55 protein-coding genes and 7 tRNA genes (1 of these 62 only partly in view) are annotated in these 56,958 nt (G+C 49.8%); 56 read left to right on the forward strand and 6 right to left on the reverse strand.

Features of this window, described 5'->3' with window-relative positions; translation table 11 throughout:
* The first annotated feature begins 255 nt into the window (after positions 1-255).
* The 3 genes from AC1BI1_RS08440 to AC1BI1_RS08450 all read left to right on the forward strand — a co-directional run bounded on the left by AC1BI1_RS08440 (position 256) and on the right by AC1BI1_RS08450 (position 494).
* Positions 256-330: transfer RNA gene (locus AC1BI1_RS08440), tRNA-Val, on the forward strand.
* 6 nt (positions 331-336) lie between these two features.
* Positions 337-413: transfer RNA gene (locus tag AC1BI1_RS08445), tRNA-Asp, on the forward strand.
* Between the two features lie 5 nt (positions 414-418).
* Positions 419-494 (forward strand) — tRNA-Phe (locus AC1BI1_RS08450).
* A gap of 133 nt (positions 495-627) precedes the next feature.
* Here AC1BI1_RS08450 and AC1BI1_RS08455 read toward each other — a convergent pair.
* The gene (locus AC1BI1_RS08455; RefSeq protein ID WP_476716848.1) at positions 628-2,016 is read right to left on the reverse strand and encodes an MFS transporter; all 1,389 of its coding nucleotides are present in this window, start codon (positions 2,014-2,016) and stop codon (positions 628-630) included.
* A gap of 152 nt (positions 2,017-2,168) precedes the next feature.
* Between AC1BI1_RS08455 and AC1BI1_RS08460 the strand changes: the two genes are divergently transcribed.
* From AC1BI1_RS08460 to AC1BI1_RS08535, 16 genes are all read left to right on the forward strand, one after another.
* Positions 2,169-3,005: a response regulator transcription factor gene (locus AC1BI1_RS08460; protein WP_476716849.1), complete on the forward strand. Its 837-nt coding sequence runs from the start codon at positions 2,169-2,171 to the stop codon at positions 3,003-3,005.
* Between the two features lie 86 nt (positions 3,006-3,091).
* Positions 3,092-3,895, forward strand: a complete 804-nt coding sequence (thiM, locus tag AC1BI1_RS08465; RefSeq protein WP_476716850.1) for a hydroxyethylthiazole kinase — start codon at positions 3,092-3,094, stop codon at positions 3,893-3,895.
* Positions 3,896-4,064: 169 nt separating this feature from the next.
* Entirely contained in the window at positions 4,065-4,577 is a 513-nt protein-coding gene (locus AC1BI1_RS08470) for a DUF1614 domain-containing protein (protein WP_476716851.1), read from the forward strand.
* Positions 4,578-4,629: 52 nt separating this feature from the next.
* Entirely contained in the window at positions 4,630-6,303 is a 1,674-nt protein-coding gene (locus tag AC1BI1_RS08475) for an ABC1 kinase family protein (RefSeq protein ID WP_476716852.1), read from the forward strand.
* Between the two features lie 53 nt (positions 6,304-6,356).
* Positions 6,357-7,757: a PocR ligand-binding domain-containing protein gene (locus AC1BI1_RS08480; protein WP_476716853.1), complete on the forward strand. Its 1,401-nt coding sequence runs from the start codon at positions 6,357-6,359 to the stop codon at positions 7,755-7,757.
* Positions 7,758-7,955: 198 nt separating this feature from the next.
* Positions 7,956-9,053: a uroporphyrinogen decarboxylase family protein gene (locus AC1BI1_RS08485; RefSeq protein ID WP_476716854.1), complete on the forward strand. Its 1,098-nt coding sequence runs from the start codon at positions 7,956-7,958 to the stop codon at positions 9,051-9,053.
* Positions 9,054-9,112: 59 nt separating this feature from the next.
* On the forward strand, positions 9,113-10,312 hold the full coding sequence (locus AC1BI1_RS08490; protein ID WP_476716855.1) for a uroporphyrinogen decarboxylase family protein: 1,200 nt from the start codon (positions 9,113-9,115) through the stop codon (positions 10,310-10,312).
* Between the two features lie 28 nt (positions 10,313-10,340).
* Positions 10,341-10,991, forward strand: a complete 651-nt coding sequence (locus tag AC1BI1_RS08495) for a DUF1638 domain-containing protein (protein ID WP_476716856.1) — start codon at positions 10,341-10,343, stop codon at positions 10,989-10,991.
* Positions 10,992-11,077: 86 nt separating this feature from the next.
* Positions 11,078-12,172 (forward strand): TRAP transporter substrate-binding protein DctP, encoded by a 1,095-nt coding sequence (gene dctP / locus AC1BI1_RS08500; RefSeq protein WP_476716857.1) that lies wholly within the window; start codon positions 11,078-11,080, stop codon positions 12,170-12,172.
* Positions 12,173-12,354: 182 nt separating this feature from the next.
* Positions 12,355-12,864 carry a TRAP transporter small permease subunit gene (locus AC1BI1_RS08505; protein WP_476716858.1) on the forward strand — a complete coding sequence of 170 codons (510 nt, stop codon included), beginning with the start codon at positions 12,355-12,357 and terminating at the stop codon, positions 12,862-12,864.
* Positions 12,861-14,186: a TRAP transporter large permease gene (locus AC1BI1_RS08510; protein WP_476716859.1), complete on the forward strand. Its 1,326-nt coding sequence runs from the start codon at positions 12,861-12,863 to the stop codon at positions 14,184-14,186. The genes AC1BI1_RS08505 and AC1BI1_RS08510 overlap by 4 nt, the downstream gene beginning before the upstream one ends.
* Positions 14,187-14,401: 215 nt before the next feature.
* Positions 14,402-15,097, forward strand: a complete 696-nt coding sequence (locus AC1BI1_RS08515; RefSeq protein ID WP_476716860.1) for a potassium channel family protein — start codon at positions 14,402-14,404, stop codon at positions 15,095-15,097.
* A 19-nt stretch (positions 15,098-15,116) separates the two neighbouring features.
* Positions 15,117-15,191, forward strand: a tRNA-Gly gene (locus AC1BI1_RS08520).
* A 31-nt stretch (positions 15,192-15,222) separates the two neighbouring features.
* Positions 15,223-15,298: transfer RNA gene (locus AC1BI1_RS08525), tRNA-Cys, on the forward strand.
* A gap of 77 nt (positions 15,299-15,375) precedes the next feature.
* Entirely contained in the window at positions 15,376-15,744 is a 369-nt protein-coding gene (locus AC1BI1_RS08530; RefSeq protein ID WP_476716861.1) for a PaaI family thioesterase, read from the forward strand.
* Between the two features lie 57 nt (positions 15,745-15,801).
* Positions 15,802-15,890 (forward strand) — tRNA-Leu (locus tag AC1BI1_RS08535).
* Positions 15,891-16,019: 129 nt separating this feature from the next.
* Here the strand turns inward: AC1BI1_RS08535 and AC1BI1_RS08540 are convergent.
* A complete protein-coding gene (locus tag AC1BI1_RS08540) occupies positions 16,020-16,373 on the reverse strand; it encodes a hypothetical protein (RefSeq protein ID WP_476716862.1) in 354 nt (117 codons plus the stop codon).
* 360 nt (positions 16,374-16,733) lie between these two features.
* On the opposite strand from AC1BI1_RS08540, the gene AC1BI1_RS08545 reads away from it, so the two are divergent.
* Positions 16,734-17,573 (forward strand): Gmad2 immunoglobulin-like domain-containing protein, encoded by an 840-nt coding sequence (locus AC1BI1_RS08545; protein ID WP_476716863.1) that lies wholly within the window; start codon positions 16,734-16,736, stop codon positions 17,571-17,573.
* A gap of 146 nt (positions 17,574-17,719) precedes the next feature.
* Here the strand turns inward: AC1BI1_RS08545 and AC1BI1_RS08550 are convergent, their stop codons facing one another.
* The gene (locus AC1BI1_RS08550) at positions 17,720-17,950 is read right to left on the reverse strand and encodes a DUF1657 domain-containing protein (protein WP_476716864.1); all 231 of its coding nucleotides are present in this window, start codon (positions 17,948-17,950) and stop codon (positions 17,720-17,722) included.
* A gap of 207 nt (positions 17,951-18,157) precedes the next feature.
* Between AC1BI1_RS08550 and AC1BI1_RS08555 the strand changes: the two genes are divergently transcribed.
* From AC1BI1_RS08555 to AC1BI1_RS08575, 5 genes are all read left to right on the forward strand, one after another.
* A complete protein-coding gene (locus AC1BI1_RS08555) occupies positions 18,158-19,504 on the forward strand; it encodes a radical SAM/SPASM domain-containing protein (RefSeq protein WP_476716865.1) in 1,347 nt (448 codons plus the stop codon).
* Between the two features lie 85 nt (positions 19,505-19,589).
* Positions 19,590-21,014, forward strand: coding sequence for an aspartate aminotransferase family protein (locus tag AC1BI1_RS08560; RefSeq protein WP_476716866.1), 1,425 nt, complete (start codon positions 19,590-19,592; stop codon positions 21,012-21,014).
* Between the two features lie 58 nt (positions 21,015-21,072).
* Positions 21,073-21,306 (forward strand): glutaredoxin family protein, encoded by a 234-nt coding sequence (locus tag AC1BI1_RS08565; protein ID WP_476716867.1) that lies wholly within the window; start codon positions 21,073-21,075, stop codon positions 21,304-21,306.
* An 88-nt stretch (positions 21,307-21,394) separates the two neighbouring features.
* Complete coding sequence (locus AC1BI1_RS08570; protein WP_476716868.1) at positions 21,395-21,595, forward strand: spore coat protein; 201 nt, start codon at positions 21,395-21,397, stop codon at positions 21,593-21,595.
* Between the two features lie 15 nt (positions 21,596-21,610).
* Complete coding sequence (locus tag AC1BI1_RS08575; protein ID WP_476716869.1) at positions 21,611-21,949, forward strand: spore coat protein; 339 nt, start codon at positions 21,611-21,613, stop codon at positions 21,947-21,949.
* A 58-nt stretch (positions 21,950-22,007) separates the two neighbouring features.
* Here the strand turns inward: AC1BI1_RS08575 and AC1BI1_RS08580 are convergent, their stop codons facing one another.
* Positions 22,008-22,856 carry an SDH family Clp fold serine proteinase gene (locus AC1BI1_RS08580; protein WP_476716870.1) on the reverse strand — a complete coding sequence of 283 codons (849 nt, stop codon included), beginning with the start codon at positions 22,854-22,856 and terminating at the stop codon, positions 22,008-22,010.
* Positions 22,857-23,049: 193 nt separating this feature from the next.
* Here AC1BI1_RS08580 and AC1BI1_RS08585 point away from each other — a divergent pair, with 193 nt between their 5' ends.
* The 27 genes from AC1BI1_RS08585 to thrS all read left to right on the forward strand — a co-directional run bounded on the left by AC1BI1_RS08585 (position 23,050) and on the right by thrS (position 50,968).
* A complete protein-coding gene (locus tag AC1BI1_RS08585; RefSeq protein WP_476716871.1) occupies positions 23,050-23,847 on the forward strand; it encodes a nicotinate-nucleotide diphosphorylase in 798 nt (265 codons plus the stop codon).
* 52 nt (positions 23,848-23,899) lie between these two features.
* Positions 23,900-24,823: a molybdopterin-binding protein gene (locus AC1BI1_RS08590; RefSeq protein ID WP_476716872.1), complete on the forward strand. Its 924-nt coding sequence runs from the start codon at positions 23,900-23,902 to the stop codon at positions 24,821-24,823.
* The gene (locus AC1BI1_RS08595; protein ID WP_476716873.1) at positions 24,798-25,571 is read left to right on the forward strand and encodes a 2-keto-4-pentenoate hydratase; all 774 of its coding nucleotides are present in this window, start codon (positions 24,798-24,800) and stop codon (positions 25,569-25,571) included. Before AC1BI1_RS08590 ends, AC1BI1_RS08595 begins: the two co-directional genes overlap by 26 nt.
* Positions 25,572-25,626: 55 nt before the next feature.
* A complete protein-coding gene (locus tag AC1BI1_RS08600; protein WP_476716874.1) occupies positions 25,627-26,502 on the forward strand; it encodes an acetaldehyde dehydrogenase (acetylating) in 876 nt (291 codons plus the stop codon).
* Positions 26,499-27,518 carry a 4-hydroxy-2-oxovalerate aldolase gene (gene dmpG, locus AC1BI1_RS08605; protein ID WP_476716875.1) on the forward strand — a complete coding sequence of 340 codons (1,020 nt, stop codon included), beginning with the start codon at positions 26,499-26,501 and terminating at the stop codon, positions 27,516-27,518. The genes AC1BI1_RS08600 and dmpG overlap by 4 nt, the downstream gene beginning before the upstream one ends.
* A 3-nt stretch (positions 27,519-27,521) precedes the next feature.
* The gene (locus tag AC1BI1_RS08610) at positions 27,522-28,142 is read left to right on the forward strand and encodes an indolepyruvate ferredoxin oxidoreductase subunit alpha (protein ID WP_476716876.1); all 621 of its coding nucleotides are present in this window, start codon (positions 27,522-27,524) and stop codon (positions 28,140-28,142) included.
* Complete coding sequence (locus AC1BI1_RS08615; protein WP_476716877.1) at positions 28,142-29,587, forward strand: hypothetical protein; 1,446 nt, start codon at positions 28,142-28,144, stop codon at positions 29,585-29,587. The genes AC1BI1_RS08610 and AC1BI1_RS08615 overlap by 1 nt, the downstream gene beginning before the upstream one ends.
* A 71-nt stretch (positions 29,588-29,658) precedes the next feature.
* Positions 29,659-30,909 carry a benzoate/H(+) symporter BenE family transporter gene (locus AC1BI1_RS08620; protein WP_476716878.1) on the forward strand — a complete coding sequence of 417 codons (1,251 nt, stop codon included), beginning with the start codon at positions 29,659-29,661 and terminating at the stop codon, positions 30,907-30,909.
* Between the two features lie 18 nt (positions 30,910-30,927).
* Complete coding sequence (locus AC1BI1_RS08625; RefSeq protein WP_476716879.1) at positions 30,928-32,031, forward strand: M24 family metallopeptidase; 1,104 nt, start codon at positions 30,928-30,930, stop codon at positions 32,029-32,031.
* 454 nt (positions 32,032-32,485) lie between these two features.
* Entirely contained in the window at positions 32,486-33,271 is a 786-nt protein-coding gene (locus AC1BI1_RS08630; RefSeq protein WP_476716880.1) for an IclR family transcriptional regulator, read from the forward strand.
* Between the two features lie 80 nt (positions 33,272-33,351).
* The gene (locus AC1BI1_RS08635) at positions 33,352-33,837 is read left to right on the forward strand and encodes a YraN family protein (RefSeq protein ID WP_476716881.1); all 486 of its coding nucleotides are present in this window, start codon (positions 33,352-33,354) and stop codon (positions 33,835-33,837) included.
* A gap of 122 nt (positions 33,838-33,959) precedes the next feature.
* Positions 33,960-35,300 (forward strand): type I glutamate--ammonia ligase, encoded by a 1,341-nt coding sequence (glnA, locus tag AC1BI1_RS08640; RefSeq protein ID WP_476716882.1) that lies wholly within the window; start codon positions 33,960-33,962, stop codon positions 35,298-35,300.
* A 12-nt stretch (positions 35,301-35,312) separates the two neighbouring features.
* A complete protein-coding gene (gene lpdA, locus AC1BI1_RS08645; RefSeq protein ID WP_476716883.1) occupies positions 35,313-36,692 on the forward strand; it encodes a dihydrolipoyl dehydrogenase in 1,380 nt (459 codons plus the stop codon).
* Between the two features lie 47 nt (positions 36,693-36,739).
* Complete coding sequence (gene lipA / locus AC1BI1_RS08650) at positions 36,740-37,651, forward strand: lipoyl synthase (RefSeq protein WP_476716884.1); 912 nt, start codon at positions 36,740-36,742, stop codon at positions 37,649-37,651.
* A 187-nt stretch (positions 37,652-37,838) separates the two neighbouring features.
* On the forward strand, positions 37,839-39,509 hold the full coding sequence (locus tag AC1BI1_RS08655; RefSeq protein WP_476716885.1) for a PucR family transcriptional regulator: 1,671 nt from the start codon (positions 37,839-37,841) through the stop codon (positions 39,507-39,509).
* Positions 39,510-39,625: 116 nt separating this feature from the next.
* Positions 39,626-40,261 carry an aspartate/glutamate racemase family protein gene (locus AC1BI1_RS08660; protein ID WP_476716886.1) on the forward strand — a complete coding sequence of 212 codons (636 nt, stop codon included), beginning with the start codon at positions 39,626-39,628 and terminating at the stop codon, positions 40,259-40,261.
* A 22-nt stretch (positions 40,262-40,283) separates the two neighbouring features.
* Positions 40,284-41,885 (forward strand): OPT/YSL family transporter, encoded by a 1,602-nt coding sequence (locus tag AC1BI1_RS08665; protein WP_476716887.1) that lies wholly within the window; start codon positions 40,284-40,286, stop codon positions 41,883-41,885.
* Positions 41,886-41,903: 18 nt separating this feature from the next.
* On the forward strand, positions 41,904-43,037 hold the full coding sequence (locus AC1BI1_RS08670; RefSeq protein ID WP_476716888.1) for a DUF917 domain-containing protein: 1,134 nt from the start codon (positions 41,904-41,906) through the stop codon (positions 43,035-43,037).
* The gene (locus AC1BI1_RS08675; RefSeq protein ID WP_476716889.1) at positions 43,027-43,998 is read left to right on the forward strand and encodes a DUF1177 domain-containing protein; all 972 of its coding nucleotides are present in this window, start codon (positions 43,027-43,029) and stop codon (positions 43,996-43,998) included. Before AC1BI1_RS08670 ends, AC1BI1_RS08675 begins: the two co-directional genes overlap by 11 nt.
* Positions 43,967-44,812, forward strand: a complete 846-nt coding sequence (locus AC1BI1_RS08680) for a hypothetical protein (RefSeq protein WP_476716890.1) — start codon at positions 43,967-43,969, stop codon at positions 44,810-44,812. Before AC1BI1_RS08675 ends, AC1BI1_RS08680 begins: the two co-directional genes overlap by 32 nt.
* Entirely contained in the window at positions 44,797-45,468 is a 672-nt protein-coding gene (locus tag AC1BI1_RS08685; RefSeq protein ID WP_476716891.1) for an AroM family protein, read from the forward strand. The genes AC1BI1_RS08680 and AC1BI1_RS08685 overlap by 16 nt, the downstream gene beginning before the upstream one ends.
* 16 nt (positions 45,469-45,484) lie before the next feature.
* On the forward strand, positions 45,485-46,432 hold the full coding sequence (locus tag AC1BI1_RS08690; RefSeq protein ID WP_476716892.1) for an aminopeptidase: 948 nt from the start codon (positions 45,485-45,487) through the stop codon (positions 46,430-46,432).
* 114 nt (positions 46,433-46,546) lie between these two features.
* Positions 46,547-46,621, forward strand: a tRNA-Val gene (locus AC1BI1_RS08695).
* A 154-nt stretch (positions 46,622-46,775) separates the two neighbouring features.
* Entirely contained in the window at positions 46,776-47,075 is a 300-nt protein-coding gene (locus tag AC1BI1_RS08700; RefSeq protein ID WP_476716893.1) for a zinc-ribbon domain containing protein, read from the forward strand.
* Positions 47,076-47,239: 164 nt separating this feature from the next.
* Positions 47,240-48,109 carry a putative sporulation protein YtxC gene (gene ytxC, locus AC1BI1_RS08705; protein WP_476716894.1) on the forward strand — a complete coding sequence of 290 codons (870 nt, stop codon included), beginning with the start codon at positions 47,240-47,242 and terminating at the stop codon, positions 48,107-48,109.
* Positions 48,110-48,158: 49 nt separating this feature from the next.
* A complete protein-coding gene (locus tag AC1BI1_RS08710; RefSeq protein WP_476716895.1) occupies positions 48,159-48,746 on the forward strand; it encodes a DUF445 domain-containing protein in 588 nt (195 codons plus the stop codon).
* 317 nt (positions 48,747-49,063) lie between these two features.
* Positions 49,064-50,968 (forward strand): threonine--tRNA ligase, encoded by a 1,905-nt coding sequence (thrS, locus tag AC1BI1_RS08715; RefSeq protein ID WP_476716896.1) that lies wholly within the window; start codon positions 49,064-49,066, stop codon positions 50,966-50,968.
* A gap of 67 nt (positions 50,969-51,035) precedes the next feature.
* Here the strand turns inward: thrS and dapA are convergent, their stop codons facing one another.
* On the reverse strand, positions 51,036-51,920 hold the full coding sequence (gene dapA, locus AC1BI1_RS08720) for a 4-hydroxy-tetrahydrodipicolinate synthase (RefSeq protein ID WP_476716897.1): 885 nt from the start codon (positions 51,918-51,920) through the stop codon (positions 51,036-51,038).
* A 14-nt stretch (positions 51,921-51,934) separates the two neighbouring features.
* Positions 51,935-52,810, reverse strand: a complete 876-nt coding sequence (locus AC1BI1_RS08725; RefSeq protein WP_476716898.1) for a MurR/RpiR family transcriptional regulator — start codon at positions 52,808-52,810, stop codon at positions 51,935-51,937.
* Between the two features lie 323 nt (positions 52,811-53,133).
* Here AC1BI1_RS08725 and AC1BI1_RS08730 point away from each other — a divergent pair, with 323 nt between their 5' ends.
* From AC1BI1_RS08730 to AC1BI1_RS08745, 4 genes are all read left to right on the forward strand, one after another.
* The gene (locus AC1BI1_RS08730) at positions 53,134-54,147 is read left to right on the forward strand and encodes a zinc-dependent alcohol dehydrogenase (RefSeq protein ID WP_476716899.1); all 1,014 of its coding nucleotides are present in this window, start codon (positions 53,134-53,136) and stop codon (positions 54,145-54,147) included.
* A 28-nt stretch (positions 54,148-54,175) separates the two neighbouring features.
* The gene (gene kduD / locus AC1BI1_RS08735; protein WP_476716900.1) at positions 54,176-54,934 is read left to right on the forward strand and encodes a 2-dehydro-3-deoxy-D-gluconate 5-dehydrogenase KduD; all 759 of its coding nucleotides are present in this window, start codon (positions 54,176-54,178) and stop codon (positions 54,932-54,934) included.
* Between the two features lie 260 nt (positions 54,935-55,194).
* Positions 55,195-55,683, forward strand: coding sequence for a TRAP transporter small permease (locus AC1BI1_RS08740; protein WP_476716901.1), 489 nt, complete (start codon positions 55,195-55,197; stop codon positions 55,681-55,683).
* Between the two features lie 3 nt (positions 55,684-55,686).
* Positions 55,687-56,958, forward strand: the 5' portion of a protein-coding gene (locus tag AC1BI1_RS08745; RefSeq protein ID WP_476716902.1) for a TRAP transporter large permease. It continues 3 nt past the right edge of the window; the window shows 1,272 of its 1,275 coding nt (coding positions 1-1,272); its start codon is at positions 55,687-55,689; its stop codon lies beyond the right edge, outside the window.

Here is a 56,958-nt window from a genome sequence, read left to right on the forward strand (position 1 = left end):
GTTTAAACATCACCTATTATTTATCTCGTGTTTTCGACTGCAATTAGCCTTGATTTAAGGGGTTTATCACATCACTTCTAGATCTTAGGGTGCAACGGGATGGCACCCATTCTCATTGGATACTTCTGGGGAATAGTTCGGGATTACGGGTTATAGGAGGTTCTGTTACAACAGCTGCTTAAAACACAAATGTCGGCAAAGCGTTGACTTAAACTATGACCCGTGCTATAATAAACTACGCAGTGCGAGCTACGTGGGCGATTAGCTCAGGGGGAGAGCACTTGCCTTACAAGCAAGGGGTCGGTAGTTCAAATCTACCATCGCCCACCATGGTGGGGAGCCGTAGTGTAGCGGTTTAACACGTCGGCCTGTCAAGCCGAAGATCGCGGGTTCGAGTCCCGTCGGCTCCGCCAAATCTGCCCCGGTAGCTCAGTTGGTAGAGCAGAGGACTGAAAATCCTCGTGTCGGCGGTTCGATTCCGCCCTGGGGCACCATAAAGAATTCCAAGGGTTTCAGAGAGGGACTGAAACCCTTTTTGTATTTAATCCTTTGCTCTTAAAATAAAAACCCCTTTACCAGCTAGGGTAAGGGGGTTTTATGTTTATATGTTTCTCCTCAGTATGCCTGCTAATGTATTTGCCCCCTGGCTAGGGAGGCAAAAATGCCACCCAGAGAAAAAACGGTAAATATAAGGAAAGCCATATGCATACTTTTTACCAGCAGGGGAGCTACTGCCGGACTAATTTGGATACCTTTAAAATAGAGGGAAAAAATTATAGCCACTATGGCCATACTAAAGGCCTGGCCCAGGAGTCGCATGGTACCTAAGGTAGAGGAGGCAACGCCGTAATAAGCTTTGGTCACCGAGCTCATGACTGCATTGGTATTGGGTGAAGAAAAGAGGCCAAAACCCAATCCCAGCAGCACTAGATTGGCCACTACAAGAGCTAAAGAGGATTGAGAAGTGAGCAAGGAAAAGATAAATAATCCTAGAGAAGTAAGGGCCATACCTGAGGAGGCCACTATTCGGGGTTCGATGCTATCAGATAAGCGACCGGCCAGGGGGGAAAGAAGCACTTGAACCACTGGCTGTATGAGGAGGATTAGACCAGCGGCCTGGGGGTCCAGGCCTTTGGCTACCTGGAGATAAAGGGAAAGGAGGAAACCCACGGCAAAGGTGGCACTATAATTGATTAAAGCGGCCAGGTTAGAAAAAGTAAAGGCTGCATTGGAAATGAACAAGTGGACATTTAGCAGAGGAAACTGAGTAGATTTCTCCTGCCAAACAAACATAACTATTCCTATTAGACCTAAGAAGAAGAGCCACTTACTAATAGTTCCCAAAGAGAAGGTAGAAGCGCCGTAGATTACGGCTGCCAAGCTGGAAGTAGATAAAAGGGAACCTACCAAATCAAATTTTTCTCCTTCAGCTCCCGCCCATTCCCCTTTTAACTTGGTTAGGCCTATCCCTAAAGTTAAGAGTCCTAGTACCGTATTCATAGCGAAAAGGAAACGCCATCCCAGGTAATGGGTAAGAAGGCCGCCCAAAAAGGGCCCGGTAGACAACCCCGCATACACGGCCGCGGCATTGATGCCCAACACTTTACCCCTATCTTTAGGTGGAAAAACAGAAATAAGTATGGCTACCGCTGTACTGAAGATCATGGCACTACTTATTCCGTGTAAAGCCCGCATAGCGATCAAAAAGGGTAGGGAAGGCGACAAAGCGGATAACAAGGAGAAAATAGTGTAACCTGCTAACCCGACCAGAAACACTTTCTTGCGGCCGTGCAGGTCGGCCAGCCGCCCAAAAGGAAGGAGAAAAGCTGCTGAAGTTAAAAGAAAAGCAGAGACCACCCAGTTGAGGCTTAAAGCCTCTGCTTGGAACTCAGCGCTTATGGCGGGTATAGCCAAGTTTATGGAACTGCCCATGAAAGGGGTTAAGAAGGACGCCAGTGTGGAGGCCAATAGGGTGTAGCGGGGGTCTGTCTGGGTTTGCGCAATTCTCTCCTCCATACCATTAACACCTCTTTGTCCTAGGTTTCCAGAAACTATTAACTCAATTATAGCACAGAATTTGCTTCCCCAAGGTTTCTCTTCGACAAGGAGGATTTCCCTGTAAAGTATAGAAATGTATCCGGCAAATAATATAAAAAGAGGCCCATGAGATGGTTAGAAATAACAAAGATGTGCGCTTGATTCTCTCAGAACTGGAACTGCGGGTGGCGCTGTTGGCCAAGACAGGCCTCAAACGCTGGGAAATAGCTCAAGTTCTGGGTATTAGAGAGGGCACTGTAAAATCCCAGCTAGAACGCATCAAAGCCAAACTTGGAGACGGGTGGAAAGAAGCCCCCTACATATTTTGGCCTGAACTTTCCGGGGAGCTTAAGGAAGCCATAAGTAATTTGCGTTCACCTGCACCCGTTCTATTTACCCGAGCAGCCAACTATACTGGGGTGCGTCAGGCGGAGGAAGGGGCTCCTTCCCCCGCGGAAGCGGTGATCCTCCAACTCCAGGGCCAATGCTCCCCAGCAGGTAAACGATATCTACAAAAAGCGCGCTCTACTCAATGGAGGCTTATCCAGTTAGGACATAAAGGGCAGGCCCTTTTTGTTAGCGCTGGGGCCCGTTTTTGGCTCAGGCCGGCCCTGGCAGTGTTGGTAGAAAACAAATACCTCAAGTTCTTCCAGAGCGATAGCAGCAGCGAGCTCTATCGACCCGCCTGGTTGCCTTATGTTATCCAAGGGCGGGCCAGGGGCACCCGGGCCGCTTATTACAAAATAACTGGGATAGGGACCAGAGATTATGTCCAGCGCTACCTGTCTTTGTGGGTGGCAGGCGACCTGGAAGTTTACGTTGCCCAGCTCCATACTAGGATGGAGCAGCGCTGGCAAGCCTTAAGCTGCATGGCCCGCCTGGCAGGTAAAAGTATCCCGCCCCCACCTCCTAGTCTAGAAATGCTTCTGGAGGAAGCCCGGTCTTTTCTTATTCCCCGGCAGCGTTAAACTTTTTAGGGATTATCATACTCTCCTTTTCCAGCTGAAGTATGGTAAAATACTTTTTAAAGATTTCGCCAGAAAGGGAGGACATCATGGACTGGGGAGAAAAAGTAGCTTTTTGGCGGCAAAAGGTGCAGGAGGAGCGCCCTTTAGTTCACCACATTACCAATCTAGTAGTCACTAACCTCACAGCTAACGTTACCCTGGCCATAGGCGCGTCTCCGGTCATGGCCTATGCCCTGGAAGAAGTAGCCGATATGGCACGGTTAGCCCAGGCGCTGGTATTAAACATGGGTACTTTAACCGAGGAAGTAGTGGAGGCCATGCTCCTGGCGGGCAGAGCAGCCAACGAGGCCCGTATTCCTGTTGTTTTCGACCCTGTAGGGGCGGGAGCTACGCCTTTACGCACAGCTACAGCGCAAAAAATTATAAAAGAGCTGCATATAGATATTTTACGTGGCAACGCCTCGGAAATAGCCTGCGTGGGCGGATTTGGCGGGCATACCAGAGGTGTTGATGCTTCCGGCACTCCAGCTCAGGTAGGAGAAATGACCAGTCAAGTAGCCCGTAATTTAGGTACAGTGGTAGTAGTTACAGGAGCTACTGACTACATCAGCGATGGCCAGCGCTTAATAGCGGTCGACAACGGACATCCCATGCTGACTTTGGTCACCGGTACAGGCTGTTCTGCTACTTCGGTCATTGCTGCTTTCCGGGCGGTAGAAGCCGACGGTGTGGGAGCCAGTGCCGCTGCCCTAGCATATTTTGGCCTGGCAGCTGAAAAAGCAGCCGAAGCCTGCAGGGGGCCAGCTAGCTTTGAAGTAGCCCTCCTGGATACCCTGTATAATTTACAGGGAGAAGCTCTGGTTGAAGGAGTAAGAATTCGAGAGTTGTAAAGTATTTTAGCCAGTGAGGAGCGATTAATATCCTATGTTTCCCATACTATGGCCCTTGATATTTCTTTTTTTGTTTATTCCTCTGTTATTAGTTTCTTTCTTCTTGAATTTGGCTGTTTTTTCCTTTGCCAAGCTAGGGCTATCCCCCTTAGGAGCCTTGTCTTTACTTTTGGCTTCTCTAGTTGGCAGCCTGATTAATATACCCGTTTATCGCCAGCGAGTGTATAATCAGTTCCCGCAGTGGAATCCCTTTTTCTTTTTCTTTTATTACCCACCGCAGGTGAGTTATCAGGTTATCTGCATTAATGTGGGGGGAGCGGTTATACCCCTCCTTTTTTCCCTATACTTGCTAACTACCCGGGCTCCCCTGGTACCTACTTTCCTGGCCACATTAATTGTAACGGCTGTGTGCAAAGCCCTGGCCCAGGTAGTTCCGGGGATGGGAATTTCCCTGCCCACCTTTATTCCACCTGTGGTGGCGGCCTTATCGGCCATCTTGGTGGCCCCTCATAATCCTGCTCCCGTAGCCTATGTGGCCGGAGCCATGGGAACCCTTCTAGGGGCTGACATTTTAAACTTGGGTGCTATTCGCCGCCTCCGCGCCCAGGTAGTAAGCATCGGCGGCGCTGGCGTCTTCGATGGTATCTTTCTAGTGGCTTTGGCCGCTGCCTTGCTAAGTTAATAAGTTAATTTTGGGGGATGGGGTAGAATATCTGTATGGAGGAGAAAGATTCTTGCTACGGCCGCGCTATACGCATCTGCAGCGCTTGCGAACAATAGCCAATACCCTGGCCAGGCATGGATTTGGTTACTTTATCGACCAACTGGGGTTCAGCGCCTTCCTAGGCCGGGGGGCCAAAGGGGAGAGACTCCACCTTTCCCGGGGGGAAAGATTGCGCCAGGCCCTGGAAGAGCTAGGGCCGACTTTTGTCAAGTTAGGGCAATTTTTAAGCACCCGGCCCGATTTGCTGCCGCGGGACGTTATAAACGAGCTCGCTAAATTACAAGATGAGGTAGCTCCTTTTAGTACAGAGGAAGTATGCGAAATCCTCAGGGCTGAACTAGGGGAAGGTTGGGAGGAGGTCTTTGTTTCTTTTGAGTCTGAACCCCTGGCGGCTGCCTCCATCGGGCAGGTTCACCGGGCTTCATTACCCGGAGGCCAAAAAGTGATCGTCAAAGTCCAGCGCCCCGAGGTTGCCCGCATTATACATACCGACCTGGAAATCCTGCACTATATAGCCCGCATAGCCCAGAGGCACAGCGTTTATGGGAAAATCTATGATTTTGTGGCGATGGTAGAAGAGTTTAGCCGCGCTTTAAAGCAGGAGCTGGATTATACTGCCGAAGGGCGCAATGCTGACAGGTTGCGTCAGCTTCTAGCAGAGGAGGAAGATGTTTACATCCCGCGCGTGTTTTGGGAATATACCACCAGCCGCGTTTTGACCATGGAATTTGTGGATGCGGTCAAGCTCAACGAAATAGAGGAAATTCTCCGGCGAGGTTATAACACCAAACGAATTGCCAATAATCTGCTTCGGGCCTTTAACCGCCAGGTGCTGGTAGAGGGCTTTTTTCACGGCGACCCCCACCCCGGCAACCTGGCCGTGTTGCCAGGGGAAAAGATAGTGTTCATGGACTTTGGGCTTATGGGCACTCTGTCCGAGGAGCACCGCAGAGAGGCCATCCGGTTGGTTCTAGGGTTGGTGCGGCGCCGCAGCCAGGAAGTGATCCAGGCTATGATCAATCTAGGAACGGTTCCTGCAGACCTGGATTTCAAAGCCTTGCGCCGGGAAATAGATAGCTTGCGCGATAAGTATTCCCACGCACGTTTAAAAGATATTAAATTGGGTGTGGCTATAAATGAGCTTTTGGATTTGGCCTTCCGCTTTCGTATACAGATGCCCATTGAATTTACCTTCCTGGCTAAAGCCCTGCTCTCTTTGGAAAGCCTGGTAACGACCCTAGATCCCGATCTGAGTTTCATTCAGTTGGCCGCCCCCTATGTGTCGGATTTGGTGCGGCGCCAATACAGGCCCCAGGCAATCTGGCGGCGGGTGGAGGAGGATTTTTGGGCTTACCTCAGTCTCGCCCAGGAGCTTCCCCAGCAGGTGAAGGGGATACTCAATCGCCTTAACCGCGGCGATTTGACTCTCCGGCTGGAACACCAGGAATTGAAGGCTTTCTTCAGGCACCTGGAAGGAGCGGTAAACAAACTTAGCTTAAGCCTCATCTTTCTGGCTTTTAGCATCATAATGGCGGGGTTGATCATCAGTGCGGGTCTAGGTTCTTTACCCTTAACAGCCGGTCGCTTTTTCTTCCGCTTGCCCGTGCTGGAGATAGGTTCAGCTATAGCCTTAATAGTTTTTATTTGGCTGTTGTTAACGATTTTTCGTGGGGGTAGATTTTAAGGGCTATGGTAAATGTTAATATCTAAGAAAAAAGGTGGGGGGAAGGGACTGCTGTGGATGTTACTATGAAGGACAGTATAAAGCAGCTAGTAAAAGAGCAAGTAGTGCAGCGGCTGGTGCGTTCTTTTTCAGAAGCTACAGGGCTCCGCGTCGCTATTTTCGATGCTACGGGGGAACCCTTACTAGAAGTAGAAGATTACTTTTACCATGTTCCTTTTTGTGAACTGGTAAATTCTTTACCGGAAGGCGCGGCACGCTGCCGGGACACTCATTTGCGCGCTTGCCGGCAAGCCTATGGGCTTTGCGATCCCTATATTTTCTTTTGCCATGCAGGTCTGGTTCACTGGGCAGTGCCCATTTTGGTTCAAAATGAAGTCAGAGGTGTTATGATTTGTGGTCAAGTCTTGATGTGGGAATTAGATAATCTGGCAATAGAGGAAATTTCTAACAAGGTAAAAGATTTAAATTTACCCGAAGCAGAACTAAAAGAGGCTATCTTGCGAATCCAGGTAGTAGCGGCACGCAAGGTACAGGCGGCAGTTGAACTCCTTAAAATAGTTGCCAGCCATATAGCCAGTACTATCCAGGAGCGCTGGCGTTTTACAGTAAGGAGGGGAGAGGAAGGGGCGGTAGAGGGAGAAGTTGCGTTTAGCGCAGCCGGCAGGAATGAAAGGCAAAACAATAACCCGGGGTACCGGGAAGAGAATTGGAGCTTGCCACGGGAAAGCAGTGTTAACGGCGTTGCCTTGTGGTCCTGGCTGGTGGAGTCAGAACCCTGGCGGCAGGGCGATTCTTATCAGTTAAATAAAGAAGAACAGCTGGCAGCTAGAGTTCGTCTGGGAGACCGGCTGGGAGCCGAGGCTATCCTGGATGAACTTTTGGGCAACATACTTTTTGTAGGCATCAGTCGACCGGAAACCATCAAATTTCGCCTGTTGGAGCTTTTGGCCATCCTTTCCCGAGCAGCTGTAGCGGGTGGTGCCGATTCCCAGGTTGTACTGGATCTAAACGCAAAATATATACAGGGGCTGAGCAGGGCCTCCTTAGAAGAAAGCATTCTGTGGATGGCCCGAGCCCTGGATGTTTTTATAAATAATATCTATGCTGGGAAGGAGACCAAAAACCTCCCTGTTATCGAGCAGGCTATTGCCTTTATTAATAAGAATTTTTCGCGTAGCATCAGCGTTGAAGACGTGGCTAAGGCGGTAGGTGTAAGCCCGGCTCACTTGACCCGGCTTTTTAAACAGGAAGTGGGGCGCACATTGATCGAATACCTAACGCTAGTACGCATGGAACACGCTAAGGTATTGCTTCGTCAGGGCAGGTTAACCTTGGATGAGGTGTGTCGCCAAGTGGGATATAACGATGTTTCCTATTTTTCTCGCGTGTTTAAACGGGAGATAGGGGTTACGCCGGGAGTTTTTCGCAGCCGTTATTGCTATAATAAGGAATAAATAATAATTAGCATATTTATGAACATGAGAATTAAATTTCAGATGCAGTTTGTAGCTAATGGAACAAGTCATAATTATACAAAAATATGCGCGAATAGTTCAAAGGAAGCAAAGAAAGGACGGAGAATTAAGATAACTAAAATCTCACCATAGTAGGATAGTTTATTAAATATATTGCACTTTGGGGAGGTGGCCAACATGTCCGAAATGACACCGCGGCAACGGGTGCTCACCGCTCTGGCTAAGGGAATTCCAGACAGGGTCCCCTTTGTAGAAAACGACATCGAGGAACCTCTACAGGTGCAGATCATGGGACGGGATGATTTCACCCCCGATGAGCTCTGCAATGTATTAGGCCTCGATGGTTTTGGTTACCATTATCCTACGGGTGGCCGGGCTGGTACTGGCCAGTCCATGCAGGGAGGCGATGCTTTCCACGAAAATTATTATTATCCACGCAAAGTAACCTTTGATTTCTTCCCTCCGTGGATCGCCAAGATGGGGGTAGATTCCGAAGGGCGTAACTTTGTGGAGAAAGGTTTGCTGGTAAATGAGGAATCCCTGAAGCTATTTGATGAATACTTGCCGGACCCCGATCACCCGGCTCGTTATGAAAGGGTAGCAGAGTGGATAGCTAAATACAAAAAGAATTATGCTGTCTTTGCGCGTATACGCTTGGGGGCCGCTTCTACCATTAATAGTATGGGTCTAGATAATTTCTCGTATGCCATGTTTGATAATCCCAAACTCATCCACGAGATTCATAGTCGCTTTTCTGAATGGTCGGCCCGGGTAGTGGAGCATTTAAATCAGATGGATTTCGATTTCTTCTGGGCCAACGATGATATTGCAGATAATAAAGGCCCCTGGATGTCGCCGGCAGCCTTCCGGGAATTCCTGTTGCCCCACATGAAGGTAGTAGCCCAGGCTATAAAGAAGCCATGGATTTTCCACAGTGATGGCAACTTATTTCCCATTATGGAGGACTTGCTCAGCTTAGGGATGAGCGCCATCCATCCTATTCAGCCGGCGGCCATGGATATTGGCAAGGTGAAGCGGGAATACGGTCACCGGGTATGCCTGGTGGGAAACATTGACCTGGACTATACCTTGACTCAAGGTACCCCGGAAGAAGTAGAAGCGGAAGTCAAGGAACGCATAAGGGTAGCAGGACCCGGCGGCGGATACATTTGCAGCAGTGCCAATAGCCTTCCGGCTTATGCCAAAGTGGAGAATGTCTGGGCTATGACCCGGGCAATAAAGAAATATGGCAAATATCCTTTGGAGTTGGATTAGGCAATATAGCAGGGGCCATGCGGCCCCTTTAAACAAATACTTTGGGGGCGCGGGTGGATATGACCCATAAAGAACGAATGCTCAAAGCAGGTAGAGGGGAATGGCCTGATAGGTTGCCCTGGGCGCCTAGGCTCGACCTTTGGTACAATAGCAACTCCCTTTACGGTACTTTGCCACCGAAATACCAGGGCTATACCTTGGAACAAATTTACGACGATCTGGGAGTTGCCCACCATAAAATAGTACCGGAATTTTTGAAAGTGCGGTCAGAAGATGACATTGTGGATCGGGGGCTAGGTCTTTACCGCCTTTGGGGTATGGCTTACCGGGTGGAGCTGCAAAATGTGGAGAGGGTGGTAAAGAAAGAAGGCGATGTAACCTTAGTGGAGTACCATACTCCGGTAGGAAGTGTTTCCTGCAAGATCTTGTTCACCGAAGAAATGCGGCGGGCAGGGGCTTCCATTACCTGGATTGATGAACATGTAATTAAGAAACCTGAAGATTACAAAGTGGTAGGTTATATTTTCCGAAATCTTAAAGTTACACCCGATTACGATAATTACCGTGAATACCAGAAATTTGTAGGAGACAGGGGATTTGCAGCGGCCTTTGCCAACCTTTCGGCCAGCCCCATGCACCATATAATGAAGGAATTCATGGGGGCTACCCAGTTTTATCTTGAGCTTTATGATCACCCCCGGGAATTGCAGCAGCTTTGCGAAGACATGGAGCCCTATTTTAATAGTGTTTTCCGAATTCTGGCTGATTCGCCGGCGGAAGTAGTCTTTTCCGGAGCCAATTATGATGAGATGTTGACTTACCCGCCCTTTTTCGAGAAATATATTTTGCATTATTTACAGAGATTATCTGCTCTCCTCCACGAGAAGGGCAAATTGCTCCTAAGCCATTGTGATGGAGAAAACCAGGGGCTTTTACCTTTATTGGCTGAGAGCGGGATCGATATTGCAGAAGCTATTTGCCCCCAACCTATGACCAAGTGCACTATTACCGAAATAAAAAAGGCCTTTAAAGATAAGGTTACTATTTTTGGCGGGGTACCCTCCATGGTCTTGCTGGAAGATAGCATGAGCGATGATGATTTTGAAGTATTCATGCGCAATCTTTTCCGGGAAATAGCCCCCGGTTATCGCTTCATACTCGGTGTAGCGGATACGGTGCCGGCCGATGCCAAGTTTTCCCGTATAAGAAGAATTGGTGAAATGGTAGAAGAATGGGGACAATTGCCAATGAGGTTATAAGAGTTGTTGGCTGTTGAGGTTTTCGGTTATGAGATATGTTATTGCCTGTGAAGTTTTGCGCTACGAATTGGAAAGCTTAGGTGTTACAGTTGAGGGGGCGACGTTTCTTAAGCAAGGGTTACACCGGACCCCGGATCTCTTGCGAGTTACCCTCCAGGAAAAAATCGACCAGTTAGAGGACCAGGGCTTTACTGGTACCATTATCCTGGGATACGGCCTTTGCGGTAATGGTGTGGTAGGCTTGAAGACCAGGAGGTGCCACCTGGTAATTCCTAAGAGTGATGATTGTATCGGGCTGCTATTAGGATCCAGGCAGGCCCATGAACAGGATAGACAAAAGGGTAATGCCTATTACCTGAGCCGGGGATGGATTGAATTTGGAACCGATTCTTACAAAGAATACCAGCGTTGCGTTTCCCTCTATGGAGAAGAGACAGCTAGATGGATACTTGGCGAGATGCTTAAAGGATATACCCGGGCCGTCTTTATAGATACCGGGCAAGAGCACGGGGAAGAAGACCGGGAGTATGTGCGGCGTTTTGCTGAAGTTTGCGGGCTAATTTACGATGAGGTGGCTGGAAGTTTAGGTTGGTTAAGGCGTGTTTTAAATTTTGAAGGAGAAGATTTAGTAAGGGTATCCCCAGGCGAGATGGTAGAACTGGAGAAGTTTTGGGGTTAAGGAGGTGAAAAAGTATAGTTTATAGTTTATATTTAAGGATTTACCAAAAATTTACCAAAACTTTTATATTAAGGAGGGCAGGAAAGATGAAGCGGTGGTTTTCCAGGGTTACCATTGTTTTAGTTGTCCTTTCTTTAGTTTTGACTTTGGTAGCCGGCTGCGGACAGGGGGCTTCCGGAAATAAAGGGCAAGAAGCTCAAGCGGGGGCATCTCCGGGAAAAGTTATCACCTGGAAAATGGCTACCAGCTGGTCTAAAGGTATTCCCCTTTACACCGAAGGAGCAGAATATTTTGCCAAAGAAGTAGAAAAGATGAGCAACGGCAGGCTGAAAATCGAGGTTTTCCCTGCGGGAGCCATTGCACCGGCTCTGGAAGTAACTGAGGCTGTTAGGACAGGAGTTGCTCAGGCAGGGCATCTCTGGCCTGGTTATGACATAGGTAAGGATCCGACCTCTGTTTTATTCGCGGGTTACGCCGACAGCCCCGACTCCGAGCAGATGATTCACTGGATCTATAACGGTGGAGGTTATAAACTCTGGCAGGATTGGCGCAAGGAGAAATTTAATTTGGTGGCTTTTCCTTTACTTGTCCGTCCGGCAGAGGTTTTCCTCCATTCGCGTAAGCCGGTGAGAAACCTCAATGATCTTAAGGGCCTTAAGGTGAGGACTGTAGGCGCTTGGGCTGAGATTCTTCCTAAGTTAGGCGCTTCAGTAGTATCCCTGGCGGGGGACGAAGTTCTCCCGGCCCTGGAAAGAGGAGTTATCGATGCTACTGAGTGGGCTACTGCCGGCGAAGACTTGGTCATGGGATTCCAGGATGTGGCTAAATATGTTATTGTTCCTGGAGTACACCAGCCCAGCGCTCCTTTCGAACTGGTAATAAATCCTAAAGCCTGGGATGAGTTGTCTAAGGATCTCAAGGCTATTGTAGAGAATGCTGCCAAAGCTACAACCCTTCATTCCTGGACCAAACTCGGTGTGGATGATATAGGTGCTATAGAAAAATTTAAGCAAGCCGGAAATGAGATAATTGTGATGGACGAATCTGTTAGCCAAGAAGCCAAGAAGTATGCCAAGGAATGGGCTGATCAGAAGGCATCCGGCAATCCCTGGTTTGATAAGGTGTTAAAATCCCAACGTGAATTTTCCCAGAAATGGAAGAGTATTGAAGCCAATCGCTAACAATACAAAATCGAGGCTATGATTTAAGAGGGGCCCTTTCTCAAGTAGGATGCACAAGGGCGCACCCAGGGAAAGGGCTCCATATAATTTTCTTTTCGAGCGAAGCCGGGATGTCATATTGGCTATTAGGAAAAGTGGCTTATGGCAGGGGGCAATAAACGAGAAATTCGGAGGGTGTACTGATGTTATCAACTATACTGCGCACTATTGATTCCATCAGTGAGGTCTCGGGTAAACTGGCGGCTTTTATTGTGATCCCGAACTTTTTAGCTCTAGTTTACGAAGTAATAGCCAGGTACATTTTTAAAAGTCCCACTATATGGTCCTACGATGTGACTTATATGCTCTACGCAGCTCACTTTTTATTGGGAGCTGCTTTTACCTTAAAGCACCGGCGGCATACCCGCGTGGATGTGTTTTACTCCCACTGGTCTCCCCGAGTACAAGCTATTATCGACGTGGTGTGTTACCTAGTGTTATTCTTCCCTGCCATGTTGGTATTAATATACGGCGGGGTGGGATTAGTTCACGAGTCTCTAATTATGCAGGAAAGGTCCCAGGCCACTCCATGGAGGCCGGTGGTGTGGCCCTTTAGAGCGCTACTGCCGTTGGGTTTTTTCTTGCTCTGCCTGCAAGGGATTGCTGAATTCATCCGTAGACTGAATGTAGCAGTTAGGGGGGCAGATAAGTGAGCTCAGAGTACTTCTCCCTGTTGATGTTTGTAGCAGTAATTATATCCATTCTGGCCGGTTTCCCGGTCGCTTTTTCCTTATTAGGAGTATCCTTACTTTTCGGAGTTTATTCCTTCGGCGATGCTGTAGCAGCTATGCTGATCCGCCGGATCTTCAACACGGCGGGCAATTACGTATTGGCCGCGGTCCCCTTTTTCGTGTTTATGGGGGTTATGATGGAAAAGGTAGGGATGGCGGAAAATATCTTTCAAGCCATAAGGTTATGGATAGGCAAACTTAAGGGAGGCCTGGCCGTCAGTACTATACTTTTATGTACCGTCATTGCTGCCTCCAGCGGGATCATAGGGGCGTCGGAGGTTATAGTCGGGCTGCTGGCCCTTCCTATCATGTTAAAACACAATTATCAAAAAGAGTTAAGTGCGGGGACTATCATCGCCGGCGGGGCTCTGGGCACCTTAATCCCACCCAGTGTAGTGACTGTTGTCTACGGGCCTACGGCAGGAGTTTCTGTGGGAAGGCTTTTAATAGCCACTATTTTTCCCGGACTTCTCCTGAGTACTATCTATATCCTTTATATCCTCATAAGATGCCATCTCAATCCGCGTCTGGGTCCCCCGGCGCCGGTAGAAACAAGCATGACCCTGGGGGAGAAACTCTCCTTTACGGCCCGGGCCTTTGTACCTCCCATTTTCCTCATTCTAGCCGTACTGGGGAGCATAATTTTTGGCCTGGCTGCTCCTACGGAGGCTGCCGCCATGGGAGCCTTTGGTACCGTACTGCTTACTATAGGTTACCGTAGGCTGAACTGGAAAGTTTTAAAAGAGGTTGTTTATGAAACCTTAAAGTTGACGAGCATGATTATGATTATCTTGGCAGCAGGGTCGGCCTATTCTGGGGTCTTCCTGGGAGCAGGTGGCGGTGCTGCTCTGGAGAAGATATTGATGTCACTGAATTTGGGGCGCTGGGGCCTGCTGGCCATTTTTATGCTAACCATATTTCTGGCCGGATTTTTGCTGGACTGGACCAGTATAATCTTAATTTTCGTGCCCATATTCGCCCCCATAATTACCAAACTCGGCTTTGATCCTATCTGGTTCGGAGCCCTGGTAATTATGATGATACAGACTTCCTATCTTACGCCCCCTATGGCGCCAGGAATATTTTACTTGAAAGGGATCGCTCCGCCCGAACTAAAGGAACACCACATTTACAGGGGCGTTGTAGCTTTCACTTGCCTCCAGTTACTGGGGATCTTACTTGTCATTTTATTCCCCCAGATTGCCTTGTGGCTACCCAATCGTATTATGGGTATGGGGAAGTAATCGATTGTTTTATGCTTAACAGGGTTGGTACCCCCAGGTGGCGTAATTTCTTTCTTATCCTGACGCCCAATAAACTAACAGCAGGGGCGGGGGTAAGCTCTATCTAGGGGGTACCACTTTTATTATCGAACACACATGATAAATATAGCAGGAACTTAAGTGGTTGACGGCGAACTATAACACTAAGCAACTTCTCTAAGGATCGAGGTCGCAGTATGAAAATAGTAATTGTCGGCGGTGGCAAGGTAGGAACTCAGTTAGCTAGACAATGTAACCAGTTGGGCTATGAAGTTACTTTAATAGAATATAACCGGAACAAGGGTGAAAGACTAAAAAAAGAACTGGATATACCGGTTATTCTTGGGGACGGGACTAACCCTCAGATTATGAAGGCAGCCGGGGCCGAAGAGGCCGACGTGGTAGTGGCAGTGACAGACGATGACCAGGATAATTTAATTATTTGCCAGCAAGCAGAAAGGCGATTTAAAGCTAAACGCACCCTTGCTTTAGTTAATAATCCTGGCAACGAAAAACTCTTCAGCTGGCTGGGCGTTAATCAGGTAATCGGCCCTGTTTCTCTTATTCTGGGACTCATCCAAGGAACTGTTGATATGCAACAGACCACAACCTTGTGGATGCAAGGCATTAGAGATCTCAAGATGATTCAAGTCAAAATCGGCCCCCATGCTCCCTCAATTGATAAGCGGGTAAAGGAACTCAAACTCCCCAATGAGTGTATTCTCGTAACTATTGTCCGGGGAGAGTCAGCTATTGTCCCGTGCGGTAACACCTGTATTAAAGCCGGAGATCTCATCTTCGCCCTTACTCACCCTAGTGTCGAGGCAGAACTGGAGCGCGTTTTAATAGGTTATGAAAAAAGCCTTGACGGGCAAAGGAGCTCTATGCTATAATCCTGCCTGCAAGGGTTGTGCGGAAGTAGCTCAGTGGTAGAGCATCGCCTTGCCAAGGCGAGGGCCGCGGGTTCAAATCCCGTCTTCCGCTCCATTTTTTATCTATAAGAGAAGTTTTGGGGTGAGGCGCGGTGGCGAAGTGGCTAACGCCGCGGTCTGCAAAACCGTTATTCGCCGGTTCAAATCCGGCCCGCGCCTCCAGTATTTAGACCATTTCGTACGGAGGAATGGTCTTTTATTATGTTTCTTTTACCCCAAAAAGAATGGGTGGCAGATAAGTGACCAATCCCTTTATAGAGTTGCTGGGAGTAGAATTTGTACATATAGAGCCGGGGCTAACTGAGGCCAGACTTAAAGTGCATCATAAACACCTTAACCCTTGGAACAATCTTCACGGCGGCGTGTTTGCAGCTCTGGCTGATACAGCTATGGGAGCGGCAGTGCGCGCGACGGGGAAGGTGGCGGTTACAGTAAACTTGGTACTCAATTACCTTCAACCCGTTAAAGAAGGAGAAGAGTTGAGTTGTAAAGGCAAAGTAGTTTATGAAGGAAAAAGTATTATTCACGCCGAAGCCATTATGATGGTAGAAACGCGGGAAGTGGGTAGGGCTACCGGTATTTTTTATGTAGTCGGAGAAAGCTGTTGAAGAACAACTGGAAGCTGTGGTATAATTGTTTTAACACAAGTGATGTGATAAATATATGCGAGAGTGGCGGAACAGGCAGACGCCCGAGACTTAAAATCTCGTGGACCGTTTGGTCCGTGCGGGTTCGAGTCCCGCCTCTCGCACCAGCGCAAAAAGGCTTCCCTTTAACCAAGAAGGGAAGCCTTTTTAATCTACTCACGGCTTTCAGGCCACGGAGACAGTTGCGGGAAATCCCTGATGGTTTGATGGAGCTCGTTTACTAAAGCAGACCAGCATTACGGATCTACTTGTACGGGTTGAATTTCAATAGCACAAATACGGCTTACGGGAATTATGATTGCCCTCATGATCTGTTTATCAACAAGCTTACCACCGCTGAAGACTTTCATGAAGAGACAATCACCTGATGTTGGAAGCAGAACAGCAAAATTAAATATAAAAAACAATTTGGAGCCATTTATGACTTTTTTGCAACAATCTCCACACTCGAACTCAATACCAATTTTGTGGGCTCCATCAGGGCGTAACTCGTTAATGGCTGACTCTAATCCTTCCAATACTGGGTCTTTTTTTTCGGGTGAACCTTCTTTGATTTTATCAAAAATGGTGTTCAAATCAGCTTGGGACATTGGGATCACTCCTTCTGATAGTCTTTGATAATATAATATGGCTTTATATGGAAATAGTTACACCAATAAGACAAGCAATATACTGAAATACACAACGAAGGCGTCACACTTAAAGTCTCGTGAACCGATCGGTCCGTGCGGGTTCGAGTCCGCTTTCGGCGGCTTAGTCTCGGCGAATGGGAAGATGCTCCAGACTCCTCTAGCTAGCCAGGTCCTGTGCCAATGTTCCCTTCCAAAAAATAGCCTTACCAGGCTAACACCCAAATCCTTGCAACGGCAAAAAAATAGGATTATAATCGACTAAACTGTGGCTCCAATGTTTCCTCAGTCTATATTTCTAGTTCATAAGGAGGTTGCCAAATGATAAGAGGCCTTATCGCCCTGATTCTGGTTGTTTCTCTGGTCGGCTGTAACTTCGCTAACAAAACAGAAAAAGCGGGTTTTCAAGGTAATAATAGTGCGGGAAATGGAACTAGTATTGGACAACCGCCGGAGGGAGACAATGACCGGGTTAATACCCCTGATACTCCCGTAAGCAGTCATTTAAGGCCCAACAACGGGCCCGGAATTTATCCTCCGGAGGTTAAAGACCTAATAGAAACAATGAAAACAATAGAAGGGGGTTCGTGGGTAATCATCGGTGATCAAACCTTTATTGTTGTGAGCAGAGGCGAGAAACCCACCACAGGTTATGGCATAAAAATCAGTGAGCTTAAAACCGAGGGTGATAGGGCCGTCGTATATGTATCTCTTACAGACCCGAAAGAAGGTAGTGCTGTAGCTGAAGTTATAACCTATCCTTATGTGGTGGAAACAATTAAAGGGCGGTTCACAGACGTGGAATTTAAAGATGCTAACCACAAGATCGAATATATACCGCGCGTTGTCGGTCTTAAAGACCAGTATTTGGCAAAGGGTAACGGTAATATTCGCCTGATCTCTCAACAGTTTGACGGCAGTAAAATCGCTATTACCGGCATAGCCCGGGTATTTGAAGCAAATGTCAATTATGAGCTACAAGACGCACAAGGAAATGTATTGCAGCAAGGGTACACCATGGCAGCCTCGGGTGCGCCTGACTGGGGTTTCTTCCAACTGGAAATTAATAATTACCCGCCAGCCACAGCCAAAATAAAAATATATCAGGCCAGCCCCGAGGACGGTTCTCATCAGGATGTGGTGATAGTCGATATAAAGTAGTCTCTAAACACGGCCAACTTTATTTAGTACTGCCTTCTTTACTTTTTGGAAAATAAAAGGTTCGGCCTACGGGATGGGATTAATTCCAGAATGAAAGCCTTAAAAGCAAAAGCCCCCATTCTGAGGGGGCTCCTGCTACAGGGACTCTATTGCTTTTGCTGCTGGGCCTGCTGGTAGACCTTGTATTGGGGCTCCTGGCTTTCAATATAATTTATGCGACCTTTAAGGCCCTGGGCGATGTTTTCGATTTGATTAGCATAATCCACGAACTGCTTCTTGGCGTTTTGGTCCTGGGTCTCCAGGGCAAAGTTTTTCAGGTCGGCTACAGCCCCTTCCAGGGAAGTGAGACATCGATGCATACGGGTGCCAATGGTCATGGTAAGAAACCTCCTCTAGAGTTTAGTCCCTGTCAACCTTAGTTTGACCTGAGGGCCAAGAACTATAAGGGTAGTTTCTGCTACTGGTGAAAGAATTGACCATAGTTGACAGCGGGAGGTATAATAAAAACAAAAAATTGGTCTTTTGGGTCAATTGGGGATCTATATTTTTAACAAGAAGTTCTGGCGGGAGGGGAGGAGAAGGGGATGAATCTGGCCGAAACTTTTGTAGGGGAAAAAGTTTTAGAGCAAGGGGTTAAATTTATTTTGCGCAATCCCGAGCGCAACTTGAATGGCCTATTGGCCATAGCCGAAAAACTGGCGCGGGACCCTTACCATCGCGAAATGGTGGCTAATGTAAAGCGCGTTTTACAGGATCCCCAAAGCAACTGGTATAAATTTGCCCAGCGCTTGCTTACCCAAACCCACCCTAATATACGTCAGCGTCTAGCTATAAACTTTTTTGTGAATGCAACTTTTATAGGAGTGCCGCGGCAGAAGGAATGGGCGGCCAAGCTGGGCGTAGCAGTTCCCTGGGCCATCCTGATGGATCCTACGGAAAAGTGCAATCTTAATTGCCTGGGTTGCTGGGCAGGTGATTATCAACGAACCCAAGAGCTAGACCTGGATACCATGGACCGCATAATCAGTGAAGGAGAAAAACTGGGAATCAATTTTATTGTTCTGTCAGGCGGTGAACCCCTGCTGCGCCGACACGACATCCTAACCCTCGCGGAAAAGCACCCCGAACAAGTCTTCCACCTCTTCACCAATGGTACCCTGATTGACCAGGAGTTTGTCCAGGAAATGGTGCGTCTTGGCAATATTACAGTAGCCATTAGCCTGGAAGGGTTTGAAGAAACCACCGATGCCCGCCGGGGTAAAGGTGTTTTCCGCAAGGTAATGAGGGCTATGGATCTCCTGCGAGAAGCCGGCACGGTCTTTGGTGCTTCGGTGACTTATACCCGGAAGAACACAGAAGAGTTAGGCAGTGAAGCCTTTATAGATATGCTGGTGGACAAAGGCGCCGCCTTTGTATGGTTTTTTACTTATATTCCCATTGGTAAAGATGTAGATCTAGAGATGATGGCCACTCCCCAGCAGCGGGCCTGGATGTTTGAGCAAATATCTTATTTCCGTCAGACGAAGCCCATCTTCCTGGTAGACTTTTGGAACGACGGTGAAGCCAGTAACGGGTGCATTGCCGGCGGCCGGCGCTATTTTCACATCAATGCCGCCGGGGAAGTAGAGCCCTGCGCTTTCGTCCATTACAGCACCTGCAATATTAAAGAAGTAAGCCTGGTGGAAGCTCTCCAGAATCCCCTTTTCCGCGCTTACCAAAAACGCCAGCCCTTTAATCAAAATTTGCGCCGCCCCTGTCCGTTGATTGATAACCCTGAGATGCTGAGGGAAATAGTCCATGAATCCGGAGCCTATTCCACTCAACTCCATGACCAAGAGACTATAGATGAGTTTTCGGAAAAACTTGCTCCTTATGCTCGGGAATGGGGTATAATTGCGGACCATATCTGGGAAGGAAAGCGGCCCGTTTAAGGGGAAAAGTTCGGAATATAGTTTGCGGCCAAGCTTCAAGCTTGGCTTTTTTATACTTTAAATGTTAAAATAGCTTTAATATATTATGCTCCATAAGGCAGGTAAGGAAACAGTGGAGAAAAAATATAGTCTTATTAGCTTGCGAGAAGCTTTAAACTTTACCCGCCAGGAAACAAGGGAATACTATAAGCGTTATATAAACCCCGGCTTGGCAGGGCTTTTAAGCCTACTGGATTTTGACAAGCAGTTTATCCGGGCCGAAGGTGTCTACGTTTGGGACAAGGAGGGTAAGCGCTACCTGGACTTTTTAGGCGGGTATGGGGCCTTAAACCTGGGGCATAATCCTCCTGAAGTGCTGGCGGCCCTGGAAGAAGTCAGGGAACGCCCTAATCTCCTCCAGGCTTCCCTTAACCCTTTGGCTGCTGCCCTGGCCCACAACCTGGCCGAAATTACCCCGGGGGATCTGAGCCGCGTTTTTTTCTGCAATAGCGGTACAGAAGCAGTGGAAGGGGCCTTGAAGCTGGCGCGGGCTGCCACGGGCCGGACAAAAATTATTTACTGCGAAAATTCCTTTCATGGCAAGAGCTTTGGCTCACTCTCGGTGACCGGCCGCTCCAAATACCAGAAGCCCTTTGCCCCCCTGCTCCCCGGATGTGAGGCGGTGCCCTTTAACGATGTGGGCGCTCTGGAGCGGAAACTGGCTAAAGGCGACGTGGCGGCCTTTATTGTAGAGCCTATCCAGGGAGAAGGGGGCGTCATTGTCCCGGAGGATGGCTATCTGGCTAAAGCCAGGGAGCTTTGTGATAAATACGGCAGCTTACTTATTGTAGACGAGATCCAGACAGGTTTCGGGCGGACAGGCTATCTTTTCGCTTGTGAGCATGAAGGGATCGTACCCGATATAATGTGCCTGGCCAAATCCCTGGGAGGAGGGATTATGCCCCTGGGCGCTTATATAACCCGGCCGGCCATCTGGGATAAGGCTTACGGGGGTACAGATAGGTGTCTTTTGCATACTTCCACCTTTGGGGGTAATAGCTTGGCTATGGCAGCCGGCCTGGCTGCCGTGCAGAGTATTATAAACAATGACTTGGCCGGTCAGGCGAGGGAAAAAGGGCGTTTCTTCCTGGAGCGCCTTTACCGGTTAAAAGAAAAATCTCCGCTCCTTAAAGAAGTGCGCGGCCGCGGTTTATTGGTGGGACTGGAATTTAACCAGCCGGCAGGCAGCCTCCTGGACCGGTTGACTTTGGGCAAATTGAGCGAACTCTCCCAAGAATATTTGGGTTCGCTGGTGGCCGGCGAATTAATGAACAAGCACCAAATTATAACAGCCTATACCTTAAACAATCCTAATGTTATCCGTCTGGAACCGCCCCTTATAGTGGGTTATGAGGATTTGGAGAAAGTCCTAAACGCTTTAGAGGAGATCCTGCTTAACCGGAGCTTGTTGGGCGTGGCCTGGAGCAGCACCCGCACAGCCCTGGGCTCGCTCTTTAAACGCGGAAGTTAGAATAAACCCTTGCCTTTTCCGGGAGACTAAGAAAAAAGTCTTGCGGGAGGTGGGGAGGTTGTCCCTGGAAATAATTGTTTATACCACTCCGACTTGACCCAGCTGTAGATCGGTGAAAGAGTTTCTTTCCCAAAGAGGTATAAAATTCCTGGAGAAAGATATTACCCGGGATGAGAAGGCCCAGGAGGAGATGTACCGGCGCACGGGCTATATGGCTGTTCCCACTATAGTGGTAGGAGAAGAAGTTATGGTGGGCTTTGATCCTCAGCGGTTAAGTAAAATATTGCATTAGAACTTAATAGGTAAAGTGCATAACACCGGGCCAGAGGGGAACACTTATCATGGGAGTTAAAGGACAACCTGTGAAAGGGGGAACCTCTATGCCGGGTTTGACTCAGGCGGAACTGATGCAACTGCGCGAAAACCTAAGCTCAGAATTACTGATGATCCAGAAATGCGGGGTCTATGCCGCCCAGTGTACCGACCCCCAGCTTAAGCAGCTCTTTAGTTCCTTGCAACAGGCCCACCAGCGCCACTACAATACCTTAATGCGACACCTGGGCGGCCAGCAGGTAATGTAAGAAAGGGGGAACAGCATGCCGATTCCGGGAATGGACGATAAAGCCATGGCCAGCGATTGCCTGGCCAGCCAGAAGTTTTTAGCTTCCAGTTACAACATGGCTATAACAGAGTGCGCCAACGATAACCTGCGCCGGGATTTCTTTAGCGTCTACCAGGAGGAACAAAACTTTCTTAAAATGGTCTTTGATTCCATGCAGGCCCACGGCTGGTATAACCTACAGATGGCCAATATGCAAGAGATCAGCCAGATTCAGCAGCAGATGAGGCAGGAGGCCATGAAACTCCAGGCTCAAGCGGGGGGTATTAATCCCCAGATGGCCGGAGGCGGCGGTGGCTTCCAGCCGCGAGCTTAGGTCAAAGCAAAAACTGAAAGGGTCCCTTGTCGACTTACTAGGCAGGGGACCTTTTTAATTACCCTCTCTTACCCGCCTTACCCGGGACCCCGTCTTCACGTCCATAAGGTAGAGGGATATATTGTACGGATGGTCGCCTGCCGGCGGGCTGGGGATAGAACTCCATTAGCTGGTAGATTTCCCGTGGGAGACCTACTTTAACGGGTAGTCCCATTTGTTTTAGTTGTTCTACAGTAATAGGATAATCATGGGTCCAGCGACCTTCGCTTAAAATAGTAGCCAGCTCTTCTGCCTTGGCTCGTTCCATTTTTTCGGCTAAAAGCTGGGTGAGACTTTCTCTTACCTGCTTCATAGCCTTGCGGGCCATATCTCCCAGGATCAGGGTGTGATCGTCGATTTCATCAATGGACTTTTGAGCCAGCACCTGGAGGATGGAGGCGGCCGGGTACTGGCCCAGCTGGGGATCTACAGGTCCCAGAACTGCGTTTTCATCCATAACAATTTCGTCGGCCGCCAGGGCTATCAGAGTGCCTCCCGACATGGCGTAATGGGGAACATATACGGTTACCTTTCCCCGGTGCTTAAGTATGGCATGGGCAATCTGTTCGGCGGCCAGCACCAGGCCACCAGGTGTGTGTAATACCAAGTCGAGGGGCATATCTTCGGGGGTCAAGCGAATAGCCCGCAGAAGTTGTTCAGAATCTTCTATGTTAATGTACCGAGTTAGGGGGATACCCAGAAAGCTTAAGGCTTCCTGGCGGTGGATAAGGGTGATGAGGCGCGAACCTCGTTTCCTTTCGAAGCTCCGGATAAGTCGGAGGCGGGCAGCCTCAATTTTGCGCTGGTGCAACATGGGCAAAAAAGCCGAGATAAGAAAGATTAACCATATAAGGTTGAAGAACTCCATTGATATCCCTCCGCTTAATTAGTATTTAGTAAAAAGGCAAAGCTTTATCCCAGTACGATAACAACAAATAACTTTCGACTATGTCGAACAACATTCTTTTTGGTCTTGCAGGAAAACCAGACTGCGTAGCGAATTAACTTTATAGCAAAAATAACGAATAATGTACGATGATATCGAACGAGGATGGGCGCTTTTGGACCCGAGAGATTTTCTTTTTGCACCCTTAGCTGGGAATTTATTTATTCTGGAAATTACAGCCAGACAGCAAGGCATCCTGGCCGGTACAAGTAAGCTACAAGCAACAGCTCAGGAGCTGGGACTGGAACTCGAATGGATAGCTTCGGAGGGCATGAAGCTTGAGAGAGGGACCTGCATCTGCCGAGCCCGGGGTGATGCCTGGCAGGTGGCGCGGGCGGAAGAGCAGCTCCTGGGGTGTATTGGCAAGGCGTCGGGTATAGCTACAGCAGCAGCGGAGATGGTGAATCGTGCCCAGGGCAGGGTGCGCATTGTCTGCGGTGCTTGGAAGAAAGTACCACCAGAGGTAAGGCAGGATTTACGTCGGGCCATAGCTACTGGCGGTGCAGGAATTCGTATTGTAGATGAGCCTTTTGTCTACCTCGATAAGAATTATGTCCGCATGTTCGGGGGTATAGGCCTGGCGGTACGCAGGGCCCGGGCGCTAGAGGGAAGAGTAGTGGTAGTTCAACTGCGGGGTGAAAGCGCGCCCCTGGTAGAGGAAGCGCGAGAAGCCGCCGGGGAGGGAGCCCATATCCTCATGGTGGATACCGGTAAGTTGGAGGACCTGGTGCTCGTAAGGGAAGTAGCCCTTAAGGAAAACTTCCGGGAAAGGGTTAAGCTCGCCTTTGGCGGGGGCGTAAAGAAAGAGGATCTTGATGGAGTAATTGCTGCCGGTGCCGATATTGTAGATGTCGGCCGGGCCATTATTGATGCTCCCTTGCTGGATTTCAGTCTGGATGTTAAAAAATATTAGCAATATATGGAACAGTAGTCATAATAGTAGCAAAATCATTGGGGAGAAAAAGATGGAATGGGATTTGCTAGAGAAAACTACCTTTTGGGTTCAAGATGTAGACCTTCGCGGAGCCGACCTGGGGCAGGTGGCGGCTGCTGCCGCTCGGGCTCTGGATCTTGAGGCTCACGAAGTTATGGTGGTGGATGTGCGGCCGGGCCTGGTAGCCTTTGATATCTTGCGGCGCCGGGTACAGGCGGAGGCTGTAGCCGGCAAGGAAAAAGAGATTTTGAAGCGGCTTAAGGAGGTTCCGGGTGTAATCCTGGGACCCGAGGCCGGGGTTCACTCGGAAGGAGTATTGGGGCTGATCGCCCTGGAACCCGGTGAGGCCCGGGAGATACTTTCCGCTTCAGCCCGGCTGGCCTCGGAAATTAGCCAGGCTGTAGCGCGGAGAGCCTTAGTCTTCGCTTCAGGCAGTGAAGTGCTGGCAGGGAAAATTCGCGATACCAATTCCCCCTATCTCATAGAGGCTCTGACCGAGGCTGGTTTTCAAGCCGAATTTGGAGGGATTTTAGAAGACGATGTAGTGGCGGTAGCCAACCGGCTGGAAGGAGCCCTGGAGCGGGGGTATGGCCTTATCGTAACTACTGGCGGTGTGGGGGCGGAGGATAAGGACTGCAACATAGAGGCTATCTTGCGCCTGGACCCCCAGGCCCACACTCCCTGGATATTAAAATTTACTCCCGATAATAACCGCCACCACAAAGAAGGGGTACGCATAGCCGTGGGCCGGGTGGGGATGGCGCGGCTGGTAGCCCTGCCGGGACCCCACGAGGAGGTGCGGCTGGCCTCCCAGGCCTTGCTGGAGGGCCTGGCCTTTGGACTAGATGATGCCGGTTTGGCCGAGAGAATCGCGGGAGTCTTGCGCCAGCGCTGGCAAGAACGTATGGGAAAAGGAGGTAGCGAACACCATGGATTTCCAGGCCATAGCCGCTAAACTTTTGGAGGCAGAGGCAACCCGGAAGGCCATTGAACCTCTTACCTCTACTTATCCCGACTTAACCGTAGAGGATGCCTACCGGGTCCAGCTGGCCGGAGTGGAGATGAAACTGAAACAGGGACGGCGGATAATAGGCAAAAAGATCGGCCTTACCAGTAAAGCCATGCAAGACCTTCTGGGAGTAAAGGAGCCGGATTACGGCCACTTGCTGGACCACATGTTGCTCCTGGAAGGTGAACCCTGCCGGAGAGAGGAGTTACTCTGGCCGCGCATAGAAGGTGAGCTGGCCTTTATCCTGAAGGACACCTTAAAAGGTCCGGGGGTGACCATCGCCGACGTTTTCCGGGCTACGGAAGGCATTATGCCGGCCATAGAAATAGTGGACAGCCGCATCCGGGACTGGAAAATAAAGCTGGCGGATACCATAGCCGACAATGCTTCCAGCGCCCGCTTTGTCCTGGGCAGCAGGATGGTGCCTATTAAAGACCTGGACCTTCGCCTGCTAGGTATGGTGCTGGAGAAAAACGGCGAGGTGGTCAATACGGGAGCCGGAGCGGCTGTGTGGGGCCACCCGGCGGCAGCCGTGGCCTGGCTGGCTAATAAGCTGGCCGCCTTTGACATTGCTCTGGAGGCGGGTGAGATTATACTTTCCGGGGCTATAACCGCGGCTGTGGAGGCGGCGGCAGGCGACGTGTTTACTGTGTCCTTCCACGGACTGGGCACCCTTAATCTGAGGTTTGTTTAACTACAGTCGGGATAGAGCTAGGCTAAAGCGCTGTTTATAAAAGGGGGCTAATTTGGTGGATAAAATCAAAGTGGCCGTGATAGGCCCGGGTAACATTGGTTCAGATTTGATGTACAAAATCCTGCGCAGCAAATATCTCCAGATGGAAATGATGGCGGGAATTGTGGAGTCCGAGGGAATTAAAAGGGCCCGCTCCTTGGGAGTCCGTACCACCACTGAGGGTATCAAACCCGTACTGGAAGACGAAAGCATAAAAATAGTGTTTGATGCCACGGGGGCCAAGCACCACCTGCAGCACGCTCCCCTGCTGAAAGAGGCCGGCAAAATTGCCATAGATCTTACGCCGGCGGCAGTGGGGCCCTATGTAGTTCCTCCGGTCAATCTTAAAAATTTCTATGAGGCGCCCAACCTCAACATGGTAACCTGCGGGGGTCAGGCCACTGTGCCCATAGTCTATGCTATCAACCAGGCGGCCGGCGCTCGCTATGCGGAGATAGTGGCGGCCATTGCCAGCAAAAGCGCCGGTCCGGGCACGCGGCAGAACATCGACGAGTTTACCCAGACCACAGCGAAAGCCCTTTGTGCCATAGGAGGGGCAAAGAAAGGTAAGGCTATTATTATTTTAAATCCGGCCGAGCCGCCTATAATCATGACCAACACTATATATGTGGAAGTAGAAAACCCGGACGAGAAGGCCATACGCGAGGCCGTAGCTAAAATGGTCAAGGAAGTCCAGAGCTACGTACCGGGTTACCGCCTGCGGGTGCCGCCTATTCTAGACGGCAATAAAGTGACTACGATTATCGAAGTAGAAGGTGCGGGGGATTTCCTGCCCAAGTATTCCGGGAATTTAGATATTATAACCGCAGCAGCCGTGGCCGTGGCCGAAAAACTGGCGGCCAGGATGCTGGGAAAGGAAGCGGTAGCATGAACAAAGGTAAATTTGTGCGTATAGTAGATACCACCTTGCGGGATGGCAGCCACGCCGTGGCCCATCAGTTCACCAGGGAGCAGATTATGGCCATTGCCGGTGGGCTGGATGGGGCAGGTATCGAATACATTGAGGTTTCCCACGGAGATGGCTTGGCAGGCTCTTCTTATAATTACGGCTGGGCCGCTTTGAGCGATGAGGAAATGCTCCAAGCGGCGGCGGAAGTTATTCGTAAGGGGAAGCTAACTGTACTACTACTTCCAGGGATAGGCACACAGGAAGACCTGAAACTGGCCATCGACTGCGGCGCCAAGGCAGTCAGGGTGGCTACCCATGTCACGGAAGCCGATATTGGTGAACAACACATTGGCCTGGCTAAAAAGATGGGCCTGGAAGCCTTCGGCTTCCTCATGATGGCCCACATGGTCCCGCCGGAGAAGGTTGCGGAACAGGCTGCGTTATTTGAATCCTATGGTGCGGATTGTATTTATATAGGAGATTCGGCGGGAGCTATGTTGCCGGAGGATGTAAAGGCCCGGGTGGGGGCGGTAGTGGAGAAGGTCAAAGTACCGGTAGGCTTCCACGCCCATAACAATTTGACCCTGGCGACGGCCAATTGCCTGGCGGCCTTAGAGGCCGGCGCTACCTTCCTGGATGGTGCCTGCCGGGGCTTAGGTGCCGGGGCGGGGAATGCCCAGACAGAAGCCCTGGTGGGCGTGCTGGATAAGGCCGGCTACCAGACGGGTGTGGATTTTTACAAGATCATGGATGTGGCCGAAGACATAGTGGAGCCCATCATGCACCGGCCTCAGGTAGTGCGCAATGCACCCCTGATGCAGGGCTATGCCGGGGTTTACTCTAGCTTTTTACTCCACACCTACCGGGCGGCCGAAAAATTCGGCCTGGATCCCCGGGATATTCTAGTAGAACTGGGAAGGAGGAGGATGGTTGGGGGACAGGAAGACATGATCATCGATGTGGCTTACCAACTGGCACAACAGAGGGGAGGGATTTAGAAAGTGAAGGTCGTGAATCTGCTGGCGGTAGTTGATCAAGAAAAGTGCCGGGGCTGTAAGACCTGCGAGAGGGTTTGCCCGGTGCTGGCCATCTCGGTAGTGGATCGTAAAGCGGTGGTGGATGCGGACCGGTGCAGAGGTTGTGCGGCCTGCGAGCAGCGGTGTCCTGATTATGCCATTACCATGGTTAAGCGCGAACAGCCCGTTGTGGTCCAGGTGGACGTAGGCGCTGTGGATTACGCCAAGATAGAAGAACTATGTCGCAGGGCCAAACTTCACCCCGAGCAAATTATTTGTTACTGCACGGCTACCAGGGCCGAGGAAGCAGCAGCGGCTATTTTGCAGGGTGCGCGTTCCCCCGAGGATGTGTCGTTCCAGACCGGGGCCCGCACTGGGTGCAAGGTGGAATGCATCCAGCCTATTTTGCGCCTCTTGGAGGCCGCCGGCATTGAGCCTTCGCCGCCTAAAGGTGGCTGGCAATGGTATGGACGTACTCCCACCGTGTGGGAAATACCGGAAGAAGTGAAAAAGAAGTACGCCAGCCGCGGTTTCTATTTTGAGGAAGATATCAAGCTGCTGGACCGGGTGGTAGCAGCACCCCTGCAAGAAAGGAGTGATACCTGATGCGTCCTCCTATTCCGCCCATACCCCCGCGCAAATCCCAGTACGGCATTGACCCGTCGCTGGTAAAAAGGCGGGTTTCTGAATTGCCGGGCATGACTTCGGTGTTGCTTAAAGAGCTTTTCCCCGACCTGCCAGAGGTTATTTACCCCGGCGAACTTGGAGTCGCCGCTGTTCGCAGAGCCACCGAGGAAGCCCTGCAAAAGGTCGATATGAGCATGATCAAGCCGGAGCACTCGGTCAACATCCTGGCCTCCCACCACGGCTTTACTTTGCTGGGCGGGGAACCCTATGCTGAGATGCTTAAGACCTTAAAGGACGTTATCCAGGCCCGTACGGGTTGTAAAAACATCCGCCTGCGGGCCGGTGTGGGCCTGCGCTTCCGGGAGACGGAAGAATATATTAAGCGCTACGGCCTGGATAAGCACTTTGAGGGCAAGGCCATCGGAGTGGCCCCTATTGACGAAGGCATACCTATAGAGACGGAAATCGGCACTTTATACGGCATAAAGAAAATATACGATGCTGACTGGATCGTTCATGCCCATAACTCCGATGTGCGCGAAGTCCATTTCCACCGGCAGGTGGACCGGGCAGTAAAGCCTTTTGGCATGTCTTATGCCCGCATTGAGACCAGATCCACCTATCACCAGAACCTGGGTCCCCGGGCGGCCAATTTCACGGCCAGGGCCATCTTTGACTCTCCCTTTGTGCAGAGCAAATTTGCCTTCGCCTCTTTCCTAACAGTGGCTCCTAACGGCATCATGGGAGTGGATGCGGATAACGATCTTTACGCCTTAAATGACCGCATTACAATCCTTGGGTGCCGCTACTATGGCAAGATGATGACCCTTTTTGGCGAGATAGACGAGTGCATCGCAGCGCTAGACTTCCCCTGCCCGGTAGTGTATGTCTTCGCCGCTGGCGTAATTTATGCCAACTTTGCCGGAGCTAATACCGATCTCTATGATCTCGATATGCCATTGCCAGCCTATACCTGGTACACGGAAGCCTTCTACGGGAAGCGGGGCAGGCCGCTCCTTAAGGAGATTCCTCCTCTTAATCCGGCTATTAAAATGTGCGTGCACAATTACGCCTGGACGGGATATCCCAGCGCCTTCTTCAGCGAGCACATTCCTACTGTAGTAGTGGGCCAGGAGCAGGCGGAGCTATTTAACCGCGATCCTCAAAATTTGACCTATATGAAACATGCAGTGGTAGCCGAAACTACGGAAACGGCCATGGAATTTGCCTACAAAGCTACGGGTACCCGCAAGGTCTTGATCTTCGACGGTGCCATAGGCGGTATAAACTTAAGCGAACCCCTGGCCGAATTCCTGCTGAAAAAGGCACCCCAAGTCAATGAACGGGTGGAGAATGAACTGTTGCCCAAGTGGCTGCGCCAGCGGGGTGTGGATCTGTCGGTATTAAGAAAATGTGCTAGTTAAAGAATTCTTTGCCCCTCCGGTTAATCCCCGGAGGGGCATCTAAACCCGAAAAACCAGAGGAGGGAACCTGAATGTCTGTGGCAACTGGTACTTCTCTAAAAAAAGAACCCATTTGGGAGAAAGGTGCGGGATTCCAGGGAGGGCTAAGGGACCTGTGGAGCAAACTAAACGCTAACACCGTTACTGCGGGGGTCGTAGCCGCCATCTTCGGGTGTACAGGACCAGCATTAATTATTATGAATGCTGCCCAAAATGGAAAACTTACGGATGCTCAGACGATTTCCTGGTTGTTCTCGGTTTATTTCTTTGGTGGACTTATAAGTCTTATTCTGGGACTTTATTACAAAATGCCCATTAACGGCGCCTGGTCGATTCCGGGGGCAGTTATGCTGGCTTCGGCTCTGCCGCTATTCCCCTTCAATGAAGCCGTAGGCGCGTATTTGATTGCGGGGGTACTAGTCTTGCTTTTAGGCGTATCGGGTTTGATAGGAAAGGCCATGCGTTGGATACCGCTGCCTATTGTTATGGCTATGATCGCGGGCGCTATGTTCAGGTTTGGGTTGGGAATCGTTACATCGACCCAAAAGGCCCCGATAATTGCGGGCGCTGCCCTGGTGGCTTATTTTGTGGGTTATAGGTTCACCAAAAAAATATCGCCTATTTTGTGGTCTTTAATTGTAGGAGTTATTGTAGCCTTATTAACTGGAGGTTTTAAGTTTGCCAGTGTGAAAATAGCCTGGATACCACCGCAGTTCTTTGCACCGGCCTTTTCTGCAGGGGCCTTCTTTGCAATTGCCATCCCCTTAGCCGTACTCGTTATAGGAGCTGAAAACGCCCAGGCTTACGGTGTGCTGACAGCTCAGGGATATAAAGCGCCCATAAATGCCATGACTGTTATAAGCGGCATCGGGGGGATCGTAACCTCTTTCTTTGGAGGTCATAATGCCAATATTGCGGGGCCTATGACTGCTATCTGCAGCTCCGAAGAGGCTGGGCCTGACAAATCAGGGCGCTATGCTGCTACTGTGGTTAATGGCATCCTGTTTGGCAGTTTTGGGCTTTTCGCCAGTGTTGCTGTACCCTTTGTTAAAGCTTTACCCTCCGACCTGGTAAGTTTGTTGGCGGGGCTTGCCATGATAGGGGTATTGCTGAGCGCTTTTGAACAGGCTTTCTCTCCCAGAAAGTTTAGGTTTGGGGCGTTTTTTGCCTTGATTATTGCCATGTCGGGTATAACCCTATTGAAAATCAGCGCCCCTTTCTGGTCCCTAGTTGGGGGTGTCATCGTTTCCCTCTTAATGGAGCCCAAGGACTTCGAAGGATAAACACGGGAGGAGAGCCCTGTGGCATCTCGTTTTGCCCACCGTTTTAAGAAGATCCAGGAGTTGATGACGGAAAAGAATCTGGATTTGTTGCTGGTAGTTAATCGCGAAAACCTGATTTATTTCACGGGTTTGACCCAGATAGAATGTTTGGGGGTTCTCATACCGCGAGAAGGCGAGGCCTGTGCTGTTACCCTCTGGCTGGATGCCGAGTATGTACAGCGGGAATCTGGTTTAACCACTTACGGCTATTTCTTCCCCCGAGAAAGCTTGGGCAGCAAGCTGGTAGAGCGGATTAAGGCTTATGGCTTCCGGTCACCGCGGATAGGCTTCGAAAGATATTTTGTGGATTATGCGGTTTATGAGGCCTTGCGCCAAGCCTTTCCCGAGACAAACTTTATTGGAGCTGCGGACCTTTTTTACCGTGTTCGGGCCATTAAAGAGCCTCAAGAAGTAGAACTAATACGGCGGGCGGCGGCAGCCGCCTGCCGCGGTATGGAAGCGGCTGTAAAAGTAGTACGGCCGGGAGTAAGTGAGCTAGACATTTTAGCGGAAGCAGAGTATGCCATGCTAAAGGCCGGCTCAGGTGGGTCTTCTTTTCGCCCCCAGGTAGTTTCTGGAGAGCGCACCCTCCTCACCCACCCCTGCGCCAGCAACAAAAAGATCCAGGCTGGTGAACTGGTGGTCATTCACCTGGGAGCCACCTATGAAGGTTATTGCGCCAAGATGTGCCGCACCGTAGCCGTGGGGGACATTTCACCTGCGCGGGAAAAGATTTACAGGCTTTTAGTAGAGGCTCAGGAAAAGGCTATAGCTGCCCTGAGGCCGGGAGCCCAGTCATGGGAAGTGGACGCTGCTGCCAGGGAAGTTATCAGAACGGCAGGGTATGAGGAATATTATCTGGATACAGTGGGGTACGGAGTGGGTCTTCGGCAGTCAGAATTCTACCCTATCATAGGTAAAGGGCGGACGGAAGTTATTGAAGCGGGCATGATAGTGGACTTACTATTACCCACCATCTACCGCGCGGATATCGGTGGTCCCAGGATAACGGATGTAATTTATGTAGGGGAAAGGGGTAATGAAATTTTAACCTCTTATCCTAAGGCATTGATTAAAGTGTAGAGCCGAAGGGGGTTCCTGAACGCTGGCCAAGATTACGGTAAAGTGAAAGTAGTGAAGCTCCAGTTGTTAGATATAAGCTATTTCGGGGGATGGTACTTTAACCAATCCCCTTTTCTTTTTACGACCATATAGTTTCATTCTTTTACCAGCAGAACAAGCGGCGCATTAATTTGAAAAAAATATATTATTTACGAAAAAGGGTTTCGCTATCAGTGGAGCAGAAGGGGAGGAGAAGCGGAGAGGAAGCGGAGAGGGTCTTCGATTATAGCGAAATAGATCCGGCGTAAAACTGGGGTCGTTAGGTTCTAACCTTTACCAGGTCATTTTTCTATGTTTTGGAAATCAGTAAATAAAGAGAGGAAATTAAATAGATAAAGCGAATTAATATCTATATAGCCGAATACCATACGGTTATAGCGTACAGCCGGTTAGTGATGTAAGGGGGCTCTAAACCATGGAGAAGACTTCCCAAATAAGGTCGGTAGCTAAGGCGCTGAAAATCATCGATGTCCTGGCCGAAGCCCGAGGGGAATTGGCTCTGCACGAAATTGCCGGTAAGCTAGGGCTGGCGAAGAGTACTGTCCATGGACTGCTTTCTACTTTGCGGGATTTTGGTTACGTGGAACAATCGATCTTTACTGGGAAATACAAACTGGGCTTAAGGCTCTTTGAACTGGGGAATATTGTAGCTCACGGTTGGGATGTGCGAACCGTAGCAGCCCCCTATATCCAAAAGTTAGTAGATGAGCTAGGGGAGACCGTCCATCTAGTTGTTTTAGACAAAGGAGAAGTGCTGTATATCGATAAGCGTGAAAGCCGCGAGTCCCTGCGTATAGTATCTCAGGTGGGCATGCGGTTGCCGGCCCACTGTACCGGCGTGGGCAAGGTGCTTCTAGCCTCCCTACCGCCCAGCGAAGTTAGGCGCATTATTGCTACCAAAGGGTTACCGCGTTTTACCAAGAACACCATTACCGACCCCAAGGCTTTGGAGGCAGAGCTGGCCAGGGTGCGCGCCCAGGGGTATGCCATAGATAACGAGGAGATTATGGATAGTCTTCGCTGTGTGGCAGCCGCTATTCGCGACCACAGTGGGAAGGTTTGCGCTGCCATTAGTATTTCGGGACCTGTGGCCCGGCTCGAAGGAGAAAGGCTTCAATTAGCTATAGAGCTGGTAACCCGGACGGCGGCGGAGATTTCTGCCGGCTTAGGGTATCGGGCAGAGCAGTTTATCCGGGCTTGAGCCAGCATTGGCGTATGTTGGTTGGCCTGGCCGGAAAAACTTTCTGGAGTAGAGGAGGTTGCTTAAGGGGGCTTTATATTTTGGATATCGGGGAAAGTTTGGTAGGTTCTTATTTTAAATATGTAGAGGGATGTAAAATTGTAGTTTATAACTGCCAAATGGATGAGGGGGAAATAGATGTTATAGCCCTGGACCAGGCAGGAGGGCGAGTTTACCTTTGTGAAGTGGCTACTCACTTAAGGGGCATGCTCTACGGCAACGGCAATAATGCCACCCTGGCCAGGGTGGAACATAAAATTCAGCGGGCTCTTCGCTTTGCTGCTCAAAACTTTCCCGAGCGCACTTGTGTTTTTATGCTCTGGTCCCCGGTGGTGTCCCGGGGCCTGGCCGAGGGCTTTGCCCGCCTGGCTTCTTCCTTTGCTGCTCAGGGTGTGGAGGTAGAGTTTATTATTAACAAGGAATATACCGCGCGCATCAAGCGCTTGCGGGAATTGGCCCGGAAGAACATTAAATTGACCGATGAGCCGGCCTTTCGACTTCTCCAGATCTTGGAACATTTGCGCTAACCTGCAACATAAGGGATAAAAATTTTGTTGAAGAATGGACCAAGGTAAGATATAATCATAGCGTATAAACGGAGGCGCCTGGCCGGGCGCTTTCCTCATTTTGGGAGGGGGATTTTGGAGGCATGGCAGAGACTGAGGCCCAAGCCAGGGAAAGGATCCTGCAGCAGGCTGAAGAATTAGGTGTTAAATTTGTACGTTTACAGTTTACGGATATTTTTGGCGTTCTTAAAAATGTAGCTATTCCCGTAGACCAACTTCCCAAGGCCTTAAATAACGAGCTCATGTTTGACGGTTCTTCCATTGAAGGTTTTGTGCGGATAGAAGAATCCGATATGTATTTGCACCCGGATCCCTCAACTTTTACTGTCTTCCCCTGGCGTCCCCATGAAGGTACAGTAGCTCGGCTCATTTGCGATATTTATAAGGCCGATGGTACCCCCTTCATTGGTTGCCCTCGGAATACTTTAAAACGAGTAATTGCTGAGGCCGAGGCCATGGGATTTACCATGAACGTGGGTCCGGAAGCTGAGTTCTTCTTATTTCACACGGATGCCAATGGACGTCCGACCTTGGAGACCCACGACCGGGGGGGTTATTTCGATCTCAGTCCGGTAGATTTAGGCGAAGATGCCCGGCGGGATATGGTAGTTACCCTGGAAAAGATGGGTTTCGAAATTGAAGCTTCTCACCATGAAGTGGCCCCAGGCCAGCACGAAATAGACTTTAAATATGCGGATGCCTTAAGAACAGCAGACAATATTGTTACTTTCAGATTTGTAGTGCGGACCATTGCCCAGACCCACGGTCTTCACGCTACTTTCATGCCTAAGCCCATTTATGGAATAGCCGGCTCAGGGATGCATTGCAATATCTCCCTGTTCCGGGATGGTAAGAACGCTTTTTACGACCCGCAGGGAGAGTTGGAATTAAGCGAGGTAGCCTATTATTTCTTAGGCGGCCTGATGTTTCATGCGCGGGGGATGACGGCCATAACCAATCCCACGGTCAACTCCTACAAACGCCTGGTATCGGGATATGAGGCGCCGGTATATATTGCCTGGTCGCCTAAAAATAGGAGCCCTCTTATCCGCATACCTGCCAAGCGGGGAGCATCTACCCGCCTGGAAGTACGCCATCCGGATCCCTCGTGTAATCCTTATTTGGCCATTGCGGTGATGCTCAAGGCAGGACTGGACGGGATTAAAAATAAAATCCTCCCACCGCCGCCTGTAAATAGTAATATTTACCATATGAGCGAGGAAGAGCGGCAGAAATTGGGGATAAAGACTTTGCCGGCTAGCCTGGGCGAAGCGCTGGAGGAGTTGAAATCTGACCCGGTAATTATAGAGGCTTTAGGCCCTCACATTTATGAGCGCTTCATGGAAGCCAAGCGAATAGAATGGGAGGAGTATTGTACTCGCGTCCATCCTTGGGAGATCGAACATTATTTAACCAAGTTTTAGGGGGGAGCGCCTTTGACCTACAAGATCGCTATCATTGGGGCCGGGCCAGGAGGTTATGTGGCTGCCATCCGGGCAGCCCAACTGGGGGCCAAAGTGGCGGTAATCGAACAGGGTGCCTTGGGGGGTACCTGCTTGAACCGGGGCTGTATACCGACCAAGGCCTTATTAGCCGGTGCAGCCCTGGTCCAGGGGATCAGGCGGGCTGCCAGTTTCGGCATTGAGGTGCAGGGGTATACTGTAGATTACAGCCGGCTGGCGGCGCGCAAAGATGCAGTAGTAAAGCAATTAAATCAGGGCATCGCCTTTCTTTTTAAAAAAAATAAAATAGATTTGTTCTCCGGAAGGGCTTGTTTGCGCAGTGCCCGGCGTATTGCTATAACGGGAGATAACGGCCAAGTTCAAGAAATCGAAGCCGAAAATATTATACTGGCGACCGGCTCGGAGCCCGCTCTCCTGCCTTCTCTGGGATACAATGGCCAAAGTGTAGTTACCAGTACTGAAGCTTTGGAGTGGACCGCTTTGCCCGAAAGCCTGCTTATCATTGGTGGCGGGGTTATCGGGTGTGAGTTTGCTACTCTTTTTAGCACCTTGGGCGTGAAAGTGACCATAGTGGAGGCCATGCCTACCATTCTGCCCATGATAGATGGGGAGTTGGCCCGGCGTTACCAGATGTTCCTTAAACGTATGGGAGTAGAGATAAAAACAGGTGTTCAGGTTACTGCCGTGCGCGATGAGGGGGGCCTCGTGAAGTTAACCTTAGCTACCGGGGAAGAGCTTTACGCAGCCAAAGTGCTAATTTCTATTGGCCGCAGGTTCAATACTTCGGGGTTAGGACTGGAAGAAATCGGCGTAGCCCTGGGTTCCAGGGGCGAAATCCTGGTGGATGATTATTTGCGCACGAATATAGAAGGGGTGTACGCTGTTGGCGATGTGACCAACAAAATTCAACTGGCTCATGTAGCTTCAGCCCAGGGCATAGCGGCAGTGCAGACCATTTTAGGTAGGCCAACTAAGGTAAACTACGATGCGGTGCCCAGCTGCATTTTTACCTCACCCGAGATCGCCAGTGTAGGATTAAGTCAGGAAGAAGCCGAAAAGCGGGGCTTTAAAGTGAAGGTAGGTAAATTTCCCTTCCAGGCCAGCGGCAAGGCTCAGGCCAGCGGTGAAACCGAGGGGATGGTCAAAATAGTGGCCGATGCCGAAAGCGACCGGATACTGGGAGTGCATATTATGGGAGCCCATGCTACGGAACTCATTGCCGAGGGCACGCTGGCGGTATCCCAGGGGATAAAGGCCCAAGAGCTGGCGGCCTGCATCCATGCCCATCCTACCCTGGCCGAAGCCGTGATGGAAGCGGCGGAAGCTGTCCACGGCATGAGCATCCATTCTTAAAGACTGCTTCTAGATTAATTACCCGCTCCTCTGGGAGCGGGCAAATAATGTTTTTATTTAACTATTTAACAGGGAAAGGGGAGCAAGTCACGGCCTTGGTCAAACGGTTGCCACCCTGGCTGCACAAAAGGATTCCGGCGTCAGGAAGCCTAGAAGCCACCAGGAAGTTGTTACAAGAGTTGAAACTTAACACTGTATGTGAGAGCGCTCTCTGTCCCAATCTGGGAGAGTGTTTTGCGCGCCGGACAGCTACTTTTATGATTTTAGGCAAAGTTTGCACCCGTAACTGCCGTTTTTGCGCTGTAGAAGGGGGCCAGCCGGAGCTGTTGGATCCTGAGGAACCGCGTAGGGTAGCTGAAGCGGCGGCTAGATTGGGGCTAAAACATGTAGTAGTAACTTCCGTGACCCGAGATGACTTGCCGGATGGCGGGGCAGGACAATTTGCTGCCACTATCCAAGCCCTACGGGAAAAACTGCCCCACGCTATAATAGAGGTACTAACCCCTGATTTTCAAGGGGAAAGAAAGGCTATCGCTTCCGTGGTTGAGGCCCAACCCCATATTTTTAACCATAACGTGGAAACAGTGCCGCGGCTGTATCCCCGGGTACGGCCGGAGGCTGACTACCGGCGTAGTCTCGAAGTATTGCGGACTGTAAAAGAGCTGGCACCCGGCATTTACACCAAGTCAGGTCTTATGGTAGGTCTGGGGGAAACCAGGGAAGAAGTGGAGCAGGTTATGGCGGACTTGCGGGAAGTAAATTGTGACATTTTAACCATCGGGCAATATTTGCGGCCTTCGCCCCAGCACCTAGAGGTGAAAGAGTTTATTCCACCGGAGGTGTTTGATTATTACGCCGAAACAGGCCGTAAAATGGGATTCCTTTATGTAGCCTCCGCCCCTTTTGTGCGCAGTTCCTATAACGCGGCCGAGTTTTCCCGATTACAGGGGATGACATAGAATAGAAAGCCTGGCTTATTAAAGCTTAAGTTTATGCCCGTTGTGGGGTGGTGGAGAGGTGAAGAAGCTGCCGGCAAGTCCCAAACGGTAACCCCTGGACTATCCTTTCATCCGAACGGCCCGGGCTATGGGTATCAGGTTTGCTGATTAAAGCAAATAATTGGCAAAAAACGCGGAGTGAAAGCAGATGGGGATAACAGTTAGAGAAGCTTTAAAATTGGGAGGATTGCAAAAGGCTACTTTGGTAGCTGGTAAGGCAGGCCTGGACCGTGTAATCAAATGCGTAGATATCCTTGAGGTACCTGATCCCCGGGGGTGGCTCAGGCCGAACGAGCTCCTTGTTACCACATGTTATGCGATGCAAAATGATCTGCAAGCCCAGTTAAATCTTCTGCGTGAAATGGCGGGGGTCGACGGGGCGGCCTTAGCTATAAAGTTTGGTCGGTTTATAGGCACTATTCCAGAGGAAATGTGCCGGCTCGCGGACAAGCTACAGTTGCCCCTTATAAGCGTGCCTAATGACGTCCCGTTTATTGATATTACTCATCCGGTAATGGCGGCTATAATCTTTGAGCAATCGAAGCACCTTGAGTACTCCGAAAAGGTTCACCGCAAACTTACCCAGGTGGCTTTGGAAGCAAGCAATCTTCAGGCAGTAGCTCAGGCCTTGGCAGCACTAATAGAACGCGAAGTAGTTATCTGTAATGAGGAATTGAAGCCCCTGGCTGAGGCCGGTAAAGGACCCTCCTCAGAACCATTCGAGTTGTCACCAGAAGAAGCCAGGCGGGTTAGCTTATCTGCTAAAGGGATAGAAGTTGCTGTTTGGCACAAGGGAACGCGGCAACGGTACTTTGCTGCTCCAGTGGAGGTTAGGGGTCGGCGCTATGGATATGTGCTGGTTGATATGCAGACTCCTCTTAGCGAGTTAAACTACATTGCCCTGGAGCATGCAGTAACAGTAACTGCTCTCCAGATGGTAAAGGAAGAGGCGGTCGCGGAGGCGCAGAGGAGTCTTCGCCGGGACTTGTTGGAAGATCTAATAGCTGGGGCCTTTCGCCACCGTGAACTGGCCATAAGCCGGGCTGAGGCTCTGGGCATTTGCCTGGAAGAACCTAAAGTTATCATGGCCATAGATATTGATAATTTTGCTGACTATCTATTTAAATCTAAATGCCCAGTTGAATATGAAATAAACGCTGAGAAATTGAAACGAAGTTTTCACCGGATAGTGAATTCCTCCCTTATGGCCTTCGACCGGCGAGCCTTGACGGTACAGCGGAGCGATAGCGTTGTAGCCATTTTGCCGGTTACTGGGAAAGAACCCTATAAGAGAGAGAATTGGGTCAAGTTCAGAAGAGAGCTACACGAGCTAGGTCTAAGTATCCAGGGTAAAATTGCTCAGGAATTGAAAGGGATAACTGTCTCTATTGGTATCAGTTCTATAGCTAGGGAGCCTATGGAAATCGGGGCCAGGTATCAGGAAGCAAGGAACGCTATACGGCTGGCACGGCGCCTCAGGGGCAAAGGGATGGTTGCCTTTTGGGAGGATGTGGAGATTTATTCGGTTTTAGGGCAGTCAGGAGAAGCCCTGGAAAGGTTTTGCCAGTCGGTCCTTGGGCCGCTGGACCGCCCAGAGGTTAAAAATCGCGAGGTGCTTTTAGAAACTCTCCAGGTTTACCTCGAGTGCCAGGGGAATGTGGTAGCTACAGCCGAGAGGCTCTACATTCATCGCAATACCTTGCGTTACCGTTTAAAACGTATTGAGGAAATTCTGGGACGCGACCTCGAGGCGCCTGATGAAAGACTTTCTCTTTGGCTAGCTTTGAAGGCCCGGGTGTTGGTGAAAGCCGGCCAGTGATTTTGGACATATTGCACAAATTACAGCCCCTTTTTTTATGCCGCCTGGCCGTAGAAGCCTGGCGGTTTTCTTTTTATTATTTGGACCAAGGAGTTTTCATTAGGGAGGATTTAAGTGTGCTTGCAGTTATTCGTGTGCTCACTACAAACGATGAAAATTTTCTTAATGCCCACGGACGTATAATTACCGAGAGATTTGGGCTTGCCACGCGGAGTTACTGCATTCCTGACCAACCCAAGGGTATTTATAACGAGGAGACCGAAAGACTAGCTGTGCCCAAGATAGTGAGCTTAGCCCGCCAAGCAGAGAGCGAAGGGGCTGAAGCAATATTTATAAGTTGCGCTGCTGATCCTGCTTTGAAGGAGGTGAGAGCGGAGTGTAGAGTTCCGGTTATCGGTGCGGGTTCGGCGGCAGCTGCAGTGGCCTTGGCCCTGGGGAACAACATTGGTGTACTGAACCTTACCGAGACCACTCCCCTCGCTTTAACCTCGATTCTTGGCCAGCGTTTGGTGGCTGAAGCGAAGCCGGAGGGTGTAGAAAATACTACGGACCTTATGAAGCCTGCCGGTAAAGAGCAAGCCATGAAGGCAGCCGAAAGGTTAGTCCAAAGGGGAGCAGATGTTATTGTCTTGGCATGTACGGGGTATTCTACTATTGGGCTGGCTAGGGAAATAAGAAGACATTTGGCTGTACAAGTGGTCGATGCTGTTGAAGCTGGGGGACTTATGGCGTGGTATGCTTTGCAAAAATAATGATAAAAGGAGGAATGGTTGCATGGATAAGAACTTTCGAGAAGAAACACATCCCAAAGCCTTCGAACCTGCGGTCCTTATTGTTAATATTATCCTTTCTATTCTTGGAGCTATCATTGGCCTGCAGATACTTACAACCCTTGGGGTGACTCCCAATACTTCTATTATCGGTGTACTCGTGGCTATTGCTCTTTCCCGCATTCCCGGGCAGTGGTTTGCTAAATATCGCTCGATTCACCGCCAGAACCTCGTCCAATCAAACATTTCCAGCGCTACCTTTGGGGCGGCAAATTCTTTGCTTCTCCCTATCGGTATTCCTTACCTTTTGGGTCGGCCCGACCTAGTTATTCCTATGCTTATTGGCGCGACTATGGGTATGCTTATTGACCTGGCTATGCTTTACTGGTTCTTCGATTCACGCGTTTTTCCCGGAAAAGCAGCCTGGCCACCGGGGGTGGCTGCAGCCGAAGCCATCTATGCTGGCGATGAAGGTGGGAAAAGGGCCAAATTCCTGGTATTGGGTACTATCATCGGGCTTATTGGGTCACACTTTAAGGTTTCCATGTCCGCCCTTGGCGTAGCTTTTATCGGCAATGTTTGGGCCCTAGCTATGTTTGGAGTAGGTCTCCTACTTAGAGGTTATTCTAAGGTTCTTTTTGGTCTGGATATTAATAAGCTTTACATCCCCCACGGAATGATGATCGGTGCCGGCTTGGTGGCTGGTATTCAGATAGTCGCCATTCTCCTTAAAGGAAGAAAAGGTACATTGGAGTCTGCTGAGGCTGCTTCCTCTAGCGATTACACAAGAGACGAAAAAGAAGTTACCCGAGGGTTAGCCCGCGGTTTCGGTCTTTATATAGCTGCGGCCCTCCTTTTAGCCGTGGTGGGTGGCTTATATGCCGAAATGCCGGCCTGGCAACTTCTGTTTTGGGCAGTTTTTGCTGCGGTTTCCTGCATCCTGGCCGAATTTATCGTTGGACTTTCGGCCATGCATGCTGGATGGTTTCCGGCTTTTGCCACAGCACTTATCTTTCTAGTCTTAGGCATTGCTTTTGGATTCCCAGCGCCTGCCCTGGCCCTTCTGGTAGGATTTGTCGCCTCTGGGGGCCCGGCTTTTGCTGACGCCGGTTACGACCTAAAGGCAGGATGGATCTTGAGGGGTGGTGGGCGCAACCGTCAATTTGAGCTGGAAGGGCGCTGGCAACAATTTCTGGCCGGTCTCGTGGGTCTAGCTGTAGCCTGGATAATGGTTACTTTCTTCCACGATATTTATTTCCGCCAGGATTTGTTCCCGCCTGTCGACCGGGTTTATGTGGCCACCATTAAGGCAGGTGTTGACGCCACTATTGTAAAGAACCTAGTGTTATGGGCTATCCCGGGGGCTTTGATACAGGCCTTGGGCGGTTCCGAAAGGCAGTTGGGTATAATGTTAGCTACAGGTCTTCTAATTCTTAATCCACTAGCAGGTTACGCTGTGCTAGCGGGCATCATCATTCGCGTTTTGGTCCTTAAGCTAGTAGGCAAGGATGCGGAAACCCCCATGACCATTCTAGCTGCTGGTTTTATTGCGGGGGACGCTCTTTATGGCTTCTTCAACTCAGTATTCAAGGCCAAATGGAAGTAGGGTAAAGGAGAAAGAGGCATGGCTTCAAGGATGGTACTTGATTACGAGGATTTAGAAGCAGCTGTATTGGGTGGAGCTGTCCTGGGCGGCGGTGGGGGAGGATCTATGGAATGGGGGCGTAAGCTCGGCCGCCTAGCCTTAGAGCTTGGTACCCCCGAACTAATAGATCTGAAAGACCTTCCCGAAGAAGCTACTCTTCTAACAGTTTCAGCTGTGGGAGCACCCGCAGCCCGGACAGCTTACGTCCGGCCAGTACACTATATTCGTGCCGTTGAACTATTTGTGAAATTTACGGGGGAGCCGATTAGGGGCTTAATCAGCAATGAATGCGGTGGTTTGGCCAGCGTTAACGGGTGGATACAAGCGGCAGCCCTGGGTATACCCCTGGTGGATGCTCCCTGCAATGGTAGAGCCCACCCTACCGGACTTATGGGTTCCATGGGTCTTCATAAGGTGGCCGGGTACATTTCCCAGCAGGTGGCTGTCGGCGGAAATCCCCAGACAAAAAGCTATGTTGAAGTATTCGTGAGCGGTTCGCTGGATGTATCCGCTAGCATAGTGAGGCAGGCTTCAATTCAAGCTGGCGGGCTGGTGGCTGTAGCTAGAAACCCGGTCACTGTGAGGTACGCCAGGGAAAACTCTGCTGCAGGTGCCATAAGCAAGTGCATTAGGGTTGGCAGGGCTATGCTGGCAGCCCGCGAAAAAGGTGCCTGGCAGGCCATTGAAGCTGCGGCCGAAGCTTTGCGGGGGAAAGTGGTGTTTACGGGTCGGGTGGCTTCTGTCAGCCTCGAAACTGCCGGGGGATTCGACGTGGGAAAAGTAATAGTCCAGAACAATCATAAGCTGGCGGAGCTCACCTTCTGGAACGAGTATATTACCCTGGAAGTGGATAACCAAAGAATAGGAACTTTTCCGGACCTGCTGGCTACACTAGATATTAACACTGGACTACCTGTATCTTCAGCGGAGGTAAGGGAGGGGCAGGAGGTTGCTATTTTGCATGTTGCCCGTAATGAGCTTATTCTGGGTAGCGGAATGAAGCATCCTGAGCTTTTCCTCGCCTTGGAAAAAGCTACAGGTAAAGAAGTAATCAAATATATATTTCCAGATTATATATTTTCGGAAGGAGAGGTGCAGGGCTATGGCTCTTAAGCAAGTCCTAGAAGTTTACGAACTCCTGGACAGCGCTTATGTCAACGGTTATGAAGTGGCAGACCTGCTTAAAGGGGCCGGCCTGGAAGAGGTAACAGTGACACGCATTAAGGGGTCCAAAGGTACCACGGATTTTATTAAGGCGGTGGTAAAGGGAAGGAACGGCAAGTCCCAAGGCGGTAGTGCACCTACTTTAGGGATAATAGGGCGATTGGGGGGGTTAGGTGCAAGACCAGAAAGGATAGGTTTTGTGTCCGACGGCGATGGTGCCTTGACGGCAGTTGCGGCCGCATTGAAATTGGCTAACATGCAGCAAAAAGGGGATGTACTGGAGGGTGACGTAATTATCGCTACTCATATATGTCCCGATGCACCCACTCAGCCCCATGACCCGGTACCTTTCATGGATTCGCCAGTGGATATTGCCGAGATGAACCGGAACGAAGTGGACCCGGCTATGGAGGCTATCCTTTCCGTGGATACCACTAAAGGGAACAGGGTAATCAACCACCGCGGTTTTGCTATCTCCCCAACCGTTAAAGAAGGATATATCTTGCGCGTAAGCGAAGATCTGCTCGATTTAATGCAAATTGTTACCGGCAAGTTACCTGTGGTTTTTCCCATTACTACCCAGGATATTACACCTTATGGCAACGGCCTCTACCACTTGAATAGCATCTTACAGCCCTCCACAGCTACAGCAGCCCCGGTAGTGGGTGTGGCCATTACGGCCGAGGTACCGGTGCCGGGGTGTGCTACTGGTGCGAGCCACCTTATAGATATTGAAGCTGCAGTTCGCTTCTGCCTAGAGGTGGCTAAAGCCTTCGGGAAAGGCAAGTGTCGCTTCTACGATGAGGAAGAGTTTGAGCGGTTGAAAGAGCTTTACGGGCCTATGAATCACTTGCAGACTTTGGGGAGAAAAAAGGAATATGCGGGCACAAGTGACCTTGACTGTAGCTGAAGCCAAGCGTATTATCGCCAGGGCCATTGCCACCCTGCCGGAGGTTAAGCAAGCCTTGGAAAATGGTCGTATCCTCCTAAAGGGAGGGACCACCGTTTCGGCTGTGGCCGAGGAGCTTTCGGGAATCACTTTGCGTATCTCAGGACGCGTTAGCCCGAGGGGAACGAAGACGGGGCGGCGCGACGAGGCGGCCCACAGTATCCTTCTGGAAAAGGGCGTATCTCGCAATATCGATGATTGTTTTGCGGAAGCAGTCACTACCTTGGGACCTTCAGATGTGGCTATCATTGGCGCTAACGCCATTGACGCTGGTGGCCGGGCGGCCATAATGCTGGGGCGGCCTTTAGGAGGTGAACCCGGGAAAGGGCTGGCTGGCCTTATGGCTCAGGGATGTAAAATCATTATAGCTTGCGGCCTGGAAAAGCTGATTCCCGGTAGCGTAGATGAGGCTGTCCGGTGTTCTGGGATTAAAGCTACAGATTGGTCCATGGGCATGGCTGTAGGGCTTGTACCGCTGGTAGGGAGAATAGTAACAGAAAAAGAAGCCCTGGAGATTATAGCCAGGGTAAAATGTACTGTTATAGGCAGAGGCGGGATAAGCGGAGCGGAAGGCTCGACGACTATGGTCGTTGAGGGAGAGCCAGAAGAGGTAGAAAAGGCAGTGCTGGCTGCTTTAGCTGTTAAAGGCGCAGAGACCAGCGGTAGCCCGGCAAGCCTTTTAGAGTGTGAGGCTGGAAGCGAAGGTTGCCGGGTACACCATACTTGTGCCTGGAAACACGGAAAGAGAGGGGTACTAGAGTGGTACGTAAGGTAGGCGCTATTACCATAGGCCAGTCACCGCGTGTGGATGTTGTGCCGGAAATGAAGGAAATTCTCGGGGAAAATATAGAGATAATCGAAGGTGGAGCCTTGGATGGGTTGACCTATGAAGAAATCGCGGCGCTGGCGCCAGGCCCCGAGGATTATGTATTAGTTACCCGGTTGAGGGACGGGAGTTCAGTAAAAATAGCCGAGAGGTATATTGTACCGAGAATGCAAGCCCAGATCGATAGGCTCGTTGCTGAAGGAGCCGAAATGATCGTATTGCTGTGTACTGGTGAGTTTCCTAACTTTTCCTGTCCCAGGTTAATCTTAAAGCCCCAGGTTATCTTACATCACTTCACTTCAGGTATAGCTACGGGAAGGCGACTAGGGGTTATAGTTCCGGATAAAGACCAGGAAGAGCAAGCAAGGGCGCGCTGGGCCGGAGTAGGAGAAATTCTGGCGGTGGAAGCTGCCTCGCCCTATGGACCGAGGGAAGAAATCTGGCGCGCTGCCTCTTCCCTTAGGGAGTGGCAGGCAGAGGTAATAGTGCTTGACTGTATCGGATTTAACGTGGAAATGAAGAAGGAAGTAAGGCACTACGCTGGCGTACCGGTGATATTGCCGCGTACAGTTCTGGCTCGTACTCTCCAGGAATTGATAGCCTAAGGGAGGGTAAGTAGTTTTGAACGATTTAAAAGCTGTGGCTAAAAGGCTCTTGCTAAGCTCTATGGCTTTGCAGAAAGGCGAAAGACTACTGGTAGTAACTGATACCTCGGCTGTCACCATTGGCGAAGCCATTTTCCAAGCCGGAGAAGAGATTGGAGCTTCGGCGGTATTAATTAAAATGGCTCCCACCGGACGGCACGGGGCCGAGCCTCCCCTGCCCGTGGCGGCAGCCATGGAAAAGTCTGACGTAGTCCTTTGCCCCACCCAATATTCTTTAACGCACACCCAGGCAAGACTTAAGGCCTGTGAAGCCGGAGCCCGGGTGGCTACCATGCCGGGCATCACCGAAGAGATGTTTTTTGAAGGGGCCGTGGCAGCCGACTACGAAGAGGTAGCCCGGAGGACCACTGCACTGGCTGGGCTTCTTTCCGAAGCCAAAACAGCTGTTGTAGTAAAAGATGGCTTAGAATTGAAGCTTTCCCTTGAAGGGCGGAGGGGAATAGCTAGCACCGGCCTTTATCGACGCCCAGGAGAATCGGGAAATCTACCTTCAGGTGAAGCTTACATTGCGCCCGTAGAGGGGAGCGCAGAAGGGGAAACGATTATCGACGGCTCTATAGCGGGTATTGGGCGGTTGAGCGGTCCTGTAAAAGTGGTAATTAAAGGGGGAGTTCTACTAGAAGCTCAGGGCCCTGAAGGCCAGCAACTGCTGCAACTTCTAGGAGATTCTCCGGAAGCCAGAAATCTTGCGGAATTGGGCATAGGCACCAACGACCGGGCCAGAGTTTCAGGTATCATCTTAGAAGATGAGAAAGTATACGGAACGGTGCATCTTGCCTTTGGAGACAACGCCACTTTTGGAGGCCGGGTGAGGGCAGGTGTGCATATTGACGGAGTTATCCTGGCCCCCGATCTGTACCTGGACGGGAAACTAGTGGTATCCCAGGGAAAGATAATGCTGTAACCTGGTATTCACAGTGGATCTTCTAGAGATTTAGACCTAAAAACTGGGGATAACTCAGGCCTAAAAGCCTTGACTTTAGAGATATTTTAAGGCATAATAAAAATCGTCAAGTGTGGGCTCGTAGCTCAGTGGGAGAGCACCTCCTTGACGCGGAGGGGGTCGCAAGTTCAATCCTTGCCGAGCCCACCAGCGCAAGAAGGCAACCGAAGGGCTAAAGCCCGCAGGTTGCTTTTATTTTTTAAAGCCTCTAAAAGTGAACGGCTCGGCCCCAAACTTTAACAGTCAAAAGTGTCGGTACGGGTCCGTTACTTTAGGGAGTAAAAATTCAAGGAGAGGGTTAGAAGTGTTCAAGGACAAAGTTTTGACCTGCAAGGAATGTGGGGCTGAGTTTGTGTTTACAGCAGGGCAGCAGGAATTTTTCCAGGAAAAGGGTTTTACTAACGAGCCTTCCCGTTGTCCTGCGTGTCGAGCTGCCAGGAAGCAGCGGAACTCCGGCCGCAATGGTTTTTCTGGCCGGCGGACCATGTACCGTGCGACATGCAGCCGCTGTGGAGCGTTGACGGAGGTGCCCTTTGAACCGAGGTCCGATCGTCCTGTCTATTGCCGGGACTGCTATCAGATGAAGCGCGTAAATTACAGATAAGCCCAAAAGTTAAGGCTGGAGCGTACATCTCCAGCCTTAACTTTTGGTTACGGGAGGTTTATATTTATTTTTTGGCCTTTTATTTCCATGATATGTTGCCGGAGTAGGAGTTGTATACAAAAATGGAGGGGCACATATAATATCACCACAAGGGGGTGTAACCCATGAGCATACTCCTGGCAACAGCTAGGTCGCCGGATGTCCTCGTTACTAAACTTTATAGCCTGCTAGGAAAAGAATTGAGCCTCCAACAGTGGCAGATGGGGGGCTTTAATTTCTGCCGGTGCCACATAACTACAGGGAAAAGTTCACTTTCGGCCAAAACTAGAAAGCAATTTCAGGAGCAAGTGGCCCATAGTGTAGCGGCCTTTATTATCGAAGTGGTAGAGGAAGAGCTCCTGGAAAAAATTATTTGGAATCAATATGAAGTTGAGGAAAAGCAAGAAGCTAGAGATCTTTGCTTCCGGGCAAAAAAAATTTTAGAACAAGAAGAGAAAGGTTGCGTGCAAGGATCTTACTCGCGCGGAGAACTCTTGGCTAGGCGGCTTAAAGAGTATCTGCAAGATAATAACTACCTAAATATTGACGGTTTTGTTCAGTTTCGCCTTCCTGATTATTTGTTAGAACTGGAACAGGCCGCGGAAGAGGCTGTCGAAGAATATATTATGGAAAAAGAATACGATGAATTCATTTGCGTCCTCAGGTATTTTGTAGAAATCCAGGAGCCACGGGTAGAAAAGGTCCATGTGGTTTTAAGCCCCAAGGGAGGCTTTCAGCTATATGATGGGGAAAATAAAAGCTTAGAGAGGGATTACCTGGAAGGTTTTATCGTTGATGTGGGGGATAGCGAACTGAATTATGAAGACCTTTTGCTGAGCGCCCTGATTACCCTGGCGCCGCGCCAGGTGATCTTGCACGGGAGCGAAAAAGGAAAAGCCAGGAGTATCATTAATACCATAAAAAACGTCTTTGGTGAACGAGTAACTGTGTGCAATGGCTGCAATCGGTGTCGCCAACTTTTGCATAAGTTTTAGTACCTTGTTTTTTACCCCGCTATCTGTTATTATCAGGCGGGGTGAGTTTGTGTTTAAATGGTTAGTTATTCCCCTTTTAGGGGCTTTTATCGGGTGGATAACTAATGTTTTGGCCATTCGTCTGCTCTTTCGCCCGCGACGCCCTTACAGGTTTCTTTTTTGGACTTTGCAAGGGCTCATTCCTAAACGACGGGCCGAGATAGCCGCCAGCCTAGCTGCGGTAATAGACAAAGATCTTCTTCCCCTGGATGAGATTATAAATCGACTTAAGACCTCGGCTGTGGAAGAGCGGGTGGGTACTTTAGTAGGTGAGCTGGTGCGCCAGAGGGTAGAGGAGCGCTTTCCCCCTTTCTTGCCGCCGGCTTTAAAACAGGCAGTGAGCCATGCTTTAGAAGAGACCATCCGCCGGGAAGTTCCCGGATTCCTGCAAAGGTTGGAGAAGGAATTTTTACCCTCCGCTCAGGAATATTCCTTGGGGAAAATGTTGGCCGAGAAATTGAACAGGCTGGATCTGGAAAAGGTTGAAGAACTGATAATAGCTGTGGCCTCCCGCGAGCTGCGCTATATCGAGATTTTAGGTGGAGTCTTGGGATTTATTATCGGTTGGATACAAGCCATGTTAATTCTCTTTTCTTGACAATTAATGCAGTCCCTGGCTATAATTTAGCTTGTACTAGAATATAGACTAATGGCAAGGAAGGGGAAAAAAGGCCTTTCGCCAGCCCCCAGAGAGGGGGTGCCGCGGCTGGAAGCACCCCTGGGTTTTAAGGGAGAGAGCCTTACCGCCCTGGAGCTGCCGGGCCGAAAAGAGTAAGCCCGGCCGGAAAGCCACCGTTACGAGGCGCCAGAGGGGGGCAAAGGATTTGCTCCTGAAGAAGGGTGGAACCACGAGAGAAACTCTCGTCCCTTTGGTGGGCGAGAGTTTTTTCGTTGTAAAGGAGGTAATAGAGGAATATGCGCATCACCTTGCCTGACGGCTCCCAGAAAGAGTATCCGGACGGTATAACAGCTTTACAGGTGGCTCAAGACCTGTCGCCACGTCTGGCCAAGGAAGCCCTGGCAGCTCGAGTGAATGACGAAGTATGGGATTTGACGCGGTCCCTTCCCGATGACTGCCGCTTGGAGCTTTTAACCTTTAGTGATGAAGGGGGACGCTTGACTTATCGCCACAGCGCTGCCCATGTGTTAGCTCAGGCTGTTAAGCACCTTTTCCCCGGTACGAAGCTGGGTATTGGACCAGCAATTAGCGATGGATTTTATTATGACTTTGACACCGAGCATAAATTTACTCCGGATGACCTGGCGGCCATTGAAGAGGAAATGAGGCGGATTATTAAGGCCGACTATCCCTTCGTGCGCAAAGAGGTGAGCCGCCAGGAGGCTCTAGAGCTCTTCAAAGAGCTGGACGAGCCCTATAAAATTGAACTTATCAACGAATTGCCCGAGGGAGTTCCTATAAGTATTTATCAGCAAGGGGATTTTTTGGATCTCTGCGCCGGCCCCCACTTACCGTCCACCGGTTACCTTAAGGCTATAAAATTGACCAGCCTGGCGGGAGCTTACTGGCGGGGCAGCGAGGCTAACCCCATGTTACAGCGCATTTATGGTACTGCTTTTCCCAAGGCGTCCCTTTTGGAAGAATATCTGCAGCGCCTGGAAGAGGCCAAAAAGAGGGATCACCGCCGGCTGGGTGCCCAGCTAGGTATCTTTAGCCTGCAGGAAGAAGGTCCCGGCTTCCCCTTTTTCCATCCCAAAGGTATGGTGCTGCGCAATGAATTGGAGCAGTTTTGGCGGGAAGAGCACCGCCGGGCCGGGTACCTGGAGATCCGGACCCCCATAATTTTGCACCGTTCTCTATGGGAAAGATCTGGCCACTGGGAGCATTACCGGCAAAACATGTATTTTACCAAAATAGATGAGACAGATTATGCCATCAAGCCCATGAACTGCCCGGGCGCTATCCTGGTGTATAAAAGTGAACAGCATAGCTACCGGGACTTTCCCTTGAGGCTGGCGGAGATGGGTCTGGTCCACCGTCACGAGAAATCAGGAGTCCTTCATGGCCTGATGCGAGTGCGAGCCTTTACCCAAGATGATGCCCACATTTTCATGTTACCTTCCCAGGTTGAATCCGAAATCCAAGGTGTTATTGACTTAGTGGATAGATTTTATAGCCTTTTCGGCTTCAAATACCATGTAGAGCTTTCCACCAAGCCCGACAATGCCATGGGCTCCGACGAGATTTGGGAAATGGCTACTAATGCTTTGCGCCAGGCCCTGGAAGCTAAGGGAATGGAGTATAAAGTGAATGAAGGTGACGGCGCCTTTTACGGCCCCAAGATCGATTTTCACTTGGAAGACTCCTTGGGCCGTACCTGGCAGTGCGGCACCATACAGTTAGATTTTCTCATGCCTGAGAAGTTCGACCTTACCTACATCGGTGAAGATGGACAGAAACACCGGCCGGTAATGATCCACCGGGTGGTTTTCGGCAGCATCGAAAGATTTATAGGCATTTTAATTGAGCACTATGCGGGTGCCTTCCCAGTATGGCTGGCTCCGGTGCAGGTTAAAATCCTTCCTATAGCTGACCGGCACCATGAATACGCTTATAAGGTGCGAGAAACCTTGGTGGAGGCCGGTGTAAGGGCCGAAGTAAACGAACGCAACGAAAAGATCGGGTATAAAATCCGGGCGGCGGAGGTGGAGCGTATCCCCTATATGCTGGTGATAGGTGACAAAGAGGTAGCTGAAGGTACAGTAGCTGTGCGTGAAAGGGGCAAAGGCGACACTGGCAGCGCAACGGTGACCGATTTTATTGCTCGGATTACGCAAGAGATAAAGGAACGGAGAAGATAGAGTGGAGGTTGGATTTAGGGCCCTGGTAAAGCCTTGCCAGGGCCCTATATACTTTTTTAGCTCTACGCTAAATAAGATTTAATGAGCGCAAACCTGCGGTTAACTGTTCCTCTTCTTTGTCTGTTAAAGGCCGGAAGGGCGGGCGTACAGACATAAAGGGAAGGCCCCTCATGGTGAGGGCATAACGGTAGGGAGTAATATAAGGCCCCTCCTTCAGGATAGAGCGGAGGCGGTTAACAAAATATTGCTTTTCTCTGGCCAAGCTCAAGTTACCGGCCAGGTAAGCTTGGTAAAGTTCAACACAGGGTTCGGGAAAGACGTTAGCCACGGCTGAGACTACTCCTGCCCCACCCATTACCAGCGCAGGTAGGATAAGGGTATCGGTACCTACAATTACAGTGAAATTGGGGCCCAGGGTATCTATATAATCTTCCAGCCGGGTCATATCCTTGGAGCTATCTTTTAAACCGCAAATATTAGGGGAGGCTTCAGCCAGCCTCTTGACCAGGCGCGGTTTAAGGTCGTTCTTGGCATTGCCCGGAATGTTATAAAGATAGATTGGAAAATCAGGCACTGCTTCGGCCACAGCGCGAAAATGGGCCTCTAAAGCTTGCTCATCATGGGGAAAGTAAAAGGGTGGTAATACAGCGGCGGCATCCGCACCTATTTCCCTAGCGTGTTTTGTAAGTTCAATTGTATCTTCGGTAGTGATGGCCCCAGTTTGTACAATGACGGGTACCCTTTTCTTGGCCTGGTCCACAACCACTTCGGCAATTTTTTTGCGCTCTTCTAGCTTAAGGGCCGGTCCTTCACCATTGGTACCGGTGGGGAACAGACCGGTTACACCGCGATCAATAAGAAAATCCACGTAAGTACGTAAGAGCCCGAAATCTATCTCGCCACCCTCATTAAAAGGGGTTAGCATAGCGGGAATAATGCCTTTTAATTGCATGTTTCCTCTCCCCTTCAATAACGCTTTAAAGCGATGCTACGCCGCATCTTATCTATAGCTACAAGGCTTTCTTCCTGCCTTAGCATAGAAACTCCCACTACTATCAAGTCAATAAGGCAAAGCTGCGCAATTCTGGCGGCCATGGCTTCACTGCGGAAGGTCGTTTCGCGGGCCGCGACTACTAGTTTAATATCTGAGACCTTAGTGATGGGCGATTTCATAAAGCTGGTGATGCAAATGGTAGTAGCTCCGGCGTTTTTGGCGATCTTCAAAGATTCAATTACATCTTTGGTACTCCCTGAATGAGAAATACCTACTGCTACATCCTGATCACCCAAAAAGCCAGCCGAAATGATTTGCATATGGGCATCATTATAAGCAGCACTCAGCAAACCGGTTTTAAACATTTTGTGATGGGCATCGAGGGCTACGAAACCGGAAGCGCCAACACCGTAAAAATCTATTTTGCGTGCTGAGGCGATAGCCCGGATAGCTCTTTCCAATTCGTTGTAATCTAAGATTTTAAGAGTATCAGATAAGCTCTCCATGGCGCTGTGAAAAACTTTGTGGCTCATGGTGCGCAGATCGTCAGTTGGCAAAACTTCTTCGTGAATGCTTTTTATGGGTTCAACCAGATCGCGGGCTAGGGATATCTTAATTTCCTGAAAACCATTATAACCCAGTTTTTTACAAAGACGCACAACAGTGGCTTCGGCCACTTCGCACTTTTCAGCTAGCTCAGTGATGGACATGTGCACAATTTCGTGGGGATTATTAAGGATCCACTCTGCCACGCGGGCTTCAGCCGGTCGTAACGATGGGTGGATACTCCGTAGCTTTACCAGAGTGCCCTCTAGAGTTGAAATGATGTTTCTTGAGGGATTAATCATTTATGCTTTCCTCCTACGTGCCCCTGGCTTTTCATAATGTATAGTTCGACGTTTTCCTTTTAATTTCCTTTTAAAGAAACTATTTTTTGTTATTATATTATAAAACCTCCTTAGCGTCATCCATAAAGTTTCCAACCCCTCTAGTAGTACCTAGACTAATCAGTCTGCTGAGTTTAAAATTGATAAGATATTTTCACCTAGCATATTAAATATCAAAAATTTTTCCAAGTCAAGAAGGAATTTTTCTCGATCTTATGGAATTATATTATATGTCTGGCGAGCTACACTCCTGCTCAGGGGTAGCACAAGGGAGGAAAAGGGGCTTGAAAGCACTAGTTTACGAAGGGCCGAGAAAGCTGCGGCTTAAGGCTATTGATAATCCACAACCGGGGGCAGGAGAGGCACTGCTCAAAGTATTTTACGCTGGTATCTGCGGTACCGACATGCACATTTATCATGGGGTTCACCCGCGAGCCCGGGCTCCCCTGGTTATGGGACACGAGTTTTGTGGTGAGGTAGTTTCTTTAAATGGCAAGAGCGACAAAGTAAAAGTAGGAGACAAGGTAGTAGTAGAGCCTTTATTATCCTGTGGGAAGTGTCATGCTTGTCGAACAGGTGCTTATCACGTATGTGCCCACCTGGGTTTGCTGGGCATCGATCGGGATGGTGGCTACGCAGAATATGCGGTAGTTCCTACAAACAGGCTACATAAGATACCGGATGATATGTCCCCCGTTGAGGCAACCTTAGTTGAGCCGGTGGCCGTGGCGGTCCATACTGTTCGCCTCTCTAGGTTAAGGATGGGTGATGTAGTAGCAATATTGGGCGCCGGGCCTATCGGTACTCTGGTGGCTGAAGCTTGCAGGGCGGCTGGGGCGAGAGAAGTAATCGTAACCGACGTGTCTAGTGAACGTATAAAAAGAGCCCGGGCGCGGGGCTTTTTGGTGTTGAATCCGCTCACCGATGATATTGTAACTGAGATAAACAGGATAACCGGGGGAAAAGGTGCTGATATAGTATTTGACTCAGCCGGAGTTAGGGCAACAGCGGAATTGGGTACCAGGCTAGTAAAAATCCGAGGACAGATTGTGGTAGTTGCCGTATTTAATGAGCCGCCCAATGTAGATTACAGGTCTGTTAACTTCCGAGAATTAGATATTACTGGGGTTAGAGTGTATAATTTTGAAGACTATGAGATTGCGGTAGATATGGTGTATAAACAGAGGATCAAAGTAGACGGAATAGTAACCCATATTTTCGGATTAGAAGAAGCTGAACAAGCCTTTACCACCATGGAAAAAGGAGAAGGCATGAAGATTCTGTTTCACATTCCCTGACGGGAAGTTCCTTGGGAGGGCAGGTTAAATGCTAGAATTATTTGATCTACACGGTAAAGTAGCTCTAGTCACAGGGGCTAGTAGGGGAATAGGGCAGGCCATTGCGATAGGATTGGCCAAGGCCGGAGCGGACTTGGCAGTTGTGAGCAGGGGTAACTTGGAGGAGACCGAAAGACAGATTCTCGAGACAGGCAGGAGATGCTTAAAAATTAATGCGGATCTCTTTAATCCGGGCCAGGCTAAAGAAGTTATCATAGGCAAGACCTTGGAAACCTACGGGCGGCTGGATATATTGGTCAATAATGCTGGGATCCAGCGGCGCAATCCGGTACTAGAATTTACGGAGAAGGACTGGGATGACGTCATACAAGTAAACTTAAAGGCTGTGTTCATCCTTAGCCAGGCAGCGGCCGCCATTATGAAGAAAAATGGATGGGGTAAAATAATCAACCTGGCTTCTATGCTTTCCTTTCAGGGCGGTTATACGGTTCCGGCCTATGCAGCCAGCAAAGGCGGTGTAGCCCAGCTGACCAAAGCCTTGGCCAACGAGCTGGCAAGATATGGGGTAAATGTTAATGCTATCGCCCCTGGTTATATTGATACCGAAATGAATAAATCCCTGATGGCTGACGAAGTGAGAAACAGGCAGATTTTAGAAAGGATACCCGCTGGCCGGTGGGGGAAGCCGGAAGACCTGGTGGGAGCAGCTATTTTTCTGGCTTCTCATGCTTCGGATTATGTTAATGGACATATTTTATGTGTAGATGGCGGGTGGCTGTCCAGGTAGGGCTATTCTTTTCATTTGCCTTAATCGCAGAATAAAATTATTTTAAACTTAGGCCCAAATTATTTTAAAGTAAACCAAATGCAATACGAGAGCTTTCACAATGATTTCCTTGATTCTGTTGAAGCTAGCCCTAGTAAAAAACAAAAATGATTTCAGTTTAATGGATCTATTAATTAAAATTTTTTTCGACGCGAGCAGGAATTTTTGACTTCTTGTCTAATGTAAAATATGAAAGATCGATGGACTAAGGGGGTAAAAAGGTGGCGGGTAAGGGCTCCGAGCTGTGGAAAAAGCCGCTGGAGTATATATCAGCAGTTCTTTTGGGTGTGATGGTTGTAGTGGTATTTGCAAATGTGATATTCCGCTATTTTTTGAATTTTTCATTGGCATTTACGGAAGAGATATCTCGGTTTATGTTTATATGGATTGTATTTATAGGGGCTTTTCTCGCCCTTGTAGAGTATGGTCATTTGGGGATCGACATTGTGGTTAAGCAGTTTCCTGCCGTGGTGCAGAAATGGATACAAATTTTAGTAGACGCGTTAATGACTGCTGCTCTAATAATTCTTTTTATAGGCGGTGTCCGGCTTACTAGTGGTAATTTCAGCTGGCCCGCCCCGGCTACGGGCATTCCTTATGGAATAGTGGAAATTATTGTGCCCATAATGTCGGCCGCTATGTTGTTACTTGTAGTGTGGAGATTGGTGGGTAGGCTCATTTCCTTTAAAGAGGCTGGGAGGGGAAAATAGTAGATGCTAGTTGTATTTCTTGTTTCGTTGTTTGGTTTATTAATTTTAAGCCTGCCAGTTGCTTTTGCCCTTATATTAACAGCTGTGATTATGATGTTGTATTTAAATACTCTGTCCTTTGAAATGATTGCTCAAAGTATGATTAGAGGAATAGATAATTTCCCTTTATTGGCTATCCCCTTTTTCATGCTGGCAGGAGAGATCATGAATGCTGGCGGCCTTTCGGGCCGAATCGTGCGTTTTGCCAAGTCACTGGTCGGCTTTTTGGCGGCCGGGCTGGGCTATGTAGCTGTAGTCGCCAGTATGATCTTTGCCGGCATATCTGGTTCGGCTATTGCTGATACTTCGGCTATAGGCTCGGTATTGCTGCCCATTATGAGGGAAGAAAAGTACAACATCAATAGAAGTACCGCACTGATAGCTGCAGCCGGTACCATAGGGCCGGTTATTCCTCCTAGCATTCCCATGATCCTTTACGGGGTAGTGGCAGGAGAATCTATTGTAAAGCTGTTTCTAGGGGGCGTAATCCCGGGTATTCTAATCGGGTTGGGCTTGATGTTCGTGTGGTACCTTGTATCCAGGAAGGAAGGGTATACTGCCAGCGAGCGCATATCCCTGGCTGAAATGTGGTATTCCTTCAAAGAAGCCTTCTGGGCACTGCTACTCCCGGTTATCATCTTGGGGGGTATTTTGACAGGGATTTACACCCCCACGGAAGCGGCAGTTATTGCTGTAGTGTATGCCTTGGTGGTGGCCTCTTTGATTTACCGTTCCTTGCGGTGGTCTGACTTGCTGCCTATTATGGTTTCTACCGTCCGGGGAACTGCAGTGGTCCTTTTCGTCTGTGGGGCAGCAACTGCAGCAGCCTACCTGATAACCCTGGCTCAGGTGCCCAAAATGTTGGCTGATGCCCTATTATCTATTTCTGATAACCGTTACGTAATATTATTTTTGGTCAATATCTTGCTGTTATTGGTCGGCATGGTTATGGACCTCACTCCGGCACTTCTCATATTGGCGCCCATATTGCTTCCGGTGGTAACTCGAGTGGGTGTAGACCCCCTCTTCTTTGGAGTTATAATGGTGGTCAATCTCTGTATAGGCCTGATCACTCCTCCGGTAGGAACCGTACTGTTTACCGCCTGCGGCTTGAGCAAGTTGAATATGTCGGAAGTAGTGCGCGAACTCTGGCCGTTTTTGTTAGTCATGGTAGCAGTTCTTTTCTTGATTACTTATATACCCCCTCTGGTACTTTATATTCCCGGATTAGCACGC

It is taken from the genome of Thermanaeromonas sp. DSM 22490 (assembly GCF_056378755.1).

What these genes read in the sequence shown, in the direction of transcription:
- AC1BI1_RS08485 (WP_476716854.1), top strand. Translation starts at nt 7,956, where the DNA reads ATGTCCGAAATGACACCGCGGCAACGGGTGCTCACCGCTCTGGCTAAG.
- AC1BI1_RS08620 (WP_476716878.1), top strand. Translation starts at nt 29,659, where the DNA reads ATGTCTGTGGCAACTGGTACTTCTCTAAAAAAAGAACCCATTTGGGAG.
- AC1BI1_RS08570 (WP_476716868.1), top strand. Translation starts at nt 21,395, where the DNA reads ATGCCGGGTTTGACTCAGGCGGAACTGATGCAACTGCGCGAAAACCTA.
- AC1BI1_RS08655 (WP_476716885.1), top strand. Translation starts at nt 37,839, where the DNA reads ATGGGGATAACAGTTAGAGAAGCTTTAAAATTGGGAGGATTGCAAAAG.
- AC1BI1_RS08505 (WP_476716858.1), top strand. Translation starts at nt 12,355, where the DNA reads ATGTTATCAACTATACTGCGCACTATTGATTCCATCAGTGAGGTCTCG.
- AC1BI1_RS08590 (WP_476716872.1), top strand. Translation starts at nt 23,900, where the DNA reads ATGGAATGGGATTTGCTAGAGAAAACTACCTTTTGGGTTCAAGATGTA.
- AC1BI1_RS08680 (WP_476716890.1), top strand. Translation starts at nt 43,967, where the DNA reads ATGCGGGCACAAGTGACCTTGACTGTAGCTGAAGCCAAGCGTATTATC.
- AC1BI1_RS08675 (WP_476716889.1), top strand. Translation starts at nt 43,027, where the DNA reads ATGGCTCTTAAGCAAGTCCTAGAAGTTTACGAACTCCTGGACAGCGCT.
- AC1BI1_RS08615 (WP_476716877.1), top strand. Translation starts at nt 28,142, where the DNA reads ATGCGTCCTCCTATTCCGCCCATACCCCCGCGCAAATCCCAGTACGGC.
- AC1BI1_RS08580 (WP_476716870.1), bottom strand. Translation starts at nt 22,856, where the DNA reads ATGGAGTTCTTCAACCTTATATGGTTAATCTTTCTTATCTCGGCTTTT.
- AC1BI1_RS08560 (WP_476716866.1), top strand. Translation starts at nt 19,590, where the DNA reads ATGCTCCATAAGGCAGGTAAGGAAACAGTGGAGAAAAAATATAGTCTT.
- ytxC (WP_476716894.1), top strand. Translation starts at nt 47,240, where the DNA reads ATGAGCATACTCCTGGCAACAGCTAGGTCGCCGGATGTCCTCGTTACT.
- AC1BI1_RS08550 (WP_476716864.1), bottom strand. Translation starts at nt 17,950, where the DNA reads ATGACCATTGGCACCCGTATGCATCGATGTCTCACTTCCCTGGAAGGG.
- AC1BI1_RS08555 (WP_476716865.1), top strand. Translation starts at nt 18,158, where the DNA reads ATGAATCTGGCCGAAACTTTTGTAGGGGAAAAAGTTTTAGAGCAAGGG.
- kduD (WP_476716900.1), top strand. Translation starts at nt 54,176, where the DNA reads ATGCTAGAATTATTTGATCTACACGGTAAAGTAGCTCTAGTCACAGGG.
- glnA (WP_476716882.1), top strand. Translation starts at nt 33,960, where the DNA reads ATGGCAGAGACTGAGGCCCAAGCCAGGGAAAGGATCCTGCAGCAGGCT.
- AC1BI1_RS08490 (WP_476716855.1), top strand. Translation starts at nt 9,113, where the DNA reads ATGACCCATAAAGAACGAATGCTCAAAGCAGGTAGAGGGGAATGGCCT.
- lipA (WP_476716884.1), top strand. Translation starts at nt 36,740, where the DNA reads ATGTTTTTATTTAACTATTTAACAGGGAAAGGGGAGCAAGTCACGGCC.
- AC1BI1_RS08630 (WP_476716880.1), top strand. Translation starts at nt 32,486, where the DNA reads ATGGAGAAGACTTCCCAAATAAGGTCGGTAGCTAAGGCGCTGAAAATC.
- AC1BI1_RS08515 (WP_476716860.1), top strand. Translation starts at nt 14,402, where the DNA reads ATGAAAATAGTAATTGTCGGCGGTGGCAAGGTAGGAACTCAGTTAGCT.
- AC1BI1_RS08495 (WP_476716856.1), top strand. Translation starts at nt 10,341, where the DNA reads ATGAGATATGTTATTGCCTGTGAAGTTTTGCGCTACGAATTGGAAAGC.
- AC1BI1_RS08460 (WP_476716849.1), top strand. Translation starts at nt 2,169, where the DNA reads ATGGTTAGAAATAACAAAGATGTGCGCTTGATTCTCTCAGAACTGGAA.
- dctP (WP_476716857.1), top strand. Translation starts at nt 11,078, where the DNA reads ATGAAGCGGTGGTTTTCCAGGGTTACCATTGTTTTAGTTGTCCTTTCT.
- AC1BI1_RS08575 (WP_476716869.1), top strand. Translation starts at nt 21,611, where the DNA reads ATGCCGATTCCGGGAATGGACGATAAAGCCATGGCCAGCGATTGCCTG.
- dmpG (WP_476716875.1), top strand. Translation starts at nt 26,499, where the DNA reads ATGAACAAAGGTAAATTTGTGCGTATAGTAGATACCACCTTGCGGGAT.
- thiM (WP_476716850.1), top strand. Translation starts at nt 3,092, where the DNA reads ATGGACTGGGGAGAAAAAGTAGCTTTTTGGCGGCAAAAGGTGCAGGAG.
- AC1BI1_RS08455 (WP_476716848.1), bottom strand. Translation starts at nt 2,016, where the DNA reads ATGGAGGAGAGAATTGCGCAAACCCAGACAGACCCCCGCTACACCCTA.
- AC1BI1_RS08665 (WP_476716887.1), top strand. Translation starts at nt 40,284, where the DNA reads ATGGATAAGAACTTTCGAGAAGAAACACATCCCAAAGCCTTCGAACCT.
- AC1BI1_RS08595 (WP_476716873.1), top strand. Translation starts at nt 24,798, where the DNA reads ATGGATTTCCAGGCCATAGCCGCTAAACTTTTGGAGGCAGAGGCAACC.
- dapA (WP_476716897.1), bottom strand. Translation starts at nt 51,920, where the DNA reads ATGCAATTAAAAGGCATTATTCCCGCTATGCTAACCCCTTTTAATGAG.
- AC1BI1_RS08670 (WP_476716888.1), top strand. Translation starts at nt 41,904, where the DNA reads ATGGCTTCAAGGATGGTACTTGATTACGAGGATTTAGAAGCAGCTGTA.
- AC1BI1_RS08545 (WP_476716863.1), top strand. Translation starts at nt 16,734, where the DNA reads ATGATAAGAGGCCTTATCGCCCTGATTCTGGTTGTTTCTCTGGTCGGC.
- AC1BI1_RS08540 (WP_476716862.1), bottom strand. Translation starts at nt 16,373, where the DNA reads ATGTCCCAAGCTGATTTGAACACCATTTTTGATAAAATCAAAGAAGGT.
- AC1BI1_RS08725 (WP_476716898.1), bottom strand. Translation starts at nt 52,810, where the DNA reads ATGATTAATCCCTCAAGAAACATCATTTCAACTCTAGAGGGCACTCTG.
- thrS (WP_476716896.1), top strand. Translation starts at nt 49,064, where the DNA reads ATGCGCATCACCTTGCCTGACGGCTCCCAGAAAGAGTATCCGGACGGT.